This window comes from Thalassolituus pacificus, from assembly GCF_025318105.1.
Classification (GTDB): Bacteria; Pseudomonadota; Gammaproteobacteria; order Pseudomonadales; family Oceanobacteraceae; genus Venatoribacter; species Venatoribacter pacificus.
On record NZ_JAOANI010000022.1, the window covers coordinates 172,907 to 219,872 of the forward strand.

Annotated in this window: 38 protein-coding genes and 1 rRNA gene (1 of these 39 only partly in view); 19 read left to right on the plus strand and 20 right to left on the minus strand. The window is 53.3% G+C overall.

Annotated features, from left to right (window positions below; translation table 11 throughout):
- Positions 1-469, plus strand: the final stretch of a protein-coding gene (locus NYR02_RS14415) for a Dyp-type peroxidase (RefSeq protein ID WP_260977052.1). It extends 1,082 nt beyond the left edge of the window; the window shows 469 of its 1,551 coding nt (coding positions 1,083-1,551); its start codon lies beyond the left edge, outside the window; its stop codon occupies positions 467-469.
- Positions 470-778: 309 nt separating this feature from the next.
- Here the strand turns inward: NYR02_RS14415 and NYR02_RS14420 are convergent, their stop codons facing one another.
- From NYR02_RS14420 to NYR02_RS14430, 3 genes are read right to left on the minus strand one after another with little or no spacing between them, the layout of a single operon-like run.
- Complete coding sequence (locus NYR02_RS14420) at positions 779-1,042, minus strand: hypothetical protein (RefSeq protein ID WP_260977053.1); 264 nt, start codon at positions 1,040-1,042, stop codon at positions 779-781.
- A 27-nt stretch (positions 1,043-1,069) separates the two neighbouring features.
- Positions 1,070-1,288 (minus strand): DUF6500 family protein, encoded by a 219-nt coding sequence (locus tag NYR02_RS14425; RefSeq protein WP_225692383.1) that lies wholly within the window; start codon positions 1,286-1,288, stop codon positions 1,070-1,072.
- Positions 1,289-1,307: 19 nt separating this feature from the next.
- Positions 1,308-1,904: a TetR/AcrR family transcriptional regulator gene (locus tag NYR02_RS14430; RefSeq protein ID WP_260977054.1), complete on the minus strand. Its 597-nt coding sequence runs from the start codon at positions 1,902-1,904 to the stop codon at positions 1,308-1,310.
- A gap of 161 nt (positions 1,905-2,065) precedes the next feature.
- Between NYR02_RS14430 and NYR02_RS14435 the strand changes: the two genes are divergently transcribed.
- The 11 genes from NYR02_RS14435 (at position 2,066) to NYR02_RS14485 (ending at position 16,769) form a co-directional block, all read left to right on the plus strand.
- The gene (locus NYR02_RS14435) at positions 2,066-3,874 is read left to right on the plus strand and encodes an acyclic terpene utilization AtuA family protein (protein ID WP_260977055.1); all 1,809 of its coding nucleotides are present in this window, start codon (positions 2,066-2,068) and stop codon (positions 3,872-3,874) included.
- A gap of 9 nt (positions 3,875-3,883) precedes the next feature.
- Positions 3,884-5,500 (plus strand): acyl-CoA carboxylase subunit beta, encoded by a 1,617-nt coding sequence (locus NYR02_RS14440; protein WP_260977056.1) that lies wholly within the window; start codon positions 3,884-3,886, stop codon positions 5,498-5,500.
- Between the two features lie 46 nt (positions 5,501-5,546).
- A complete protein-coding gene (locus NYR02_RS14445; RefSeq protein WP_260977057.1) occupies positions 5,547-6,707 on the plus strand; it encodes an acyl-CoA dehydrogenase family protein in 1,161 nt (386 codons plus the stop codon).
- Between the two features lie 11 nt (positions 6,708-6,718).
- Positions 6,719-7,525: an enoyl-CoA hydratase/isomerase family protein gene (locus NYR02_RS14450; protein ID WP_260977058.1), complete on the plus strand. Its 807-nt coding sequence runs from the start codon at positions 6,719-6,721 to the stop codon at positions 7,523-7,525.
- Positions 7,522-9,471 carry an acetyl/propionyl/methylcrotonyl-CoA carboxylase subunit alpha gene (locus NYR02_RS14455; RefSeq protein ID WP_260977059.1) on the plus strand — a complete coding sequence of 650 codons (1,950 nt, stop codon included), beginning with the start codon at positions 7,522-7,524 and terminating at the stop codon, positions 9,469-9,471. Before NYR02_RS14450 ends, NYR02_RS14455 begins: the two co-directional genes overlap by 4 nt.
- A 32-nt stretch (positions 9,472-9,503) precedes the next feature.
- Positions 9,504-10,397: an SDR family oxidoreductase gene (locus NYR02_RS14460; protein ID WP_260977060.1), complete on the plus strand. Its 894-nt coding sequence runs from the start codon at positions 9,504-9,506 to the stop codon at positions 10,395-10,397.
- A gap of 337 nt (positions 10,398-10,734) precedes the next feature.
- The gene (locus tag NYR02_RS14465) at positions 10,735-11,454 is read left to right on the plus strand and encodes an enoyl-CoA hydratase/isomerase family protein (RefSeq protein ID WP_260977061.1); all 720 of its coding nucleotides are present in this window, start codon (positions 10,735-10,737) and stop codon (positions 11,452-11,454) included.
- A 242-nt stretch (positions 11,455-11,696) separates the two neighbouring features.
- A complete protein-coding gene (locus NYR02_RS14470) occupies positions 11,697-13,412 on the plus strand; it encodes a peptidase inhibitor family I36 protein (RefSeq protein ID WP_260977062.1) in 1,716 nt (571 codons plus the stop codon).
- A gap of 122 nt (positions 13,413-13,534) precedes the next feature.
- Positions 13,535-14,395 carry a CLCA_X family protein gene (locus NYR02_RS14475; RefSeq protein WP_260977063.1) on the plus strand — a complete coding sequence of 287 codons (861 nt, stop codon included), beginning with the start codon at positions 13,535-13,537 and terminating at the stop codon, positions 14,393-14,395.
- Between the two features lie 206 nt (positions 14,396-14,601).
- Complete coding sequence (locus NYR02_RS14480) at positions 14,602-15,963, plus strand: sensor histidine kinase (RefSeq protein ID WP_260977064.1); 1,362 nt, start codon at positions 14,602-14,604, stop codon at positions 15,961-15,963.
- Positions 15,963-16,769: a response regulator transcription factor gene (locus NYR02_RS14485; protein ID WP_260977065.1), complete on the plus strand. Its 807-nt coding sequence runs from the start codon at positions 15,963-15,965 to the stop codon at positions 16,767-16,769. Before NYR02_RS14480 ends, NYR02_RS14485 begins: the two co-directional genes overlap by 1 nt.
- Before the next feature lie 420 nt (positions 16,770-17,189).
- On the opposite strand, the gene NYR02_RS14490 is transcribed toward NYR02_RS14485, so the two are convergent.
- From NYR02_RS14490 to NYR02_RS14500, 3 genes are all read right to left on the minus strand, one after another.
- A complete protein-coding gene (locus NYR02_RS14490; protein WP_260977066.1) occupies positions 17,190-17,939 on the minus strand; it encodes a 3'-5' exonuclease in 750 nt (249 codons plus the stop codon).
- 3 nt (positions 17,940-17,942) lie between these two features.
- The gene (locus NYR02_RS14495) at positions 17,943-19,823 is read right to left on the minus strand and encodes a DUF294 nucleotidyltransferase-like domain-containing protein (RefSeq protein WP_260977067.1); all 1,881 of its coding nucleotides are present in this window, start codon (positions 19,821-19,823) and stop codon (positions 17,943-17,945) included.
- A gap of 67 nt (positions 19,824-19,890) precedes the next feature.
- Positions 19,891-21,522, minus strand: coding sequence for a BCCT family transporter (locus NYR02_RS14500; RefSeq protein ID WP_260977068.1), 1,632 nt, complete (start codon positions 21,520-21,522; stop codon positions 19,891-19,893).
- 468 nt (positions 21,523-21,990) lie between these two features.
- Between NYR02_RS14500 and NYR02_RS14505 the strand changes: the two genes are divergently transcribed.
- The gene (locus NYR02_RS14505; RefSeq protein ID WP_260977069.1) at positions 21,991-23,772 is read left to right on the plus strand and encodes a hypothetical protein; all 1,782 of its coding nucleotides are present in this window, start codon (positions 21,991-21,993) and stop codon (positions 23,770-23,772) included.
- A 63-nt stretch (positions 23,773-23,835) separates the two neighbouring features.
- On the opposite strand, the gene NYR02_RS14510 is transcribed toward NYR02_RS14505, so the two are convergent.
- The 3 genes from NYR02_RS14510 to NYR02_RS14520 are packed head-to-tail and all read right to left on the minus strand — an operon-like array spanning position 23,836 to position 27,782.
- Positions 23,836-24,699: an alpha/beta fold hydrolase gene (locus NYR02_RS14510; protein WP_260977070.1), complete on the minus strand. Its 864-nt coding sequence runs from the start codon at positions 24,697-24,699 to the stop codon at positions 23,836-23,838.
- A gap of 35 nt (positions 24,700-24,734) precedes the next feature.
- Positions 24,735-26,732, minus strand: a complete 1,998-nt coding sequence (locus NYR02_RS14515; protein WP_260977071.1) for a RecQ family ATP-dependent DNA helicase — start codon at positions 26,730-26,732, stop codon at positions 24,735-24,737.
- A 6-nt stretch (positions 26,733-26,738) separates the two neighbouring features.
- Entirely contained in the window at positions 26,739-27,782 is a 1,044-nt protein-coding gene (locus NYR02_RS14520) for an AraC family transcriptional regulator (RefSeq protein ID WP_260977072.1), read from the minus strand.
- Between the two features lie 89 nt (positions 27,783-27,871).
- Here NYR02_RS14520 and NYR02_RS14525 point away from each other — a divergent pair, with 89 nt between their 5' ends.
- Positions 27,872-28,732 carry a sterol desaturase family protein gene (locus NYR02_RS14525; RefSeq protein ID WP_260977073.1) on the plus strand — a complete coding sequence of 287 codons (861 nt, stop codon included), beginning with the start codon at positions 27,872-27,874 and terminating at the stop codon, positions 28,730-28,732.
- Positions 28,733-28,854: 122 nt separating this feature from the next.
- Here NYR02_RS14525 and NYR02_RS14530 read toward each other — a convergent pair whose 3' ends face one another.
- The 6 genes from NYR02_RS14530 to NYR02_RS14555 form a co-directional block, all read right to left on the minus strand.
- On the minus strand, positions 28,855-29,934 hold the full coding sequence (locus NYR02_RS14530) for a hypothetical protein (RefSeq protein WP_260977074.1): 1,080 nt from the start codon (positions 29,932-29,934) through the stop codon (positions 28,855-28,857).
- Positions 29,935-30,004: 70 nt separating this feature from the next.
- Positions 30,005-30,808 carry a DUF817 domain-containing protein gene (locus NYR02_RS14535; protein ID WP_260977075.1) on the minus strand — a complete coding sequence of 268 codons (804 nt, stop codon included), beginning with the start codon at positions 30,806-30,808 and terminating at the stop codon, positions 30,005-30,007.
- Between the two features lie 3 nt (positions 30,809-30,811).
- Complete coding sequence (locus tag NYR02_RS14540; RefSeq protein ID WP_260977076.1) at positions 30,812-31,348, minus strand: SPOR domain-containing protein; 537 nt, start codon at positions 31,346-31,348, stop codon at positions 30,812-30,814.
- Between the two features lie 178 nt (positions 31,349-31,526).
- Complete coding sequence (gene argS / locus NYR02_RS14545; RefSeq protein ID WP_260977077.1) at positions 31,527-33,212, minus strand: arginine--tRNA ligase; 1,686 nt, start codon at positions 33,210-33,212, stop codon at positions 31,527-31,529.
- A 553-nt stretch (positions 33,213-33,765) separates the two neighbouring features.
- On the minus strand, positions 33,766-34,365 hold the full coding sequence (locus tag NYR02_RS14550) for an FMN-dependent NADH-azoreductase (RefSeq protein WP_260977078.1): 600 nt from the start codon (positions 34,363-34,365) through the stop codon (positions 33,766-33,768).
- Positions 34,366-34,624: 259 nt separating this feature from the next.
- Positions 34,625-36,007 (minus strand): ribonuclease J, encoded by a 1,383-nt coding sequence (locus NYR02_RS14555; RefSeq protein WP_260977079.1) that lies wholly within the window; start codon positions 36,005-36,007, stop codon positions 34,625-34,627.
- A 333-nt stretch (positions 36,008-36,340) separates the two neighbouring features.
- On the opposite strand from NYR02_RS14555, the gene NYR02_RS14560 reads away from it, so the two are divergent.
- Positions 36,341-37,042, plus strand: coding sequence for an AzlC family ABC transporter permease (locus NYR02_RS14560; RefSeq protein WP_260977080.1), 702 nt, complete (start codon positions 36,341-36,343; stop codon positions 37,040-37,042).
- Positions 37,039-37,365 (plus strand): branched-chain amino acid transporter permease, encoded by a 327-nt coding sequence (locus NYR02_RS14565; RefSeq protein ID WP_260977081.1) that lies wholly within the window; start codon positions 37,039-37,041, stop codon positions 37,363-37,365. The genes NYR02_RS14560 and NYR02_RS14565 overlap by 4 nt, the downstream gene beginning before the upstream one ends.
- Positions 37,366-37,387: 22 nt before the next feature.
- Here the strand turns inward: NYR02_RS14565 and NYR02_RS14570 are convergent, their stop codons facing one another.
- A complete protein-coding gene (locus NYR02_RS14570) occupies positions 37,388-38,098 on the minus strand; it encodes an HNH endonuclease (protein WP_260977082.1) in 711 nt (236 codons plus the stop codon).
- A 483-nt stretch (positions 38,099-38,581) separates the two neighbouring features.
- Between NYR02_RS14570 and ilvD the strand changes: the two genes are divergently transcribed.
- Entirely contained in the window at positions 38,582-40,417 is a 1,836-nt protein-coding gene (gene ilvD, locus NYR02_RS14575; RefSeq protein WP_260977083.1) for a dihydroxy-acid dehydratase, read from the plus strand.
- Positions 40,418-40,480: 63 nt separating this feature from the next.
- Positions 40,481-41,788 (plus strand): hypothetical protein, encoded by a 1,308-nt coding sequence (locus NYR02_RS14580; protein ID WP_260977084.1) that lies wholly within the window; start codon positions 40,481-40,483, stop codon positions 41,786-41,788.
- Positions 41,789-41,797: 9 nt separating this feature from the next.
- Here the strand turns inward: NYR02_RS14580 and NYR02_RS14585 are convergent, their stop codons facing one another.
- Genes NYR02_RS14585 through NYR02_RS14595 form a run of 3 tightly spaced genes read right to left on the minus strand, consistent with a single transcriptional unit; the run spans position 41,798 to position 44,929 of the window.
- Positions 41,798-43,087 (minus strand): cyclic di-GMP phosphodiesterase, encoded by a 1,290-nt coding sequence (locus NYR02_RS14585; RefSeq protein ID WP_260977085.1) that lies wholly within the window; start codon positions 43,085-43,087, stop codon positions 41,798-41,800.
- A gap of 56 nt (positions 43,088-43,143) precedes the next feature.
- Positions 43,144-44,577 (minus strand): molybdate ABC transporter ATP-binding protein ModF, encoded by a 1,434-nt coding sequence (gene modF / locus NYR02_RS14590; protein WP_260977086.1) that lies wholly within the window; start codon positions 44,575-44,577, stop codon positions 43,144-43,146.
- Between the two features lie 7 nt (positions 44,578-44,584).
- Complete coding sequence (locus NYR02_RS14595; RefSeq protein ID WP_260977087.1) at positions 44,585-44,929, minus strand: histidine triad nucleotide-binding protein; 345 nt, start codon at positions 44,927-44,929, stop codon at positions 44,585-44,587.
- A 194-nt stretch (positions 44,930-45,123) separates the two neighbouring features.
- Here NYR02_RS14595 and NYR02_RS14600 point away from each other — a divergent pair, with 194 nt between their 5' ends.
- On the plus strand, positions 45,124-46,152 hold the full coding sequence (locus NYR02_RS14600) for a hypothetical protein (RefSeq protein WP_260977088.1): 1,029 nt from the start codon (positions 45,124-45,126) through the stop codon (positions 46,150-46,152).
- Between the two features lie 508 nt (positions 46,153-46,660).
- Here NYR02_RS14600 and rrf read toward each other — a convergent pair.
- Positions 46,661-46,776, minus strand: a 5S ribosomal RNA gene (rrf, locus tag NYR02_RS14605).
- Positions 46,777-46,966: the final 190 nt, after the last annotated feature.

Consider the following 46,966-nt stretch of genomic DNA (forward strand, 5'->3'; position numbering starts at 1 on the left):
AAAATGTCCGATCGGTGCCCATATCCGCCGCACCAACACCCGTGGCTCTCTGGAAACCGAAAAAGGTGCGTTTGATCGTCCGGGCGCACTGGTTGACCGCCGCCGGTTAATGCGCCGCGGCCTGCCCTACGGCGGCCACGATGAACTGACCAACGACGACAGCGAACAGGGCATTATTTTTATGTGCATCAGCGCCAGTATTGAGCGCCAGTTCGAGTTTGTGCAGCAGCAGTGGGTGAATTATTCCAACGATTTCCATCTTGGTAATGACCGCGATGTTTTAATTGGTGCCAACAACGGCAAACTGACCGATAAACACATTGTTCAGGTGAACCCGAAAGAAGGAAAAGCACCGTTTTTCTGCACGCACATGCCACGCATGGTCGAAACCCGCGGCGGTGATTATTTCTTTATTCCGAGTATTACCGCGCTGGATATGATCGCGCAGGGCATTATTGACCCGACCTGATGCTCTGTACCGCTGCCAATAAAAATGCCGCTTCCATCAGCGGCATTTTTTTATTCAGGATACTTAGGCACTGCAGGCATCTGGCTCCCACGCTCTGCGTGGTAGCCCTTGCCGGCACAGTTGCATTCCCACGCTGAGCGAACGAGGAAAGGAGCGGGCCATGCCCGCGAAGCGGCTGCTTCAACGAGTAAACAATCACCTGGCTCCCACGCTCTGCGTGGTAGCCCTTGCCGGCACAGTTGCATTCCCACGCAGAGCGTAGGAACGAGGAAACTGTGGGACAACAGTGGATGCTTAGCGCCTGTTTTTTTAAGAACAGTTCCGGCAACGGAATATCAGAATCCAGCGGTAAACCCTTAAACCCAGCGGTTGCCGGCATTTCGGACAACACAGGCGACCAGCCATCACTTCCACCGCCAGTGCAATTAAAAAGCCCACCGCCGCCCAGATCGCTGGCACAGAGATGCCAGGGTCAATAATCAGGCTGAGCAGTAAACAAAAGGCAAGCCAGATCAACTGCGCACTTACCAGCAGCCATTTCAGGCGATGATAGCGGGCTCTTACCTCATCCATGACATACCTCTTTCTGCCTGACTGGCGTCAGTCACCCGCCAGTACCATGGCCTTAATTTTTACCGCTTTTTCAAAATGGTCGAGACAATGGGTTTTAATCCACCATTCGGCCGCTTCCATCAGCAGGTCCGGATCGTCATTTTTATTGGCGAAAAACGCATAAAAGGATACGCCGACATTATCGCCTTTGGCGGCTATTTTCTTGTCGCAAACCTGCACGACCTTAGCGCGTAGACTGGCTCTCACTGTATTTCTCCGCTGTGTGTCACTGTTTGATTGCCAGGGTCAGCGCGTATTCGGCCAGTTCATCCAGCGTCATATCACCATCGGGTTTATACCAGTTGGTGGTCCAGCTCAGTGCACCGGTTAAGAAACGGCGCAGAATAAAAGGTTCTATCGCTACCATACCGGCAGCGCGGGCTTCGGCCAGCGCATCCAGCCACAGCTGCTCATAAATATCGCGCAGCTTAAGAATATGCTGCTGGCTGTCGGGTTTAAGCGAGCGCCATTCATACACCAGCACACTCATGGCTTCGCCGGTTTCACCGAGAATGGATTGCAGCTCGCAACGGATCAGCGCCAGTACTTTACCGCGCGGGTCCTGTGCGTGCTGCAGCGCAATACGCATCAGCGCGGTATTCAGCTGAATGGTCTCTTCCATCACCGCACGCAGAATATCTTCCTTACTGCGGTAATGGTGAAACAGGCTGCCCGACTGAATGCCGATTTCAGCCGCCAGATCACGCACAGTAGTGCGCTCGTAGCCCTGCTGCTTAAACAGGCGCGCGGCAGCAGCCAACAGGCGGCCACGGGCGCTGTCCGGATCGGTAATAACCCCTTCGGCTATCAGTTGTTCTATCACGGGTTGTCCTTATCTGGAGACGTCAGTATGACGAATGGGCCTATTTGAATGCGCCTATTGTAGGGGCAATCCCGGTCAGGCCGCAAAACTAAAAACCAAGCGCTTGCTTGGTATGTGGATCATTGATAGGCTTTGGCAAACGCTAACAACAGGATTTCACCATGCAGGATACCATCCGCATCGGCTGCGCCTCCGCCTTCTGGGGCGATACCGGCACCGCCGCCCACCAGCTGGTACAGCAGGGCCAGCTTGATTATCTGGTGTTCGATTACCTGGCCGAAGTCACCATGTCGATCATGGCCGGTGCACGTCTGAAAAATCCCGAAGCCGGTTTTGCCCCGGATTTCGTCCAGACCCTTAAGCCACTGCTGCCGGCCATTGCCACTCAGGGCATTAAGGTGGTCAGTAACGCCGGTGGTATCAATGTTGAAGGTTGCGCCAATGCGCTGCGCGCGTTAATCGCCGAAGCCGGGCTGAACCTCAGCGTCGGCACCGTACAGGGCGATAACCTCAGTGCCCGTCAGGCCGATTTTGCCGGTGTAAAAGATATGTTCAGCGACGAGCCGCTTCCCGGCCGCTGTCTGAGCGTTAACGCTTATCTCGGCGCTCCGGCCATCCGCGATGCACTGGCGGCCGGTGCCGATATCGTCATCACCGGACGCGTGGTCGACAGCGCTGTGGTGCTCGGCCCGCTGATGCATGAATTTAACTGGAGCGAATCCGATTACGATCAGCTCGCGCAGGGTTCTCTGGCCGGCCATATCATCGAATGTGGCGCGCAGTGTACCGGCGGTAATTTCACCGACTGGCAGCTGGTTGAAAGCGGCTACGCCAATATGGGCTTCCCCATTGTTGAATGCTCCGCCGACGGCAGCTTTGTGGTCAGCAAACCAGCAAAAACCGGCGGCCTGATTTCGCCTTTTACCGTGGGTGAACAGCTGCTGTATGAAATCGGCGATCCGGCCTGTTATTTATTGCCCGATGTCTGCTGCGATTTTACTCAGGTAAACATCGCCCAGAGCGGCGAGCAGCAGGTGCGCGTCAGCGGCGCCCGCGGTTATGCACCACCGGCCGACTATAAAGTCAGCGCCACCTGGATGGACGGCTTCCGCTGCACGGCGACCTTTATGATCGGCGGACGCGATGCTGTAGCCAAAGGCCAGCGCGTGGCCGAGGCCATTCTGCAGCGCGTCAGCGTGCTGCATTCGGTATTGGGCATGGGAGCTTTTACTGCACAGGATATTGAAATTCTCGGCTCTGAAACCACCTACGGCGCCAATGCCCGCGCTGCAGACAGCCGCGAAGTGATTGTTAAAATCGCCGTACGTCACGCCGATAAAAAAGCACTGGAAGTGTTCGCCCGCGAAATTGCTCAGGCCGCCACCGCCATGGCGCCGGGCTTAACCGGTATTGTCGGTGGCCGGCCAAAACCCAGCCCGAATATCCGCTTATTTTCTTTCCTCTGGCCGAAAGCCGATGTGCCGGTACAGATTCAGCTGGATGACAATAAAACAGCCGTGGCTATCGACTGCGCTGACCACGCACCACACTGGCCTTCAGCCAGAATTAATGCTGCCGCTGAAATGCCCGACGCTGATATCTGTGTGCCGTTAATCAAACTGGCGGTAGCGCGCAGTGGCGATAAAGGTAATCACAGCAACATTGGTGTCATGGCACGCGATGCGGATTACCTGCCATTTATTCAGGCCGCACTGGCGCCGGAAAATATCGGCCAGTGGTTTGCTCACGTGCTGGCCGATAACAGCGATGTTGAGCTGTTCGCCCTGCCCGGCTTAAACGCTTTTAATCTTTTATTGCGCAATTCCCTCGGCGGCGGTGGCATGGCCAGCCTTCGCATTGATCCGCAGGGTAAAGCCTTTGCTCAGCAGTTACTGGATTTACCGGTTACGGTAACACCGGACATTGCTGCCCGGGCCGATGCTGAATATCAGCAGCTGCTGAATCGTTAAGGACACATCATGACCATTCTCACCTCAGAACTCGACAGCAACAGCGAACAGTTCCGCAATAACCGGCAGGCTATGCTGGCAGCGCTGGAAGAATTCCGTGCGGTCGAAGAAAAAGTGCGCGCCAAAGAACAGGAAGCGCAGGAAAAATTTCATAAACGTGGCAAATTACTGCCACGCGAACGTTTAAGTCTGCTGCTGGATGCCGGTTCCGAATTTATCGAACTGGGCTCACTGGTTGGCCATAAAATGCACGACGATAAAGACGGCAGCGGTGCCGGTGGTGGCATTATTGCCGGTATCGGCCGGGTTGCCGGTATCCGTTGTTTAATCGTGCTGAATAACAGTGCAATTAAAGGCGGCACCATTTCTCCCGGCGGTCTGGATAAAATCCTGCGCATTCAGGAAATTGCCCGCGACAATAAACTGCCGGTAGTGACTCTGGCGGAAAGCGGTGGCGCCAACCTCAATTACGCCACCGATGTATTTATTCCAGGTGCCAAAGCCTTTGCCAATCAGGCACGCATGAGTGCGGCCGGTATTCCTCAGGTAACGGTGGTGCATGGTAACGCTACCGCCGGTGGCGCCTATCAGCCCGGTTTATCCGATGTGGTGATTGCTGTACGCGGTAAAGCGAAAATGTTTCTCGCCGGGCCGCCGCTGTTAAAAGCCGCCACCGGTGAAATTGCCACCGACGAAGAATTAGGTGGTGCCGAACTGCACGCCTGCGATGCCGGAACCGCCGAGTATCTGGCCGAAGACGATGCCGATGGTATCCGTATTGCCCGCGATGTGATGGCTGCCCTGCCGTGGAATGCCCAGCTGCCCTATCAGCCAGCCGCCGAATTTAACGAGCCACTGTACAGTGCCGACGAATTACTCGGTGTGGTTCCGGCCGAAGCCAAGCAGCCTTACGACGTGCGCGAAATTATTGCGCGTATCGCCGACGGTTCAGAGTTTCAGGATTTTAAAAACGAATTTGACCAGCAAACCGTGTGTGGTTTTTCCCGCATTGGTGGCTTCTCCTGCGGCATTATCGGCAATAACGGGCCGATCACCGCCAAAGGTGCAAACAAAGCGGCACAGTTTATTCAGCTGTGCGAACAGAACAATATCGCCCTGCTGTTCCTGCACAACACCACCGGTTTTATGGTCGGTACTGAATCCGAACGCAACGGCATTATCAAACACGGTTCAAAAATGCTGCAGGCGGTCGCCAACGCTACTGTACCTAAGCTGTCGATTGTGGTCGGCGGTTCTTATGGCGCCGGTAATTATGCGATGTGTGGCCGTGGTCTTGATCCGCGTTTTATTTTCGCCTGGCCAAACAGCAAAACCGCCGTTATGGGTGGTGCTCAGGCCGGTAAGGTTTTGCGTATTGTTACCGAAGAAAAACAACGCAAGATGGGCGTAGAGCCCGATGAAAAAATGCTCACGCAGTTAGAGCAGATGACCGCCGCCAAACTGGAAATGGGTTCAACCGCTTTGTTTGGTACTGCCCGCCTGTGGGATGACGGCCTGATTGACCCGCGCGATACCCGTACTCTGCTGATGCATCTGTTAAGCATCTGCCACGAGGCGCAGCAGCGGCCGTTACGACCTAACACCTTTGGCGTTGCCCGCTTCTGACAACAGCCGGTTTAAATACATCTAATAATTTTTAAGGAATTTTCTCATGCGTCTGACCCAGGAACATAAAGAACTTAAACGTACCGTTAAAAACTTCGTCGATAACGAGATTAACCCGCATGTCGACGAGTGGGAAAAAGAAGGTATTTTTCCTGCCCATGAGCTGTTCAAAAAAATGGGGAATCTTGGCCTGCTGGGTATCAGCAAGCCAGAAAGTGCCGGTGGTTTAGGTCTGGATTTTTCTTATGAAATGGCCGCAGCAGAAGAAATGGGCGGTATTTTTTGTGGTGGTGTGCCCATGGCCATCGGCGTGCAGAGCTGTATGGCAACGCCGGCCATAGCCCGTTTCGGCAGCGATTACTTAAAAGAAAACTTCCTCGCACCCGCGATTGCCGGTGATATGGTCGCCAGTATCGGTGTCAGTGAACCCGGTGCCGGCTCCGACGTTGCCGCGGTAAAAACAACGGCGAAAAAAGACGGTGACGATTACATTATTAACGGCACCAAAATGTGGATCACCAACTCCACCCAGGCCGATTTTATCTGCCTGCTGGCCAATACCTCTGATGACAAGCCACACTCGAATAAATCCCTGATTGTGGTGCCGATGAATTCTCCGGGCATTACCCTGTCACCGCGTCTGAATAAACTCGGTATGCGCTCATCCGATACCGCGCAGATTTTCTTCGACAACGTACGTGTGCCACAGCGCAACCGTATCGGCACCGAAGGCGCGGGTTTTATGATGCAGATGGTGCAGTTTCAGGAAGAACGTATGTACGCCGCCGCCATGTCGCTGGTTGGCATGGAAACCTGCATTAACCAAACCATTGATTACTGCCGTGAGCGTGAAACCTTTGGTCAGCCATTAATTCATAATCAGGTAATCCACTTCCGCATGGCCGAACTGCAGACCGAAGTCGAAGCACTGCGCGCCATGGTGTATCAGGCCTGTGAAGGCTATCTGAACGGCGAAGATATGACCCGTCTGGCGTCGATGGCGAAATTAAAATCCGGCCGTCTGACCCGCGAAGTTTCCGACAGCTGCCTGCAGTACTGGGGCGGAATGGGCTTTATGTGGGATAACCAGATTGCACGCTTTTACCGCGACAACCGCCTTGGTTCTATTGGCGGTGGCGCTGACGAAATTATGCTCGGCATTATCTGTAAATATATGGATATTTTGCCTAAGCGTAAAAAATCCTGAGCGGAGGCGGTATGGAATTTACAACCCTGCAACTCGAGCAGCAGCCCGCCGTCTGGCGTGTACGCCTTAACCGTCCGCAGCTCGCCAACGCCATGAGCCTGACCATGGTGGAAGAACTGCTGGCGCTGATGAACAGCGCCCAACAGGCCGACTGCCGTGTACTGGTGATTGAAGGTAATGGCGATCATTTCTGTGCCGGTGGCGATATTAAAGATATGCAGGCGGCCGGTGGCGACAGCGCCCGTCTGGCCGAATTTAATCGCGCCTTTGGTCATATGATTGAAACCGCCAACCGCTTACCGGCGGTGGTTATCTGCGCGTTAAAAGGCGCGGTGATGGGCGGTGGTTTTGGTCTGACATGCGTCAGCGATCTGGCCATCGCCAGCAGCACTGCCCGCTTTGCCTTGCCGGAAACCTCGCTGGGTATTTTACCGGCGCAGATTGCGCCTTTTGTGGTGCAGCGTATTGGTCTGACCCAGGCACGCCGTCTGGCGTTATTCGGCAACCGTATACATGCTGAAGAAGCTCTGCGTTTAGGCATTGTGCATCAGCTGTGTGCCGACAATGACAGCCTTGAAGCTGAAGTAAATAACGCCATTCAGCAGGCGCTAAAATGCGCACCGGCCGCCTCTGCCAAAACCAAAGCGCTGCTGCATTCTGTTGCCGACGCCGAACAACCGCTGGCGCAATTACTGGATCAGGCCGCACAGGATTTTGCCGCCGCCGTCATGGGCGAAGGACGGGAAGGCGCAATGGCCTTTATGCAGAAGCGTCCGGCCGCCTGGGCTCAGGCCGCTGTGCAGGAGGAAAAGGCATGAATAAAATTCTGGTCGCTAACCGTGGCGAAATTGCTGTACGCGTATTACGCAGCGCCAAGGCTGCCGGTTACGAAACCGTTGCCGTTTACTCAGAAGCCGACCGCAACGCACCTCATGTACAACTGGCCGATCAGGCGGTGTGCATTGGTGCCGCCGCCGTTGGCGACAGCTATTTAAATGCCGCACGGATTATTGCTGCAGCACAGCAGACTGGTGCCGATGCCATTCATCCGGGTTACGGTTTTTTATCTGAAAATGCCACCTTTGCCCGCAGTTGCGAGCAGGCCGGTATTATTTTTATCGGCCCGTCCGCCAGCGCCATTGAATTAATGGGCAGCAAGCGTTTATCAAAAATCGCCATGATCGAAGCCGGTGTGCCCTGCATCCCCGGTTACGAAGGGGCAGATCAGAGTGACGAAGCCCTGCACAGCGCAGCATTAGCGATTGGTTTACCGGTAATGCTGAAAGCCTCTGCCGGTGGTGGTGGCCGCGGTATGCGTCTGGTGAATGATGCTGCGACCTTAAATGAACATATCCGTTCGGCCCGCTCCGAAGCACAGAATGCCTTTGGCAGTGGCGAATTAATTATCGAAAAAGCGGTGCTGCAACCACGCCATATCGAAATTCAGGTATTCGGCGATCAGCACGGCAATGTGGTGTATCTGGGCGAGCGCGACTGTTCGGTACAGCGCCGCCATCAGAAAGTAGTGGAAGAAGCGCCATCGCCGTTTGTGAATGACAACCTGCGCCGTGCGATGGGCGAAGCCGCTGTCGCTGCGGCAAAAAGCTGCGGTTACTACGGTGCCGGTACGGTGGAATTTCTGGTCGATGCTGAGCAGAATTTTTATTTTCTGGAAATGAATACCCGTCTGCAGGTCGAGCATCCGGTGACTGAACTGGTTACCGGACTGGATCTGGTTGCGTTGCAATTACAGGTTGCACAGGGTGAGGCGCTGGGCTTCACGCAACAGGATATTACCCTGCAGGGCCACGCCATTGAAGTGCGTTTATACGCCGAAGATCCGGCTAATAATTTCACTCCGCAAACCGGAAAATTATTACTCTGGCAAACCGCCGATCAGCACAGCATTAACGATGGTATCCGCATCGACTCGGGCATTCAGCAGGGTCAAACGGTTACCCCGCATTATGACCCGATGCTGGCCAAGCTGATTGCCTTTGGCCGCAACCGCGAAGAAGCACGGCGGCGTTTATTACGCACCCTGCGTGAATCGCACCTGCTCGGCATTGCCGATAACCGCGCTTTTTTAACGGCCATATTATCGCACCCGGCGTTTATTAACGGCGAGGCAACCACCGCCTTTATCAGCGAGCATCTAAGCGACCACGCCAGTATGCAGCCGCTGCAACCCGAGCTTAATGATCTGGCACTGGCGGCGGCATTAATCGCTGCGCCTCAGGGTTTTACCAGCAGTCACAGCGCGGCACGGCCGCTAAAATTAAAACAGGGTGACACCGTATTCGCCCTCAGCATCCGCCGTGACGGCCAGTCATTAGTGGTTAACCATAACGGCGAAGAGTGCGCCCTGCGCCTGCTGGAAAAAACCTCAGACCTGCTGCGTTATGAAATTGATAATGTGCAGCAAAGCATCGCCTGGGCGGAAGACAACGGCCAGCTCTGGCTGGACACGCCGCGTGGTAACCTGTGCTTCAGCGATGTCACGCTGGTCAGCAGCCGCGCCCAGAGCGCCGGTTCCGATCAGGTGCGCGCGGCGATGGACGGTGCCATTGTTACCGTACTGGCTGAAGCCGGCGAGCGCGTAACGAAAGGCCAGACGCTGGCGGTACTGGAAGCCATGAAAATGGAACATCCGTTAAAAGCCGGTGTGGATGGCGTGGTGCAGGACATTCTGGTGCAGGCCGGAGATCAGGTAAAAGGCCGCCAGTTGCTGATCCAGTTACAGGCAGATGAAAGCGCCGAATAATTCTTACATATTAATAAAATCAGGAGCTGAGCATGGCCAGCCTCAACAATAAAACCATTATTATTACCGGTGCCAGCCGTGGCATCGGGCGCGAAATTGCACTGGCCTGTGCCCGTGACGGCGCCAATATTGTGATTGCCGCCAAGTCCGACGAGCCGAATCCGAAACTCGAAGGCACCATTCATTCCGTTGCCCGCGAAGTGGAAGAAGCCGGCGGTCAGGCGCTGGCGATTAAAGTGGATGTGCGCAGCGAAGAAGACGTCGATAATCTGATTGCAAAAACCGTTGAGCGTTTTGGCGGCATCGATGCCATCATCAATAATGCCGGTGCCATCGCGCTGGCCGGTGTGGAAAGCACGCCGCTGAAAAAACTCGATCTGATGATGCAGGTAAATTTCCGTGCCGTGTTTCTGCTCAGCCAGAAAGCGTTGCCGCATCTGAAAAAATCCGACAATCCGCATATTTTAAGTCTGTGTCCGCCGCTGGATATGGATCGCCGCTGGCTGCGTAACCATTCGCCTTACACCCTGACCAAATACGGCATGTCGATGCTGACGCTGGGCATGTCGGACGAATTCAAACGCTATGGCATCAGCGTTAATGCATTATGGCCACGTACCGTTATTCACACCGCGGCAACCTCGTTTGGCGGTAAGCAGTCTTTTGACCGCGCACGTAATCCGCTGATTATGGCCGACGCCGCTCACACGCTGCTGCAAACCAGCGCACGTGAAATCACCGGCCAGTTGCTGATTGATGAAGATTTTCTGCGCAGCCGTGGCGAAACCAATTTCGATCAGTACCGTGCCAACCCGGACAGCGATAAAACCGATTTAATGCCGGACTTATTTGTGCAGCCAGCCGATACTTATGTTTATGGCGATCAGCCACCGCTGGGCGGCTTAGGGCCTGTCGACACTAAGTAAATCCGGCCTGCTGAGAGCCAGTTTTTTTCAGAACAAGGAGAGAGGAGTGATATTAGCGGGCTAAATGAATGACGAACGACGAAGTTGATGGGAAAAACTGGCCTCAGCCCGGAGGGTTATGGCTAAAAATCCCTCATCCTGCGTTGCTGTTCGTTCGCTTAACCCGTTACCAATCTGTCTGGAACAGATTGGCGTGCCAACCCCGAAGGGGTGAAGCACAGGGATGTGCTGAACATCCCACACTCTCAGCGCCTTGTCTGAGGAGTTTTTAGCCGATAACAGGCCTGTTTAATTAGTGTCGATAGGCCCTAACTGAAGAATAAAGCAGGAATTAGCAATGAGTCTGATCAGTTTACGCAGCGATGGCAGCGGTAAGGTTGCCATTATCTCCTTCGATAACGGCGCCAATACTCACAATCTGCAGTTTGCCCGGGAGTTTGAGCAACACCTGCAGACGGTGGAAGATAATATCGATTTTAAAGCGCTGGTAATTACCTCATCCGATGAAAAAAGCTGGAGTCAGGGTCTGGATGTGCCCTGGCTGATGGGCTCAATTCAGGGGGGCCAGCATGATGATGTAAAAGAATTTATGCACACCATGGATCGCTGTCATGCGCGACTGATGCAACTGCCGGTACCGGCGATTGCCGCCATTAACGGCCATACTTTTGGCAATGGCTGTGTGATTGCCTGTGCCTGTGATTTCCGCGTGATGCGCAGTGACCGTGGTTACTTCTGCTTCCCGGAAGTGGATATGAGCATTCCCTTTGTACCGGGTTTAATTGATGTGGTACTGAAAAGTCTGCCGGCGTATCGCTACAACGACATGTTGCTGACCGGCCGCCGGGTCGGTGCGGCGGAATTGCTCGCCGATCATTTCCTTACCGCTATTTTTGAAGGTAAAGACGCAGTACTGGAAGGCGCACTGACCTTTGCCCGTACCTTTAATAAAAAACGCACTATTTTTGCCGAGCATAAAAAGCGCTTTCACAAGCCGGTACTGGATGCTTTGCGCGAAAAAAACCCACCGTTTATTGACGCCATGAAACTGCTCTGAGCAGAGTGCTGAACCGCTGACGCGAACGCCTGGCCAGCCGCTCTCTGCGGCTGGCTTCTTCTGATAATTTCATCAGTTTAAACTTCCCCAAAAAAACAAGACCATCGTCTCATATTGTCATACCTCCTTAACAACCACAGGTCTAAGATAGTTCCGGCATGGAAGCTTATCTCCGTTGAGTGATCTCACGCCGCCACCGGAGAACAACAAAAATAACTCTCCACTCTCTCTGTGAGGTCGGTATGAAAAAACCTTCTGTGCGCGCGCTGACCGCCGCATTATTGCTGTCGGGCACCGCGCTGGCAGCCCAGGCCGAAGACAAAGTCTGTCTGTATGAACATGCAGAATATCAGGGCGCCGAATGGTGTTATGGCGTTGGTGATAACAGCTGGATCGGCTCTTCCCGCAACGACAAGGTGTCGTCCATTAAACTGTACGGCAACAGCTATATCGAGATTTTTGAGCACGGTAGTTTCGGCGGTAAACACAGCCGGGTGATGGCCAACACCTACAAAATGGGCAATATGAACGACGGCATCAGCTCATTTAAAGTGCGTAACCGCAACAGCAATGATTTTGCCTGTTTATTCGAGCATCCGGGCTTTCGCGGCACACCACACTGCTTGCAGGCCGGTGAAGGTGAATCCGATCTGAATAATGTATTACTGGGCCGTAACAAAGCCTCTTCGCTGCTGGTTGCCGGTAAAGCCAATGTCGAGATTTTTAATTACCCCGGCTTTAACTACAGCAAAGAAAACCGCATCCTGACGCGCAGCACGTCCAATCTGGAAGAGCGCCCGGCGAGCTGGACTGAAGATAATATTGATTCTTTCCGCGTGACGTCACGCGTGCCTACCGCGCAGGAAGCCGCGATCGATATTACCGAAGCCGCCGGTTACCGCAGCCCTATCCGCGAAACCAATGCCCTGGCTTCACACAATGCGTTTAACAGCACCGCGTATTTTGGCGGTCAGCTGATTCCCGGCCCGAACCATCGTCGTGCATTAATCGAGCAACTGCAGCTGGGTGTGCGTTTCTTTGAACTGGATGTCAGTAAAGGTGGCAGCTACACCAAGGTCTGTCACTCGGTTGATTGCGGCACCACCTTTACCACCACGCTGCGCCGCATGCTGGGTGAAGTGGACAGCTGGCTGAAAGGGGCCGACGCCAATGACGTGGTGTTCTTCTACCTGCAGGACGATATCAACGGTGACAGCAGTGGCTATCAACAGCTGCAACGCGATGTCGAATGGCTGGGCGACATTGTCTACACCGCTGGCAGTTGTCAGACCCTGCCCTACGACCTGACCTTCGAGCAAATCCGCCAACAGGGAAAACGGGTCTTTATTTATAAAGATGATGGCAGCACCGGCTGTGATATTGCCAAAAGTGTTGCTGTTAACTTTGAGCAAAACAAAGGCGTCAGTGGCCTGAACGTCTACGAAAATCACTTTAACAGCAGCCGCTATGTACGCTCACAGGAATGCATTAACTATTTCTGTAACGATAACGTCAGCGCTGCAGATGCATTAACCGGCCTGCAAAACGGTATCAACGCTTTTGGTCTGGATATGATTGATGAAGGCGATATGGATAACAGCGGTGACCGCCTGAACAACCAGCTCTGGGCTGTCGGGCCGGAAGGTGCAGCTTCTGCCTACAGCAACGGAAAAGTAGCCCGCTTCCACGCCAACGGTAATCGTTTTATGAGCGTTGCTGCCGACAACAGCCTGAACTATGCCTGCCGCAACAACAGTGGCCAGTGGGCCATCACTCAGGCAATGGGTAATGCCGCCAACGGTACCGCTGCATGTGCCGCTGAATATCCGGGCTATAGCTATACAACCCCGGCCAGTGCCCATGAAGCCCGCCTGCTGCGTAATGCCATCACCTCCGGCAGCGACGTGCATGTGAACTTTGCGGTCAGCAATGGTCAGTGGTTGCCGGATCGCTGGTAACAGCGTCTGCCGCTCGGCTCTGACCTTAAAATCCCGCGCCTGCGCGGGATTTTTTATTTCCGCTACAGCGCAGAAAACTCTGCAGGCATAATGCTGTTTCCAAAGACAGCAGCCAACATCCGATGCGCAAATCAGGCAAGCCGACCACCGCATTAACCGAGCGCAGTTTTTATCGCGCCGGCCCCGACCATCGCAGCGTGCTGGGTGGCGTGATTCCGGATTTTCTGACCATTCGCCAGTTGTTTGATTTTCGCGGTGTGGAAATTGGCCGCTGGGTAAAACAAAGCGAACAGGAATACGCTGCCGCCTGCTTCTACGATGCGTTGTGCGATTTAACCCAGATTCTCGCCGGGCAATTATTACCTACCGCTAAAACACTGCGTCTGCGGCGCGAGCTGATTTCGTTGCGCGGCACACTGGCATTGCAATATGGCCGCGGTGGCCGACCGGGAGTATCCGCACATTATTCACCGCTGCAACGCAGTTTTGCGCTGGCAAAAAATGCCGGCCCCGGCAGCATTGCGCATGAATGGTTTCATGCCTTTGACCACTACATGGCGGCCAAAGCATTTAGCAATGCGCCGCGCATGAGTTTTGCTTCTGCCCTGTGGCTGCAGAATGAATCGCCCATAGAACACCCGCTCAATGCCTTATTGGGCGAATGCTACAAAGCCATTTTACTCAGCCCTGACGGCAAAAAACCCAGCCGGCTGTTTATCGCCTCCACTGCGCAGGATAAAGCTCAGGGCAGCTGTTATTACAGCCAGCCGGAGGAACTCTGCGCCCGCGCTTTTGAAGCCTTTATTCAGGATGCGGTTATTAAAAATGCCTTTCTGGTAAAAGGCAGTAAAGAATCGGCGGAAGCGCAGCTGGGCCTTTACCCACAAGATGAACAACGCCGCGTCATCAACCTGGCTTTCGGCCGCTATTTTTCTGCACTGTCTCAAGCTCTGTTACGCCAGCCTGCCGACCCTGTACGCTGAGCCCATATTTTGAGCAAAGTTACTTCCTTTATTGCGGTAAGACATGACGCTGACAACAAATGAATCAGGCTATTGCTGTTCGCTGCAATAGTCGTCAGGATGCGCATATCTGACCGTTACAGCCCGTTTGGTCTGAATTGTAACGAGTTGAAAAATTTAACCGGCAGGGCTGGAAATTGCAGCAAGCCTGCGGCAAAGGTACATGCATGCTATTCGATATCCGCACGCTGGTTGCCATTATGGCGATCACCACGCTGGCCAGCGCTGTTGCTCTGTTTTTATTCTGGCGTTTAGTGCCGGAGGAACGTGGTTTACGTCCGGCGACGCTGGGCGCGGCCAGTCAATCGCTGGCAACGGTATTAATTTTAATGCGCGGGCAAATAGCGGATGAGCTGTCTATTTTCGCTGCCAATATGCTGCTGATGTTGTCCTACGCCCTGCTGTATCAGGCCATGCGTATTTTTTGCGGACAGCAGCCACAGTGGCGACTGCCTGCCGCGCTGATGTTAACGCTGTCCCCCATCTTTTTCTTTTTCCCCGACACCGAACACCTTGGCTTAAGAGTGATTGCCAGTGCGGTGGGAATCGGCGTGCTGTGCTTTCTGATCAGCATTACTCTTTACCGTGCCAGACAGGAACATCTGCCAGCGCGACGCGGCGTCGCCATTGCGTTTGCCAGCGCGGGGGTCGTCAGTTTAATCCGCATCATCACCACGCTGAACAACCCACCGGAGAATATGGTTTTTTTCGATAAAAGTGACGATTCCGCTATTTTTATCTGGGGCATTATTCTGGCGTTTATTTATGCGTTTTCCATCATCGTTATGACATCAGAACGACTGCGCGAATCGCTCAAACAAAAGCTCCGCGATGAGCAAGAGGCGCATCAGATCGCCGATCAGGCACTGCAGGAGCAACGCGCGTTTGTCACCATGCTGTCACATGAATTCCGCACGCCACTGGCGATTATCCGCGCCAATACCGATGCCATTACCCTGATGTCAGATCATCAGAATGCAGACGTTGATGCAGCGGTCGAACGTATTGGCCGCGCCAACCTGCGGCTGACAACCTTAGTTAATGGCTGCCTGAACAACGATCGTATACAAAACCTGTTGTCTGATAACCGCGCAACCTTCCGCTGGGTGAATCTGGCCCATGTGTTACAGGAAGTGGCCGATGAGTACGATGTCAAACTGATCGGCCGTAGTGACCATCCGGCCATGGTCTTTGGCGATCATCATCTGTTATTTATTCTGTTTTCCAATCTTATTAATAACGCCCTGAAGCACGCCCGTAATCGTGCGGGTATTGAGTTTTCATGGCGGACAGATAAACAGAAAGCCGACATTGATGTCGCCGATGACGGCACGGCAATCGCCGCTGAATACCGGGAGAGAATTTTTGAAAAATACTTCCGCATCAATGCCGATAAACGCACACCAGGCACTGGCTTAGGGCTGTACTTTGTACGCACCATTGCCGAACAACATAACGGACAGGCCAGGCTGATCGGCGCTACGGACACCCGTTTCCGCATTACCCTGCCACTGAAGGAGACAGAATAATGAGCGACATCCGCGTATTGCTTGTGGATGATGAGGACGATTTCCGCACCCCTATTGCCCTGATTTTAGCCAATCAGGGCATGGACGTTCGGCAAGCAGATTCCGCCGAAGCAATGGATTATATCCTGCAAAGCTTTACCCCGGATGTTATCGTCCTGGATGTGAATCTGCCCGGAGAAAACGGCTTTGATGCGGCCGGCCGCCTTAAGCAAAAAGGCTGTGGAAAAATCATTATGCTGACCGCCTACGGCGCACTGGAAGACCGCCTGGAAGGTCTGAGTCGTGGTGCGGATTATTATTTACCAAAGCCGGTCGACAGCCGTGAATTACTGCTGATTATTAACAATATGGCCGCGCAGCAGAAGCCGGGCAAGCTGCCAGAGACAAAGATGGGAGAGCCAAAACCGGACAACCACAGCAATGCCGCACCTGCGACCAACGCCAGGGAAAATCAGCAGACGACCACAGAGCAGATCTGGCAGCTGAATTTATCCGAATGGCAAATTGTGCTGCCGCAGAAAACCATTCAGAGCCTGAATTTATCGGAACTTAAATTATTGCTGAAGCTGGCAAGCTCACCCGGTACCGCCATCTCCCGCAAAGAACTGTACGCCGCCCTTGGCTTTAAAGATTACGCCCCGGAAACCCGCAGCCTGGATGTGATGGTGTCGCGCCTGCGTCGCCGCTGCAAAGCTCAGGGCCATGAAATGCCGATTAAAACGGTACACAGTATCGGCTACACCTTTAACGGCGCCATTCAGATTATTGGCAGCTCGGCGCTGGCAGAAGAAGTCGAAGCGATGTAAGCAACAGGCAGACATTATTTTGCCCTGCGGCTAAGCCGGCAGACACAAAAAAGCCCGCACAAACGCGGGCCGTACACAGAGTCAGCAGAGATTAAAACAAACAGCTTTATTACATACTCAAATAAGCAACAATAAACAGCAGCCCGGAGCTGACTAACGTCGCCCACATATGGACGTGCAACATCTCGTTGTCGCTCAGTTCGTACTCAAAGCATTCAGTCTCATCCACCACTGTCATCCTGATTGATCATCTATTGCCCCTATTTTAGAACAGCTGTGAACAACCGTTCTGTGACTCAGGGAGAATTTCGTAACCAATCCGTTTGAATTTGTAAGCACAGGGTGACTGCTATCCGTTTACCTTTGCGTTACAGCCTGACGGCCAAGCATGTTGCCCACGCTCAGCGGTCAATACCGCGCTCAGCTCCATAGCTCTCCCAGTGGAGTTTGCGGGCTGAAGTGATGCGCAATCTGCGCCTGTAACAGTTCGGCACAGGCCAGCGCATCGGTCTGGGCATGATGAGGACGGTAAAAAGGCAGGTGATATCGTTTACGGCTTTCTGCCAGGCGCACCGAGGCCGGTTTATGCCCGCGTAAACGCTGCAGAAAACCGGGCTGGCGACGGAAACGGGATTCCAGCGCCATGGTATCAATCACCGGAAATTCGATGCCCTCACCCAGCCGGGTCAGCAGTGCATTGTTGAGAAAACGCCGTTCAATACTGCGGTGATGAGCCACCACCACGCAGCCACTGAGCTGTGCCAGCAACTCATCCAGCACTTTACTCAGATCCGGCGCACTGGCGATATCGCTGTGGGTAATACCGTGCACCACGATGGATTCATGCGATAACCGCGCCCGCGGCCGCACGATCCAATGGGCGGCGCTGGCGCAGGAAATACGCGCCAGTGTCAGCGGCACCAAACCAATACTGACAATTCCCCCCTGCTGCGGATCAAGACCGGTGGTTTCAAAATCCATCGCCACCATCGGCACATCGGCAATGGCGGTAGCGGCATCCGGTACACCAGCCTGGTAATACTGCTTCAGGGCCGGATGACGGGCACTGGCGGCCAGTTCATGAAAGCGGGCGGGCCAATCCACCGCCGACAGGTCTTCGACACTGAGGCTGGATTCATTTTGCAGCTGACTGCGGGGCAGATAAAACATTCTTTATACCGCCCGGCCCGGCTGGTAGCGGAACTTCAGAAACTTCTGCGCATTGCTGAGAATCTGGAAGGCATCTTTCAGATTTTTACGTTCAAAGTCCGACAGGTTATCGGGCTCAATATTATTATCCGGCTCGGTTCCCGATTGCAGATCCAGCGCCTGATGACGAATACGCACCATGGCAATTAATTCCAGTGCATCACGCAAATCCGGGCCATTACCCGGCGGTAAAAGACCCGCTTCGATAATATCCTGTAAGCGCTCAAACGAATTGTGTGCACGGGAACCAACGGCAAGCGCATGCACACGAATCAGATCCGCCAGCGGTGCAGTGCCGCGCCGTTTCATGTTAATGGAATTAGTATGCTTGCCGTCGGTTTCCATCACAAAGCCTTTAAAAAACCCGAGCGGTGGCGTACGCGTTAATGCCGCGCGCGCCATGCAGGCCAGAAAACGGGAATTACTGCGGGCTTTACGGCGAATAAGATCATTCAGCATTTCTGGCCAGTGCATTTCGCCCCACACCCCTTCCAGATCAAAAAAGATGGCGCTGTTGAGCAGAAATTCCGGCGACGGGCGCTCAATCCATTCGCTGAAATATTGTTCCCATACTTTTAACGGCTGACGCCACTGACGATTGGTGGCCATCACCTTGCCGGTGCAATAGGTATAGCCACACGCGTCTAAAGCATCACAGACAAAGTTGGCCAGATTTAAAAAATATTCATCATGTAATTGTGGATCAAAACGGTTATCCAGAATCAGGGCGTTATCCTGATCGGTGACAATTAACTGTTCTTCCCGCGCCATTGAACCGAGCGCCAGAAAACAATAAGGCACCGGTGGCGGGCCAAATTTTTCTTCGGCCATTTCCAGCAGGCGTTGTTTAAAGCTGCGGCCAATCACCGCCATTGAGCCACCGATCATGCGCGAATTGGCATCCTCAGCCACCAGGCGGCTGAAGCAGGCGCGCACATCGCTCGCCAGCGCCGTCAGTTCTTCTACGGTTTGTGCATTAAAAATACTGCGTACCACAAACAGGCTGTTCTGCGATTCATAACGGATAACATCCGCCAGCGCGACAACCCCCAGCGGTAATCCCTGTTTAATGACCGGCAGGTGGTGCACGTTATAGCGCAGCATTAATAAAATGGCTTCGAACACAAACTGATTGTGCTCTACCTTGGTTAATTCGGCGGTCATGATATCGGTTACCGGCGTATCGAATGGCAGGCCCGGCGTTACCAGCCGGTCGCGGATATCACGGTCGGTGACAATGCCCACCAGGCGTGCCGCCGCCATCGGCTGATCATCGGAGGTGGTGACCACCAATAATGAAGAAACGCCCTCTTCGGTCATGCGGATTGCCGCTTCACGCGCCGTAGCACCGGCAGGTAATAAAACCGGTTCGCGGCTGACCAGCGTTTCAATGCGGGCCGTCATCAGTTCGTTAGCGTCTTCGCGCCGTGCAACGGCCTGACGTAAACGCGTGCGGTCTTCCACCTCAACCTGATCGGCAAATTCTTCGTTATTATCAAATAATTCGGTAAATAAAGGCTCCGGAATCATATACACCAGCGTATCTTCCAGAGCGAATACCGGAAAGCGCACGCGCTTATTACGCAGTAAACCGAACTCGGCAAAAAAGCCGCCTTCACTTAAACGGTTATAAAGTTCGCCGTTGCGGCGGAATACTTCCACGGCGCCGCTGCGTATGACATACCAATCATTAATTTCGGCACCAAATTCCAGAATCTGCTGGCCCGCTTTAAAGTAGGCAATGCTGATCTGGGCAGCAACCTGCTGCAGCACTTCATCACTTAACCCGGTAAAGGGTTGATGCTGGCGCAGGAAATCAACAATTTCGATATGTTCTGCTTGCATAGCCATTCCGTAAAAAACAACAGCACAGATAATTCTGTGCTGTTGTTCTGTTGTAACCCAGGCTGTTTTAAGCCGGTTTAGGCTCAGAAGACAACCCTTTAATAATGGAAAAGGTTGCGACCAGTAAAACGATAGTGAAGGGTAATCCACTCGACACCGCCATCGCCTGCAAAGCCACCAGCCCGCCGCCAAGAATCAGCGCAATGGCCACCAGCCCTTCAAAGGTACACCAGAACACACGCTGTGGCGTAGGAGCATCGACCTTGCCACCGGCCGAAATCACATCAATAACCAGTGACCCGGAATCCGATGACGTCACAAAAAATACGATCACCAGAATAATACCGATAAAGGAGGTAATCTGCGCCAGCGGCAGAGCATCCAGCATAGAAAACAGCTGCAAAGGCAGCGCCGATTCGGCGGCGGTTTTGTAGCCGTCCTGAACGTATTGTTCAATTGCGGTGCCGCCAAATACCGTCATCCATAAAACACAGGCGGCCGATGGCACCAGCAATACCGACACCATAAATTCACGCACCGAACGTCCACGGGAAACACGGGCGATAAACATACCGACAAATGGCGACCAGGAAATCCACCAGGCCCAGTAAAAGGCTGTCCAGCCGGAGGTGAAGTTTGCATCTTCGCGCCCTACCGGATTGGAAAGTGCCGGCAGGTTCTGGAAATAGGCCAGCATATTGTCAAAAAAGCCGGTCACAATCGCCAGGGTCGGGCCAACGATAATAACAAACAGCAGCAACAGAATGGCCAGTATCATATTGATTTCTGACAGGCGTTTAACCCCGGCATCCAGGCCAGCAACCACTGACATCATGGCAATGGCAGTAATACCAATCACCAACATAACCTGCGTGGTATTACCTTCCGGCAGTCCGAATAAATAATGCAGACCGGAGGCTGCCTGAGAAGCACCAAGACCCAGTGATGTGGCCAGACCAAACAACGTAGCCAGCACGGCGATAATATCAATGATATGCCCCGGCCAGCCCCAGACGCGCTCCCCCAGCACCGGATAAAACACCGAGCGGATGGTCAGCGGCAGACCTTTATTAAAGGAAAATAACGCCAGCCCCAGCGCCATAATTGCGTAAATAGCCCAGGGATGCAGTGCCCAGTGATAAATGGTTGCGGCCATACCCAGACGGGCTGCCGCTTCGGCGTCACCTGCCGCAGCGCCCAGCGGAGCCCAGTCGGTACGCACGCCATTTTCTGTGGTGATACCGGCAAAGGAACTGCCAAAGTGCGATAACGGCTCAGACACGCCGTAGAACATCAGGCCAATCCCCATACCAGCGGCAAACAGCATGGAGAACCAGGCGGTATAGCTGTAATCCGGCGTCGCCTCGGTACCGCCCAGACGAATGCGCCCCAGAGGTGAAACAATCAGGCCAAGACAAACAATCACAAAAATATTACCGGCACTGAGGAAGAACCAGCTCAGGTTGGTCGTCAGCCAGCTACGCATACTGCCGAACATCGGTTCGACCTGATTGTGAAACAGCAGTGTCAGCAGCACAAAAGCGATAACTGCCAATCCCGACACCGCGAACACGCGGTTGTGGATATCGAGCCCAAAAGGGCCAACATTGACAATGATGTTGTCCTGACCGACCTGATAATCAGTGTCGATCGGATTCACATCGCCATCGGGGATCATCGGATCATTTTTTTCAGCCATTGCGGCCAGCCTCCCGTGGTTTATTCAGACCTGCTTATTTGCTTACGCGCAGGTTCGGATTTCAGACGCCGATCTATAGATCAGGCAAGTGCATATCGGGCTGCTTCGCAAGAAGAAATGCTTGCCAGAGCATCAGCGCAGATATAAGAAATGGCCTTATCAGCCTAACAAAAAGGGAGATATAGGGCAAAAAACGCCCCGAATTTTCAGATTTTACGGCCACTTCAGCCGAAGTAAGGGCTAACAATCCTCCATAAAGACCTGACTATTCTCAGCCGTTATGCGTCAGCGGACAATGCAGATTCGCACCACACACCTGAAGGCAGATTCCTGCTGCGACACTGCAATTTCAATCTTTTGCAGGATGATGAGCTGCGCCGGATAGCGTCAAATACTCCTCTTTTTTATTAATTGCCTGCGCCTATCGCGCGCCTGACTCTTATTACGCTGCAGGACGAGGAGAAGAATATGAAACTGAGGATGTATGCCGCTGCGACAACGGCACTGTTAAGCGGCTGCTACTTTGACAGCGCCGACCTGACAATTAATCACGATAATGACGGCCGCGTATCCATTGTGCGGGCGATGGGTTCTGCAAATACCGAAAGCCCAGGAGAGACCCAGACCGCAGGCTGTATTGCCCTGCCCAACAGCTGGGCTGGCACCGTCAGTATCAGTGTCAGCGGCACGGCTCAGGGCGCAGAATTTACCACCACCCCAGCCGCCGACAGCAGTCTGTCACTCAGCATGAACAATGACCGTCCGGTTATCGGCTATGACTGGCAGTGCTTTTCCGACAGCCGCACATACGCTGAAAACGACACCGGCGAAGCCGTTTTCAGCCTGACTCCCGGACAGCCAGCCATGACGGTGCTGACCAGCATTGGTGTTGTCAACAGAGCGGAAGGCAGCTATCAGGATCAGATCGCCAGCCACCTGCTGCTGTCGGATGCTGATGCAGCTCCGCACTGGCAGAAGGTTGGCAGCCAGCAAAAACTGGGGGATTACACCCAGACCTTACCCGGCGGTGATGCCTACTACATTTATTTGCCTGCCTATGAAAGCGGTGCAGAGCAGGACGCCGTACTGCGCATTGACCAGCAAGGTGTACACAGCGCCACTCTGCCATTTGGCAACGCTATTGCTTATCTCAACGGCAAACTGCTCACGATGGAAACTACCAATGTCGAAGGCCGCATGGTCAGCCGTCTCAGCATATCTGAAGATCTGATTGACTGGACCAACCTGCCGGATACGGAGCCACTGAGCGGCATTATTTACGACCGTTTCAATCAGCGTTATATCGCTCAGGCCGGTGCTTCAGAAGAGACTCTGGCGATGTATACCTCCGACGATCTGCAGAGCTGGACCGAGCTCGCTAATGCCATCAGCTACAACACCATCTTTTATGCTCTGCCCAGCGGCAATCTGATTGGTACGGACAGTTATGGCGAACAAGGGCTGTTTCTGCTGAGCAGCGACAGCAGCAGCTGGGAATCAGTAACCCCCCCAAGCCTCGCCACAGGTGAGGTATTCCGCGCCCGGCAAATAGTGCAGACCGACGACGGCACAGTGCATGTGGCAGGTGTCAGCGGAGTCGACAGTGGTAGCGAAGAAGGCTGGGCATGGACCGCTGCCCACTATGGCTTCAGCAGCGATGGCGTCAACTGGACCTGGCGCAGCGCCGGCGAATGGAGCAACCCGCAGGATATCGCAGGCCTGGCCGTTAACGGTCAGCAAGTGGTTGTCTGGGGCTATCAGAATGTACAGGCATCACCGGATGCCGGTCAGAACTGGATCAGCAGCGATGCAGCGGCCTTAGCGGCCGGTGTCTGGGACGCTCTGCCTGAAGACGCTGCGCTGTACCTGAATGATGTCAGCGTGCATAACGATCAGTTTATTTTTCAGGCGTACCTGAGCGTAGGTGCGGAATCAATCGCGCTGGCGCTGGCAACCTCTGATTTCACGTCTTACCTCTTTCTCGGAATGCAGCAGGGCCTGCAGCTCCTGACCGGAGCCGACGTGCTATTCGCCCGCGTTGACGGTGGTAATAATGGTCACTCGGATGTTTATACCTACAAGGTACCGGATACTGGCGGCGATAATGGCGACGGCGATAATGGCGACGGCGATAATGGCGACGGCGATAATGGCGGCGGCGACAATAGCTCATCCTCCTCAGGCGGCGGCCTTGGCGGGCTGAGCTTGCTGATCCTGAGCATTCTGGGTCTGCGCAGACGATTCATCTGAACCACGGAAAGCAGCCTTCGGGCTGCTTTTTTTGTACTTAAAAAAGCAGGCTACAGGAAAGTATCAACGTGTCAGAAAATTCTGCACGGCGGTGATCTGATCGCGCGCCATTAACATGGGTGCATGACCGATTCCGGGAAATTCAATCAGCTGAGTATCGTTATGCTGCAGCATGCTGCGTGCGGTTTCAGCTAATAATAAATCTGACTCAGCACCGCGAATAACCAACACCGGACAATGCACCGCCGTCCACACCGCCGATAAATCCACATCGCCAGTTACTGCGGCAAAGCCATCGGCAATGGCCGGATCGTAACGCAGGCATAAGCCGTCATCACAGGCTTCGGTGCCATTCAGGGCCAGATGCGCCCATTGTTCATCGGTCAGCGGGCCAAAGGCCTGAGCAACCTGACGCAAATACTGTTCGGCTTCGCCAACATGAGCAAAATGTGGTGCTTTGCCGACATACTGACCAATACGCGCCAGAGCTTCATAAGGAATAAGCGGGCCGACATCATTCAGCACCAGCTTGCCGATGCTGTCACCGGGGGCCGCCGCCAGCATCATGCCGATCAGTCCGCCCATTGAGGTACCCACCCAATCACAAGCGCTGACGCCGTGCTCGGCAAACAGATGCGCCAACAATTGCTGCATCTGTGCGATATACAGCGGATAGCCATACAAAGCTGGCTGTTGCAGCCAGTCGCTGTCACCACGCCCCAACACATCCGGGCAGATCACACGGTAATGTTCAGCCAGTTTTTCAGCCAGCGAATCGAAGTCGCGGCTGTTACGGGTCAGGCCATGAACACAGAGCAGCAAGGGCTGTTGTTCGTGCAGGCTGTTATGCCACTGCATATAGGCCATGCTGCGCGTCCCTTCCGGGGTCTGAATGTCCAGCCGGTGCTGGCTGTGCAGAATGCTCATAATCTCTCCGTGCCGGAACGCCGGTAAGCCTGTATTTAAGGGATCTGTAGGCTTTGCTTTAACCACTGCTGCACTTGCGCATAGGGCTGCTGTTCAAGCCTGCCCATCGCGCCGAGCGAACGGGCTTTTATTTTGCTCAGCCAGGGCACATAAATACCACATAAATAGCGGGTTAACAGCTCGACCGAAGCAGGTTGACCGAATTGCGCCTGAATAGCCTGTTGCACCGGAGCACAGAGCGCACGCGCATCCAGCCCGGCAAAATCTCCCTGCGTATTACGTACCGGCCACGGCTGATGTTCGCCGCGACATACCGAGCAGCGACCACAGTCTTCACTCAGGTTATCGCTGAAATACCCGGCCAGCGTACGGCTGATACAACGCGGCTGACGGAACAGCTCCAGCATATGCTGTATACGCTGAATTTCGCTCTGCTGTTTGGCGGCAAAATGCTGATATAAATCATTGGCCAATGCGGGCTGCAATAATGCGGTATTTACGCGGTAAACATCGGTCATCTGTTTGCTTTCCAGCTGCAACCAGCCTTTTTCCTGACAGTATTCCAGCGCCCGCAGTGCGCGCAGCCGTGGCGGTACATCGCTGCCTGTCTGAGTCTGAGCCAGAGTTTTCTCCAGTGCCGGAATATTCAGTGTGTACCAGCTGCGGCCTTTATCGCTGCTGTTGAATACCGTACGCAGAAACTGCTGCGGCTCCGGCTGAAAATGCGCCAGTAATGCTTCTTCGTTACCGTTAAGGCGGTATTTATATTCGGCAAAATAGCTGTATTGCGAGGTTAATACGCCGCGCATTTCCAGATTAACCAGCAGGGTTTTTAACGGTAATAAACGGATATTGCTGGCCGCCGACAGCGGTGTCATCAGTACTTCCCACTGACCATTCTGGGTTTGTGTACTGATCGTCTGCAGCACCTGCTGAATACTGCTCAGCTCCGGCGTATCACCGTAGACAAAGTTTTCCAGCACCGTCAGGCCCGATTCATCACCGAGCATAATGCAGTCCGAGGCTTTGCTGTCGCGTCCGGCACGGCCGATTTCCTGACTGTAATTTTCGATGGATTTGGGCAGGTCGTAATGAATCACCTGACGGATATTGCTTTTATCCACGCCCATACCAAAGGCAATGGTGGCCACAATCACCGGCGTATTGCCGCGCATAAAGCGCTGCTGAATGGCATCGCGCTCTTCGTGACCAATACCGGCATGATAGGCTTCAACGGCAAAAGGCAACTGAGCATTGAGCGCGGCGGCGACTTCCTCGGCGGTATTCTGCAGGGTGACATAAATAACCGCGGCAAAATCCTCGTGTTTTTCCGCACTCTTTTTCGCCAGATAATTCAGCCAGGTGGCGCATTTGGCAACGCGCTCATGCTCTGCCGTCGGCTGGGCCAGTAAGCGTAAATTTGGCCGGTAAAAGCCGGTGCAGACCACATGCTCGGGTTTAATAGCAAAATGCTTTTGCATATCGGCAATCACCGCCGTAGTAGCTGTAGCGGTTAACAGCAGCACCTGTGGAATAGCAAATTCACGGCAGTAATCGGGCAGTTTTAAATAATCCGGGCGGAAATTATGCCCCCACTCCGAAATACAGTGCGCCTCATCGACCACCAGCAACGAGATGGGAATCTGCTGAATAAACTGGCGGAAGCGTTCATTTTTAAGGCGCTCAACCGACACCATTAAAATTTTAATGCTGCCGCTGCGCACGCCGTTCATCACTTCCTGTGCTTCGTCGCGGCTCTGGGTAGAATCAATGGTCGCTGCGGCAATACCTTTGCTGCGCAAAAACTGCACCTGATCCTGCATTAAGGCCAGCAGAGGCGAAATCACCAGCGTTAAATTTGGCAGTAATAATGCCGGCAGCTGATAGCAGAGCGATTTACCGGAACCGGTCGGAAAAATAGCCGCGGCCGAATGCCCGGCCAGTAACGCCTCAACCACCGGCTGCTGACCGGGCCGCAACGCTGAAAAGCCAAAGTGTTGCTGCAGTGCGGCCTGCCAGTTCATATTTGTCATCGTTAATTAATCCTTATGATCAGACGCATTTTTGTGCATTTGATGTTTGCGGTACGCCAGCGGACTGCAGTTTTGCCAGCGTTTAAAAGCCCGTGAAAAAGTGCCCTGATTTCGGTAGCCCAGCAGCATGGACACTTCCAGCAGACTGAGGCTGTTATCGGCCAGATACTGGCAGGCTAATTGTTCACGGGTGCGATCCAGCAAGGCTTTCCAGCTCAGATTTTTTTCATCCAACCGCCGCTGCAAGGTTCTTACTGAACAGTACAGCCGTGGCGCCAGCGATTCGATGGTCGCTTCGCCTTCCGGCAGCAGACGCACCACTTCCGCCTGCAGCTGGCGCAGAAATTCATCCGGCTCCGGCACCGCACGCAACATCGACAGCGCCTGCTCTTCCAGCAGATGGCGTAACCCCGGCTCACCGCGCATTAATGGCAGGCTCAGAACATCAACACTGAACAGCAGACGGATGCGGTCACTTTCCATCACCACCGGACAGGCAAAAAAATCTTCCAGCGCCTGCAGCTGCTGCGGGTTACAGCGATGACTGAAGTGCACCTGTTGCAAGGCAACATCACGCACCAGATTCTGGCGGGTAATATGCACCAGCGCGGCAATGGCTGTTTCGTCCACCAGCGCCATCCCCGGTAACGGCTGCCAGGCGATTTCCACACACGGAGTGCTATCCACGCTGCGGCTGTGAATCTGCGCCACCGAAGCACCATAAAATAAACGCTCAAAGCGCTGATAACTCAGCAATGCCTGACCGAGATTGTCGCAGGCGGCGGCGAGATAACCCAATACGCCGGTATGCTGAAGCGTCACCAGACGCGCTAACGCCAGCGAGGCGGCCTGATCCTGCGGACGCAGGGCAAAAGCCGCTTCCAGCATCTGCGCCCAGTCATTAATCGGCACATTATCGGTCGGCCCGTAGGCGGCAACCGCTGCGCGCAATGCCGGGGCATCCAGCCCGTTCTGATCAAGCCAGTCGGTGAGCAGCCGTATCCAGCTGCCGGTGACACGGACAATACCTGCATTCTGTGGAGTTGGCATGAAATGCTAAAAACCTGGCACGAGGAAGTCATTTTGCTTTTCAGTTTCCCGGTAGATTGGCCAGCATGTCAAACCCAGCGGAGAAAAAGATGGAAGACTTCTTACACGCCCTTGTGTTTATCGTTCTGGCCGGTCCGGTATTTTTTGCCGTGATGTTCGCCGAACGCGCCTGGCTGATACGTCAGGGAAAAACCGATGCCTACGACCTGAAAGAATCGGCGGCCAATATCGGCACCGGACTTATTTATAAAGTGCTTGATGCGCTGTCGATTATTTTTATCGGTTCCGTGATTTATCTGGCCGTACAGACCTATGGCTTTCAATGGCAGTCATCATCACCGCTGCTGAATTTTATTCTGCTGATGGTACTGGTCGATTTTAATTTCTACTGGGTGCACCGCTTTATGCACAAAGTGCGCTACGGCTGGGCCGGGCACTGGGTACACCACAGTTCTGAGCGTTTTAATTTTTCCACCGCACTGCGGCAGACGCCGGTTGTGTCCTTTAACGGTATTATGCTGGTTGCCATGCTGCCTGCAGCGGTGATTGGTTTCAGTCTCGAACAGGCGGTGATTGCTCTCGAACTTAACCTGTTCTTCCAGTTTTTTGTCCACACAGAAGTCGTACGCAAACTGCCGCGCTGGTTTGAATATGTATTTAATACACCGTCGCATCACCGCGTGCATCATGGCAGTAACCCAAAGCAGATCGATACTAATTTTGCCGGTGTGCTGATTATCTGGGATCGTTTATTCGGCACCTTTGTCGATGAAAAAGACGCAGGCGAAATCCGTTATGGCGTCGATTTCCGCCCGGCTAACAGCCTGAACCCGTTTCGGTTGGTGATCGCCGAGTTTGTCAGTATGTGGCGCGATATTCTGCACTACCGTGATATCCGCATTCTGTGGAAGCACCCATCCTGGGTAGAAGAGCATTACGGCCGCAGATAAGGCATTTAAAAGGAATTGAAAAGAAGAACTTAAAGAGAAGAACTTAAAGAGAAGGATTCAATACTCCGGGTTCAATACGCTGGCTTACAGCGTATTGAACAACGCCGGAATAACTCCGCAGGCTATTGCGCCGAAGTCATCCCTTTCACCATAGACAACAGGCTTTCAGGATGAGCGTTGGATACTAATGTGTAACTGATGCCCTTATGGTTAAAGGCTAAATGCACAAAAAGCGGAAACTGGCTGAGCAGCACCGGCGTATTGCCAATGGTCAGCGGCACGGCGGGTACAGTTACCGGCTGGCTTCCCTCTGGTGTGGCAATCGCAAGCAGAAAGAATTTATCGCCATAGTAATAAGCCGCACTGCTGTTGCTTTGCTGATAAAACTTACGCTGCGAGAAACCCCAGGTATTATTTTTATCCTCCGGCCAGACAATGCTGTTAGCGGCCTTTTTACTCAGCTCTTTCTGCGACAGGGCTTTCTTACTTAAATCCAAAACCCTTACCTGAGTATTCTGCGGTAAGTTAATCTCCGGCAGCGTCAGACCTTCCTTATTGAATTCGATACTGTTGTTTCTGATGGTCGATTCAACACCATGGTTAAATACAAAGCGGGCCTGCATAAACAGGGAGTGATGATAATCGACAAAGGCTTCTATCTTTCTGATTTCATCACTTTCATCTCTGGCGACAAAATCGATACCAACCGCCAGACGGTCAGCAACATGAATAGAGGGCGTAAAGGTCTGCTCGTAATGTTCTTTGTTGAACAGATAGATATCTTTGATTGTCTCCAGAGAACCGCCCGCCTGATAAGCCTCAAGCCCTTTGACGATGAATGCCCGCTGGTTCGGCTTATCAAGCAGGGTGATGACCCCGGCACGCTGGCTGACTTCAATACCGCGGAGAGAATCCGGCTGCAGCACCGTCTGATAAAAGCCATCCGGTTTTTTAAACAGCACATCACTGATAACCGCAGCACCAGCGCCCGATTGCGCCTGCTCTGTTTGTGCCTGATAGTTATCAAACTTAGCCAGATTATCGTGGGTGCGGTTGATCCAGAAGCGGTCTTCACTGTTCGTACCGGCATTAATATCCGCCAGACTGGCAGGACTTAAGACAGCAGCACCAAGACAGAGCGCAAGCCCGCTGTTCTTGGCAAAACGAGTGACAAAACGAGAGATCAAAGAACGAACATCCATATTCCAGCCCTTAAGTGATTATCCGGATGCTCACCCTAGCATGATTTGTGGAGGAGGGAACTCCTGGCTTTCAATCCACTTTCTGCCGCACCGGTATCTCAATCCTGTTAATTAACGACACCAGCACAAAACTCAGCAGCATCAGTAAATACCAGGAGGACAGCTTGGCCAGCGGCACCATTTGCCAGCCATTCTGTTGATTGGGGTAAATCCAGACATTGGTGTAGGTGGCGATATTTTCTGCCAGCCAGATAAACAGGGCCACCAGCAGCCAGCCAACCAGTAACGGCATATGGCGGTGCTCGCGGTGCATACGGAAATAAATATGGGTGCGGGCAAATAAGACGATGGTTGCGCCCAGCAGCAGCCAGCGCAGATCCCAGATAAAATGATGGCTGAAGAAATTCAGGTAAATCAGAACCACAAGAATAATAGTCCAGCGGCGGCGCGGGTAATACGAATAGCGGAAGTCGAATATCCGCCATACGCGGGCAATATAGCTGCCCACGGCGCTGTACATAAAGCCGGTAAACAGCGGTACGTTGCCGATACCAAATATATAGTCTTCGGGGTAAACCCAGGAGCCGATGGCGTCTGAGGTTTTGAATAATTCCATCACGGTGGCGACCAGATGGAATACCACGATCACCCAGGCTTCGCGCAGGGTTTCCAGCTTAAAGGCCAGTAACAGCAGCTGAAAGGCGATGGCGGCGAGAAAAATAAAATCGTAACGGTGCAAAGATTCAAGCGGATACCAGTAACGGGTAACGATCATTACCAATAAAAGAAATCCGCCGAACAGGCAGGCATAGGCCTGCTTCAGACCAAATAACCAGAATTCGTGCAGCCAGTCCCTGGCGTTATGATGTGGCACGGTTTATTTCTTAACCGGTTCTTTCAGCGCTAACGGACTGATATTACGGCTGACCAGCAAATCCTGTGCTTTATTCATTTTTGAACGGTCGGTAAAGGGGCCGACAAATACCCGGTGCCAGGTGCTGCCATTAACGGTCGATTCCTGACGATAGGCATTCAGGCCTTCGAGCAACAGGCTGGCACGCAGGCGCTCGGCATCGTCGGCAGAGCGGAAGGAACCCGCCTGTAAACGATAGGTGTAATCCACCTCGGCGTCTTTGGGTGTCGATTTATACACATCGACTTTAGGTACTTCGACGGTCTGATTTTCCAGCAGCTGGTAAAATTCATAGCTGGGCTTGGCGACTTCTTTTGCCGCTTCTTCTTTGGCTTTTTCCACACCCAGTTTCAGAGCTTTTTTGGCATCGCCTTTTACGGCTTCCAGTTCATCGCCGGCGGGAATGGTCGCCAGATACAGAATAAATCCGATAAAGGCGACTGCCAGTGTTGGCGTGGTTACCCACACCCACTTGGGAATACGACTTGCGCTGTCCGACATTTCGTTGTCCTGTTATGTAGTGCCCATTAACACTGATTAAAGAGGCGCTGATTTCTGGTGTAGCGTACGCCGTTAAGACAAGGCGAAGTCGGGCAAGAAAGCGGAGCCTACATATTCGTAAGTGAGCATTTCGAGCACGACTTCAACGCCGTATTAACAAGTACGGTAGCCAGAGCAGTTACATTTCCTGCGGCGCAGAAACACCGAGTAACCCTAAACCATTGCTGATCACCTGACGCACGGCTTCCGCCAGTGCCAGACGGGCGTTACGCACATCGGCATCGTCCACCAGGGTTTTTTCTGAGTTGTAGTAGGTGTGGAAATCACCGGCCAGATCGCGCAGGTAATTCGCCACGCTGTGCGGCTCGTGATTATTGGCAGCCACTTTAACGATTTCCGGGAAGCGACCCAGTTTTACAATCAGGTCTTTTTCGCTTTCCAGTTCCAGTCTTGGCAGTGCCGCCAAACCTTCGGCCAGCGTCCAGCTCTGACCCGCTTCCGCCAGTTTGCGGAAAATAGAGCATACACGGGCATGGGCGTACTGGATGTAGTAAACCGGGTTATCGGACGACTGTGAACGCGCCAGGTCGATATCGAAGGTTAACTGGCTGTCGGCTTTACGCGCGGCCAGGAAATAACGGGTCGCGTCGCGGCCCACTTCGTCGATCAGATCGCGCAGGGTCACATAGCTGCCGGCACGCTTGGAGATTTTCACTTCTTCGCCGCCGCGCATAACGGTCACCATCTGGTGCAGCACGTAGTCTGGCCAGCCTTGCGGAATACCGGCATTCAGCGCCTGCAGACCAGCGCGCACACGGGTAATGGTGCTGTGGTGGTCGGCGCCCTGCTCGTTCACCACACGCTCAAAACCACGCTGCCATTTGTCGAGGTGGTAAGCCACATCGGGTACAAAGTAGGTGTAGCCGCCGTCTTTTTTACGCATTACGCGGTCTTTGTCGTCACCGAAATCGGTGGTGCGCAGCCACAGTGCGCCGCCGTCTTCGTAGGTGTAGCCGTTGTCGATCAGGGTTTTTACGGCGGCTTCGACTTTGCCTTCGCTGTACAGGGAAGACTCGAGGAAATACACATCGAAATCGACAGCAAAGGCTTTTAAATCCAGATCCTGTTCGCGACGCAGATAAGCCACGGCAAAGTGACGGATGGCTTCGAGGTCATCGGCGTCTTTGGCTCCGGTAAAGCTCTGGTCGGCAGATTCAACGGTATCGCCGTTCATATAGCTGTTGGCCAGCTCGACGATGTAATCGCCACGGTAGCCGTCTTCCGGCCAGCTGGCATCGTCCGGGGTCAGACCATTGCAGCGCGCCTGTACCGACAGCGCCAGATTGTTAATCTGCGCACCGGCATCGTTGTAATAAAATTCGCGGGTTACATCCCAGCCGGAGGCATCGAGCAGACGGCAGATACAGTCACCAACGGCAGCACCACGGCCGTGGCCGATATGCAGCGGCCCGGTCGGGTTGGCCGACACAAATTCCACCTGCACTTTGCGCCCGGCGCCATCGCTGTTACGGCCGTAAGCTTCTTTCTGTTCCAGCACGGCTTTTACCAGACTGGCGGTCGAGGCATCGCTCAGATAGAAGTTAATAAAACCCGGGCCGGCAATTTCGACTTTTTCTACCAGCGTATTGGCCGGCAGGGCGTCCACCAGCAGCTGCGCCAGTTCGCGTGGATTTTTACCGGCAGGCTTGGCCAGCATCATCGCCAGGTTAGTGGCCAGATCGCCGTGGGCTTTGTCGCGGGTGTTGTCGATCTGGATGCGCGGTTCGAGATCAGCGGGAAGGGTTCCCTGGGCCTTGAGAGAGGCGACGGCAGCGGACAAAAGCTCAGCAATTTGCGGTTTCATAGAGGAAATCTGGCCTGATTAATTTGTGTTCAGAAGATGTTTTCAGAAAAGGGCGCGATTATCGCAAAAATGCCGGTTTGGGTGAAGGGCGCCGGGGAGATTTAACCAGCCACCCTAAACACCTGTTTTTACAGCAAAAATGCGGTTTGGCCCCAGCTTATACGCAACTTGCCCGCAGTTAACTCACAAAGTTATCCACATTTTATTTTTTGTAAACGCCGGCGCAAACCACGCGCCATAACACAGCCTCTGCGCTCATCCTACTGATTTTTCTTACAAAATTTTCTTGCCAGGGCTTGCTATACGTGGCCTGCGGCCGAATTCGTACAGGCGTTTAAAATTCGCACGATCTGACAACAACGCCCACAGAAAGTGCCCTGCAGCCCCTTACCCCAAACTTGTCCACGTTTTTATCCACAGAATCTCTGGGTAACATTCACATCCGGCGCAGCGGGCTGATCGTTGTGGATACAGGGCAGGAACCGCAGGCATAAAAAAACGGAAGCTGCTTTCGCACCTTCCGCTTAGGCTGTCGCGTCAACAAAGCCGGGAATTACGCCAGTGCGGCGATTTCCTGACCGGCAGCTTCCAGAGCGGCATTCTTGCTGTCGTCGCCCAGGTTCAGACCTTCGGCATAGACAAAGCGCACATCACTCAGACCGATAAAGGAGAAGATGGTGGTCAGGAACGGCGTCTGGGTATCGGCCGGAGTGCCTTTGTACAGGCCACCGCGGGTCGCCAGAATATGCACCGGTTTGTTATCGAGCAGACCCACCGGGCCGGTCTCGGTGTACTTGAAGGTGATACCGGCACGGCATAAGAAGTCGAGGTAAGACTTCATCTGCGCCGGAATGGTGAAGTTGTACATAGGCACGCCCACCACCACTTCGTCGGCTGCTTTGATTTCGGCGATCAGGGCATCGGAGTACGCCACAATGCTTTGCTGCTCGGTTGTACGCTGTTCAGCCGGGGTCATAAAGGCACCAACGCTGTTGGCATCCAGATAAGGCGGAACGTCTGTGGCCAGATCGCGAATCACAACCTCACCGTTCTGGTTAGCGGCTTTCCAGCCAGCGATGAATTTTTCGGCAAGCTGACTGGACTGACCGTGGTCGCCGAAGATGCTGCCTTTAATGTACAGAAGTGTTGCCATGTTTGTGCTCCTCAATATGAGTGATCGCAGGAATTGAGGGCATTTTGCTCCGGACGATTTCGATTAAAAATCGCAAAAATCCGCATATATCTTTCTAAAAAGTTGTTCTTTTGCTGAAAACAGCAGGCTCATTGGGTGATTCTTCCTCGTTCCTACGTTCTGCGTGGGAATGCAACCGTGCCAGCAAGGGCTACCACGCAGAGCGTGGGAGCCAGGTGAGGGTTAATAATGCAGCAGGCCCATCGGCCGATTTTTGCACTCAGACCACCCGCACCAGCGCGCCTTTTTCCCAGCCCAGCCGTCCGGTGCGCACCTTTTGCCGCTGTATTCCGGGCACCGGCGCCAGCATAAACAGGTCGCCATTGCGCCCGGTAAGAGTACGCGGCACACCGCAGCCTTTGGCAAGTGCAGCGTGGGCTTTCATATGCACTTCTTCGCCATGCACGGGAATGGCAATTTCCGGCTGCACCCAGCGGTATAAAGTCTCCAGCTCTTCCTGCGCCGGATGGCCGGAGGCATGAATCGGCAGTTCGGCATCGTCGGCGGTGATCACTTCCACGCCAATGCTGTGCAGCTGGTCGATAATGCCCTGAATAGCTTCTTCGTTACCGGGAATGGCGCGGGCGCTGAAGATGACACGGTCGCCGGGTTCCAGTTCAAAATCAGGGTGAGTGCCTGCCGCCAGACGGCGCAGCGCGGTATGCGGTTCGCCCTGGCTGCCGGTCGCCACCGCCAGCACTTCGTGGCGCGGTAAATAGCCCAGATGCCCGGTATCCACCGAGCCGGCACTGAACGGCCACACGCCCGCACGCTTGGCGCACTGATGCATATTAATCATCGAGCGGCCATAAAGGCCCATATAACGGCCGGTGTCGTCCGCCACATGGGACAGGGTTAACAGGCGCGCAATATTGCTGCCAAAACAGGTAACGATCACCCGCCCTTTGGCGCTTTCGATGTAATGGCGCAGGCCATCGTACAGATCGCCTTCCGAGGCGGAATGCCCGGCCACGGTGGCATTGGTGGAATCGCACACCATCGCCAGCACACCTTCCTGTGCCAGACGGGTAAAGGTTTCCTGTTTATAGCCGTGGCCCACCACCGGCTCGGGGTCGAGCTTCCAGTCGCCGGTATGAAATACATTGCCGGCGGCGGTGCGGATCATCAGCGCATTCGGGTCGGGTACCGAATGCGTTAAGGCTAAAAATTCCACCTCAAACGGGCCGATGGCTACACGCTCACCGGTTTCCGGCACGATGATTTTTACCTGATGCAGCAGGCCATGCTCGGCGAGTTTCTTTTTCAGCACTTCGGCGGTAAAGCGCGTGCAGTACACCGGGCAGCGCAGCTTATGCCACAGATAGGGCACCGCTCCGATATGGTCTTCGTGGGCGTGGGTGATAATTAAGCCGGCCAGCTGATCTTTACGCGCGGCAATAAATTCCGGATCGGGCATTTGCGTATCCGGCTCGCCCGAATGGTGGCGGGTGCCATCGGCGCTGACCCGTCCCGGCTTCGGGAAGGTTACGCCGCAATCGACCATCAGCCACTGATCATCATGGCCGTAAAGATTCATATTCATACCGATCTCGCCGGTGCCGCCAAGGGGCAGGAAGAAGAGATCGTTAACACCTGGGTTCATGGTATTTCCTGACGATGCGCAAAGGCCATTGATAGCGACAACCGTAAAAACGACCGCAAAACAATGCGCGCAAATAATAGGTTTAATAAAATGCTGCTGTGAGTATACCGACTGGCAGACTTTATTCAGCCTGTAACCGGGCCAGAACGGTTACCAAAGTCCACTTGTCCGCCACCCGCCTGAGACTTAAACTGCCGCCTTGCTGATTGGTCTATTGATAGAGCATGGTACTGATAAATAAAGGTACCGATAAACAGATCACCTCTGCTCTCCTGCCAATCTTGACCCAATCATTATTGACCCAATCATCCATTCACGGCCGCCACTTCTGATATGACGCTTTCTCCGCTTAACACGCTGGTGCTGCGCACCTCGCTGCCTGTGATGTTTGGCTATCTGCCTTTGGGAGCCGCATTCGGCGTATTGTTCAGCGAGCTGGATCACCACTGGCTGTACGCCACCGCGATGGGGCTGTTTATTTACGCCGGTGCCGGACAATTTCTGGCGGTGGGATTACTGGCCAACCAGGCAACGCTGACCGAAATGGCCGTGGCCACCCTGCTGATTAACTCGCGCCATATATTTTACGGCCTGTCATTAATCAGCCGTATGCCCAACCGGGGCTGGCGCCGCCTGTATCAGATTTTTGGCCTCACCGATGAAACCTACTCGCTGATTACTGCCACATCGCTGCCGGCGGATATCGACCGCGGCCAGTTCCAGCTGCGGGTAACCGCCATCAATCAGTTGTACTGGTTAGTGGGGTGCACCGTCGGTGCCTGGCTCGGCAGCCAGCTGGAATTCTCAACCGATGGCATCGCCTTTGTATTACCGGCACTGTTTATGGTGCTGACCATCGAGCAGTACAAACACCTGCGCGATATCCGCCCTTTTGTTGCCGCTCTGGCCATTGGCCTCGGAACGTTACTGCTGATCAGCCGCGAACAGATGCTGCTGATTGCCATTCTGCTCAGCCTCAGTGTACTGATGATGCAATACGCCGCGCGCCGCACACACAAGGGGCCTGAGGCATGAACGAATTCTGGTATCTGAGTAGCGTAATTGCGCTGCTGGCGGGCGTTACCTTCCTGACCCGTGCCCTGCCTTTTATGCTACTCGGCCGGGTGGCCGACCACCCGCTGCTGGAACACCTCGGCCGTTTTCTGCCGCCCATCGTCATGGTGCTGCTGGTGATTTATTCGTTTAAAAACGACGTAGCATTCTCACTGGATTTTCTGCCCGAACTGGGTTGCCTGCTGCTGGTAACGGCGCTGCACCTGGCGTTCCGCCAGGCGCTGATCAGTATTGTCGGAGGGACGGCGATGTATATGCTGCTGGTGCAGATGGGTGTGGGTTAATTAGCCTGAGCTTTAAACGACGTTAATACGCTGCTTTGCGAAAAACACAGTCGCGATGAAACTCTAAAAAACCTAAATGTTGCTGCGTGAGGTGTATGTTCATATCGCTTCGAATGCCCAAAACATCCGGGTGAGATAACTGCGGTGAAAGCACTATATCACCGTTATTTTTGAAGCTAATAAATCCACCGTCGAACGCTTTATCCAGCGTAGGTAAAAGGAGCAAGCCGTTAAAGTGATCAAGCTTTTCCGCATTGCTAGACACACGCCAAGGTTTAATATGCGATGCGACCAAAAAGCTAACATCTTGATAGCCCGTCACCGCGCATCCTTGCCAATAGCCGATAAGCCTTGTGCGAAAATCCCCCTGTCCTATGCGAGTTTTAACGAGACGACTTTTTTCGGTTTCACTGATATTAGGTTGTCGAAAAATATCATCAATGTCGGCTTCTATATCCGAGTCAAACCCCGCTTTTAAATAATCAGCAAAGCGATTCAATGCACTGCTGTACATAGATTTACCAACCGTGTTGCGCTCTACAAAGATGGGTAACTGCTTCAGCTGCTCTGCCACAACGTGAAATTGGGCGAGACCAGAGATAGACGTTAGAGGACCGTCGATCAAACCCGCACTTTGCGCCCATTCAGACATAACGCCTTGTACACTCGATAGATATTTTTTCGCTGAAGCATCCGATAGCCCCTGTGCTCGCATCCATTCATCAAAGGTCATGCAGTGATTCCTAATCAAGTGACATCGGCAATCTACCCTCTAGAGTGGCTTCTATCAATTAATCCCTACCCGTTAAACCCTATCAGCCGATGAGTTTTCCTCAACCAATCATCAGCTTACTCACAAAGTTACTCACACCTCCGACTTTATTTTTCCACAAGTCAACTCTTGACAGATTATTTTAATAACCAATCTTAAGCCCCTGAATTTATTTCGAATAATCACTTCAAACCCTTGTGATATCTGGATTTTTCTGAGTTTTCGAATTTGTACCGGCAACGGTTAAACTTTCATCAATCTGTCACACTGGCCCGTCTTGTCTTACCTACAGCCATTCACTCAGATGTTACTCACAAAGTTACCCACAGATTCTGGGCATAACGTCGCGATTTATAGGCAGCAAAATAGGCAGATGAGCAATTGCGCCGCGGCTGATACAATAAGCGCCTTTATTTTTCAGCCGTTGATCAGACGAGGGACACCATGCCTGAATACCGTTCAAAGACCTCCACCGCAGGTCGCAATATGGCCGGAGCCCGTGCTCTGTGGCGCGCTACCGGGATGAAAGATGACGATTTCCAGAAGCCGATCATTGCCGTGGCTAACTCTTTCACTCAGTTTGTGCCGGGTCATGTGCACCTGAAAGACCTGGGTCAGCTGGTTGCGCGTGAGATTGAAAGAGCCGGTGGTGTGGCGAAAGAGTTCAACACCATCGCCGTGGATGACGGTATCGCCATGGGTCACGACGGTATGCTGTACAGCCTGCCATCGCGTGAAGTGATTGCCGATTCGGTTGAGTACATGGTGAACGCGCACTGCGCCGATGCCATCGTCTGTATTTCCAACTGCGACAAGATCACTCCGGGAATGCTGTTGGCGTCGCTGCGCCTGAACATTCCGGTGATCTTTGTGTCCGGTGGCCCGATGGAAGCCGGTAAAACCAAGCTGTCTGAGCACAAGCTGGATCTGGTGGATGCGATGGTGATCGCCGCCGACGATTCTGCCAGCGACGAGAAAGTGGCCGAATACGAGCGCAGCGCCTGCCCGACCTGTGGCTCCTGCTCCGGTATGTTTACCGCGAACTCGATGAACTGCTTAACCGAAGCGCTGGGTCTGGCTCTGCCGGGTAACGGCTCGCTGCTGGCGACCCACGCCGACCGCGAACAGCTGTTCCTCGAAGCCGGTCGCCGCATCGTGGAAATCACCAAGCGTTATTACGAGCAGGATGACGAATCTGTCCTGCCGCGTTCTATCGCCAGCTTTAAAGCGTTCGAAAACGCGATGACGCTGGATATCGTGATGGGTGGTTCAACAAACACCATTCTGCACTTGCTGGCAGCCGCTCAGGAAGCCGAGTGCGACTTCGATCTGAAAGACATCGACCGCCTGTCCCGCGTCGTTCCGCAGCTGTGTAAAGTGGCACCGAACTCGCCGCTGTACCATATGGAAGACGTACACCGCGCCGGTGGCATTATGGGTATTCTGGGTGAAATCGACCGCGCCGGTCTGCTGCACAGCGATCTGCCAACCGTACACAGCAAGACCATGAAAGAAGCGCTGGATAAGTGGGACATCATGCGCAACCCAAGCGAAGATGTGGTTAAGTTCTATAAAGCCGGTCCGGCGGGTATTCCGACGCAAACCGCGTTCAGCCAGAGCACCCGCTACCCTACTCTGGACGGCGACCGTGATAACGGCTGTATCCGTAACCTCGAACATGCCTACTCAAAAGAAGGCGGCCTGGCGGTACTGTACGGCAACATCGCGCTCGATGGCTGTGTGGTAAAAACCGCCGGTGTGGATGAATCTATTCTGGTATTCCAGGGCAAGGCGAAAATCTTCGAAAGCCAGGACGATGCGGTAAAAGGCATTCTGGCCGATGAAGTGGTGGCCGGTGATATCGTCATTATCCGCTACGAAGGCCCGAAAGGTGGTCCGGGTATGCAGGAAATGCTGTATCCGACGTCTTATCTGAAGTCCAAGGGTCTGGGCAAAGCCTGTGCGCTGCTGACCGATGGTCGTTTCTCCGGTGGTACGTCTGGTCTGTCGATTGGTCACTGCTCTCCGGAAGCGGCGGCTGGCGGAGCTATTGGCCTGCTGCGGGATGGCGATATCGTTAACATCGACATCCCGAACCGCGCGATTAATGTTGACCTGAGCACTGAAGAACTGGCGCACCGTCGTCACGAACAGGACCAGAAAGGCTGGAAACCAGCGGCCGAGCGCCCACGCAAAGTGAGCACTGCACTGAAGGTTTACGCCAAGTTCGCTACCAGCGCCGATAAAGGTGCAGTACGCGATAAGAGCCTGCTCGACTGATCCTGTTCTGATTCCGACCGGAGATTGACCTGTGGGGCGATCTTCGCTCAGGAACCCTTTATAATGCCTGCACTCATTATTGTTATGGTGCAGGCATTTTTTTATGCGTATGCCGCACGTTTTCAGGATTATTTCATGCTGCGCTTTTCTTTTAATACCCCGTTGCTTAGCCATTTTGTTGCTGGTTTTATCATGCTGTCGCTGCTCGGAGGCTGCGCCAGCCAACGTATAGCCAACGAAGACAGCGTATCGCTGGCGACCAATGAAAAGGTCAGCCAACTGGGCAATGATTCCGAGCGCGCACTCAGCGAGGCCGAAGCCGCCTTTACCACCGCCAGTAATGAAGACCTGACGTTCTACGCACCATTACACATGGAGCAGATTCAACAAGCGTTAAAGCAGGCGCGCAGCCACGAACTGGCCGGCGATTCCCGTGGTTGTATTGAATCGTCTGCACGGGTGCTGAGCCTGCTCGACAGCGCGCTGAAGAATAAAGCGCGGGCACAGACGGCACTGTCGCCATTATTTGCTCAGAAGACGGTATTGGATGAAATCAAAGCCGGCAGTGTGATGAGCGCTCAATATCAACGCGATATGAAAGAGCTGCGCTCGCTGATCAGCCTGATTGAAGCCGGAGAAGGCAGCAAAGTGATCGACAGATCAGCGCATGTACTGAAAGCCCTGCAGCAGCTGGAACTGGATACCATGCTGCGTCTGCACTGGCAGCCAGCCAGCGAAACGCTGGCAAAAGCTGACGATGAAAACGCGGCCAAACACGCACCGGCTACTTTCAGTGATGCCGAACTGCAGGTGGAGAACGCCGCACAAATTATTCGCCGTCATTATCAGGACCGTGCACTGGCAGAAAGCACCGGCAAAGAGGCTCTGCGCGCAGCACAACATGCGCTGTATATCGCCCGTGAAGCGAAAGCGATTACTCGTCTGGATTCTGCTCAGGCAGAGCAGGCAGCACTGGAATTTGAGGGTTATCTGCACCAGTTAAGCGAAACGCTGAACGCCGGAGATATGCGCAATATGGCGCTGAAAGATCAAACCCTGGCGATTATTCAACATGCTGAAGAGCAGGCGCGGAAAGCAGCGGCTAAACACAATGCACAGGCAACACCTGTTGTGTTGCAGCCTGTTGCAGAGAATCCCATGACGGCCGAAAGCCCGCTTGAAGCAACATCAGAAAAAACATCAGAAAAAACATCAGAAAAAACATCAGAAAAAACATCAGAAAAAACATCAGAAAAAACATCAGAAGTAACACAAGCAATAACGACAGAAGTAACGCCGGACGCTGAGACAGAAGCCGCAGCGGAACCAACGCCGGATCAGAATCCTGCGCCAGACAACACTCAGCGTTAACGCGTCAGCTCAATCAGCATGAATGCCGTATTCAAAACCTTTAATGCGTAAGCCCCGGTCAATATAGTCGTTCACATGCACACCAAAACAGCCGCTGCGGAATACTCCCTGTGGCTGATAAAGCACGCCACGGTCATCCTCCGGCGCCATGGATAAGTTCACGATACGTTCCGGTTGTGGCTGTTTATCGGGGCCGAGGATCATGATGACTTTGGGTTTCAGCTGATAACCCGGATCTGCGGATAAAATAATACCGACTTCGCCATTACTCATTTCCAATAAATAACCCGGCGGGTACAGCCCGATCATAGAAATAAATTTGCGCACTAATTCTTCATCAAACTGAGTGCCGCGATTATTGTTCAATATTCGCATCGCATCCAGCGACGACATACCCGGCTTATAACAACGGTCACTGGTCATCGCATCGTAAGCATCGGCAACGGTCACAATACGGGTAAACAGCGACAGTTTGGTGCTATCGATTCCACGCGGATAGCCTTTACCATCCAACCGTTCATGATGGCTGAAAGCCACATCAACAGCACCGGGATAAATATCGGAACGGCCCATTAATAATTGTTTGGCGTAAAGCGTATGGCGCGCCATTTCGGCAAACTCTTCCGGGTCCAGAGGACCAGGCTTATTCAGAATCTCCGTCGGAACTTTCATTTTACCAATATCATGCATCAAGCCGCAGATGCCGAGATTTTCCAGCTCAAAAGGTGCCAGATCCATTTGCTTACCCAAAGCAATGGATAACAGGCAAACGTTAACCGAATGCTCGGCGGTATATTCATCCTGATGCTTTAAACGCGTCAGCCAGAGAATGGCATTGGGATTATTAACAACACGATCGACGCAATCTTTAACTGCGGCCTGAGCCGTTTTAAGATTAAACGCCTGGCCTAACTGGGCACTGGCCAGCAGACGTTTTATCTGCAGCTTGGTGGTTTGATAGGTTCGATTGGCAGCGCTGAGCTGTTGCGCCATTTCCTGTTTTTCAACGTAGCGGGTTCGCTTCTGCGGGGCGATTTTGCCTTTATCATCCAGCTCGTTCCATTCTTCCTCGACCACGTCAACCATGACCCACTGACAGAGGGTCTGAATGAGTAATAAGTCGTCATCGTTTTCCAGTAAGAATCCCTGGAAAAGAAAAGGCGATTCTGTCCACGGCCGGTCCAGCTCAACAATGTACATCCCGGCTGTAAGCTCCGACACTTCCATTCGCTTGCGCGTGTGTCGCTTATTGATCTGAAATTTACGGCCATTACGTGTCGTTGTAATGGATCCGATCACTGATAAATACCTTTGTTATTATTGTTATTTTAGAGGTTAGCAGCACGCTTGGCACTTTATTCTCTGCGGGAGATTTGTAGCCTGCTTTTGCCATCTTTTGTTTCAAACTGCAACCGGCAGTCAATAGCGGACGGAATTTCGGCCGGGTGATGGGTGACATATAACAGGGTTGTTGCACGTTGCTCTGCCAGCCGATTAATAAAGGCTAACACCAGCATGCGACTGGGATCATCCAGCCCCTGGCAAGGTTCATCCAGAATCAGTAACGGTGGTTGCTTAATTAACGCGCGCGCAATCAGCACCAGGCGCTGCTCGCCATAGGAGAGGTGCTGCAGGCTTTGGTTGGCTTTATGACGCAGACCGATTATATCCAGCCACTGCAAGGCCAGTTGTTTATCGTCATCACCGGTTGCCTGATACAGGCCAATGCTGTCATACAGTCCTGAAATAACGGTACTCAGCACGTTAGTGGTCGCGCGGTATTCCCATTGCAGTGAAGCCGACACCAGACCGATGTGTTTTTTAATATCCCAGATGCTTTCACCGCGTCCGCGCTGCATGCCGAACAGACGCAGGTCGTTGCGGTAACACTGTGGATTATCGCCAGTGATCAATTGCAGCAGACTGGTTTTACCACTGCCGTTCGGCCCCTGAATGGCCCAGTGCTCGCCGGCTTCAACACGCCAGTTAAGGCCGCTGAACAGTTCCCGTTCGTCATAGCGGATGGCAACGTCTTTCATACCGACCAGAGGTTCGCCTTCAGCCAGCTGCAGGGCTGAACGCCCGGCTGCAGGGAAGTCCGGCAGCGGCCGGTCAAAGTGCATCAGTCCGCGCAGTTCCGGCTGTGCCAGTACATCGTCTTTTGTCCCCTGATACAGCAACCGGGCATCGTGCATAAAAGCAACGTGCGTGATCCAGCCGGGTAATTCGTCCAGACGGTTAGCCACCCACAACAACGCCAGCCCCTGCTGCTGTAATTCATACAGCGCGTCAGATACCGCTGCCCGGCTGCTTTGATCCAGCCCTTCCAGCGGCTCATCCAGCACCAGTAAATCCGGCTTATTGCGTACCGCATGAATCAGCAGCACTTTACGGCTCTCGCCGGTGGATAACGAGCGGAAGCCCTGATTGAGCAAGTGGCGGATGCCCAGACGCTCAATCCAGCTATCCACTTCGGTAAGTGGCGCGAGAAAGTCGCGGATTAATGTGCCTTTATCCGGCGCATCATTCAGATCACTCTCGTCATCATGGCGCTCCTGTTCAATCTGCGCGGCCTGCGCCTCCAGCGAGACATAAGCCACCGATGCCGGTAAATCGCAGGCTTCGCCATGGCTGAGCACCACCTGGTCACCAGCCAGCGCCGACAGAACGGTTTTACCGCTGCCGTTGGTTCCGGTGATCGCCCAGTACTCTCCCGGATTCAGCTGCCACTGATCCACCTGCAAGTTCCGACCGTCGTGCAAACGCGCCTGTATTGCTGAAAAACGCATGAAAACCTCAGCCCGGAGGCCAGCTCAGTGGACGGCCACCAATAATATGCAGATGCAGGTGGAAGACCGTTTGTCCCGCACCCTCACCGTTGTTAACCACCAGACGGTATTTATCGCCCAGCCCTTCCTGCTCAGCGATTTTACTCGCGGTCAGCATCAGATGTCCGAGTAATGCCTGATCTTCTGCTGTGGCATCGCACAGGCGCGGAATTGGCTTACGCGGAATCAGCAGAATGTGCATGGGCGCCGCAGGGTAGAGATCGCGGAACGCCATGCAAACATCATCTTCATAAACCACCGTCGCAGGCAGCTCGCCGCGGATAATTTTGCCAAAAATCGTATCTTCAGACATGTGAAACTCCTTTACTGGAAGCCGTCACCATAGGAAAAATTGATGATTCTGACAATGAGCATTTGTTTCATCTCAGGTTCCTTTCGTCGCAAACATCACGCGGCTTCTAATGACCATGACAGCGCAGCGGCGCTTATGTACGATGGTTTCACTAAAATAATAAGCTTCAATAATACTCACCACAGGAACCAACCATGAACACCATTCTGCGCATACTGACGGCGGGGCTGCTGACCGTGTCTGCACTGTGCTATGCCGAAACTCCGGCTGACCCGGTCAATGCATTTCAGTGGCAAGCCTTCCCCTATGAACAGGCACCTTATGACTATAGTGGCGAACGTCTTAACGAATACTGGTTCCAGCTGAATCGCGCGACGGATTACCCTTTTCCCGATGCCCGTTATTTATCTTCGGTACTGGCGGCCAACGCAGAACTGAAATTGGCAACGCCCGAATTTGAATCTATTGAGCAATTAGCCGCAAAACTACAGCAGGCCTGGCGTGAATTTTATAAGGGCAATTTTCAGACAGCGGTACAGCAAGGCTATGCCATCGGCCCGCTCGGACACGGTGTCGCCTTTTATGCTCAGGCAACCTACGGCCTGCGCCTGGAAAATGATAAGGATAAGCGCCATGCATTATGGGAAGACATTATTACGCGGCATGAAAAAACTGCGGAATTAACCCGCCACGACAGCATGGCTCGCTACTTTGCTTTTTATGCCATGGCGCGCCTGAGTGAAGAGATATCATCGCCAACCGTATTAAGTCGTGGCTATATGGATACCATGACCAGTGAACTGAACAGTATGGCCGAGGCCGAACCTTACAACGTATTTGTGTTGGCCGCCAAAGGCTCAATGGACGCAGGTATCGTGCGTAAAATGGGGCATTTTATGGGACGTATGGCTTACGGAGCGAACGACGACGTCGTGGAGAATTATTACGCCGCAGCCCTTGCTCAAAATCGTCGCATCGCTAATGTTCATCTGGAGGCGGCGCAAAGTCTGCTTTATATCCACAAACAAAAGGCACTCGACCGCGCCCTGGAACAGATGCGTATCGCCGCAAACATTACCCCATTATCAGCGATGGAAACCCTCGACAGCTTCCACGCAAAAAAGCTGCTGAAAGAGCTGGAAGCAATACAGCAGGATAACGGCATTGGACTGCGGGACTATATAAAACGCGGTACAGAATCCGGTAAGAACTATTACCTTTAATACGCCTTCCGGTACTGCCAATTATGAAAGCCTGCTGTTGCAGGCATTTTTATGGCAATCACCCGCTCAGGGATACAGTGCTGCACATTCGGGAGTCATTAGCCGGATATTACAGCAGTAAGCAGGTAGATAGGACGGTGAAAGCTTTCTGGCTGGCCGCTGGCATCTTTCATTTCAGAACCCGAGAAACACAGTGTTGTATTTATCCCAGACGCCTTGATTCAATCCCGCAGGGCCTTGGCTTACATCTACCATTAAAAACCCCTGCAGCTGAGCTACAGAGGCTTGGAGTAAGTACCTGGTTGGCGAAGTTAACACTTTTATGGCTGTGGCCTGTACAGCAGGGTGGTCATCGGAGAGCCATTAAGTTATTGCAGGTATTTTATTCAGACAAATACTGAACGGCAGGATGCTGTTCAGCACAGCGGAGCTGCCTGAAGGGTTGGCACAGGGAAGTGCCAACATGAAAAAACCCCAACCGCATAGCGATTGGGGTTTTAGAATAAGAGCTTGACGATGACCTACTCTCACATGGGGATGCCCCACACTACCATCGGCGATACTGCGTTTCACTTCTGAGTTCGGAATGGATTCAGGTGGTTCCACAGCTCTATTGTCGTCAAGCAAACCTTGATGAAGTCGCGTTGTCTTACGCTCTCTAGAGATCGCAACGTTTCTTCAAATTAGGGCGGATACATGAGTCACAGTTAAGTGAAGAGATTCTCAAGCGAACAAGCAGTTGCTTGTCGTATTCAATCAACCCTTCCGGGTTTGGGTGTTATATGGTCAAGCCTCACGGGCAATTAGTATTGGT

Bases quoted from the DNA above. Each gene is read 5' to 3' on its own strand.
- NYR02_RS14420 (WP_260977053.1), bottom strand. From the start codon at position 1,042: ATGGATGAGGTAAGAGCCCGCTATCATCGCCTGAAATGGCTGCTGGTA.
- NYR02_RS14435 (WP_260977055.1), top strand. From the start codon at position 2,066: ATGCAGGATACCATCCGCATCGGCTGCGCCTCCGCCTTCTGGGGCGAT.
- NYR02_RS14440 (WP_260977056.1), top strand. From the start codon at position 3,884: ATGACCATTCTCACCTCAGAACTCGACAGCAACAGCGAACAGTTCCGC.
- NYR02_RS14445 (WP_260977057.1), top strand. From the start codon at position 5,547: ATGCGTCTGACCCAGGAACATAAAGAACTTAAACGTACCGTTAAAAAC.
- NYR02_RS14450 (WP_260977058.1), top strand. From the start codon at position 6,719: ATGGAATTTACAACCCTGCAACTCGAGCAGCAGCCCGCCGTCTGGCGT.
- NYR02_RS14455 (WP_260977059.1), top strand. From the start codon at position 7,522: ATGAATAAAATTCTGGTCGCTAACCGTGGCGAAATTGCTGTACGCGTA.
- NYR02_RS14460 (WP_260977060.1), top strand. From the start codon at position 9,504: ATGGCCAGCCTCAACAATAAAACCATTATTATTACCGGTGCCAGCCGT.
- NYR02_RS14465 (WP_260977061.1), top strand. From the start codon at position 10,735: ATGAGTCTGATCAGTTTACGCAGCGATGGCAGCGGTAAGGTTGCCATT.
- NYR02_RS14470 (WP_260977062.1), top strand. From the start codon at position 11,697: ATGAAAAAACCTTCTGTGCGCGCGCTGACCGCCGCATTATTGCTGTCG.
- NYR02_RS14475 (WP_260977063.1), top strand. From the start codon at position 13,535: ATGCGCAAATCAGGCAAGCCGACCACCGCATTAACCGAGCGCAGTTTT.
- NYR02_RS14480 (WP_260977064.1), top strand. From the start codon at position 14,602: ATGCTATTCGATATCCGCACGCTGGTTGCCATTATGGCGATCACCACG.
- NYR02_RS14485 (WP_260977065.1), top strand. From the start codon at position 15,963: ATGAGCGACATCCGCGTATTGCTTGTGGATGATGAGGACGATTTCCGC.
- NYR02_RS14490 (WP_260977066.1), bottom strand. From the start codon at position 17,939: ATGTTTTATCTGCCCCGCAGTCAGCTGCAAAATGAATCCAGCCTCAGT.
- NYR02_RS14495 (WP_260977067.1), bottom strand. From the start codon at position 19,823: ATGCAAGCAGAACATATCGAAATTGTTGATTTCCTGCGCCAGCATCAA.
- NYR02_RS14500 (WP_260977068.1), bottom strand. From the start codon at position 21,522: ATGGCTGAAAAAAATGATCCGATGATCCCCGATGGCGATGTGAATCCG.
- NYR02_RS14505 (WP_260977069.1), top strand. From the start codon at position 21,991: ATGAAACTGAGGATGTATGCCGCTGCGACAACGGCACTGTTAAGCGGC.
- NYR02_RS14510 (WP_260977070.1), bottom strand. From the start codon at position 24,699: ATGAGCATTCTGCACAGCCAGCACCGGCTGGACATTCAGACCCCGGAA.
- NYR02_RS14515 (WP_260977071.1), bottom strand. From the start codon at position 26,732: ATGACAAATATGAACTGGCAGGCCGCACTGCAGCAACACTTTGGCTTT.
- NYR02_RS14520 (WP_260977072.1), bottom strand. From the start codon at position 27,782: ATGCCAACTCCACAGAATGCAGGTATTGTCCGTGTCACCGGCAGCTGG.
- NYR02_RS14525 (WP_260977073.1), top strand. From the start codon at position 27,872: ATGGAAGACTTCTTACACGCCCTTGTGTTTATCGTTCTGGCCGGTCCG.
- NYR02_RS14530 (WP_260977074.1), bottom strand. From the start codon at position 29,934: ATGGATGTTCGTTCTTTGATCTCTCGTTTTGTCACTCGTTTTGCCAAG.
- NYR02_RS14540 (WP_260977076.1), bottom strand. From the start codon at position 31,348: ATGTCGGACAGCGCAAGTCGTATTCCCAAGTGGGTGTGGGTAACCACG.
- argS (WP_260977077.1), bottom strand. From the start codon at position 33,212: ATGAAACCGCAAATTGCTGAGCTTTTGTCCGCTGCCGTCGCCTCTCTC.
- NYR02_RS14550 (WP_260977078.1), bottom strand. From the start codon at position 34,365: ATGGCAACACTTCTGTACATTAAAGGCAGCATCTTCGGCGACCACGGT.
- NYR02_RS14555 (WP_260977079.1), bottom strand. From the start codon at position 36,007: ATGAACCCAGGTGTTAACGATCTCTTCTTCCTGCCCCTTGGCGGCACC.
- NYR02_RS14560 (WP_260977080.1), top strand. From the start codon at position 36,341: ATGACGCTTTCTCCGCTTAACACGCTGGTGCTGCGCACCTCGCTGCCT.
- NYR02_RS14565 (WP_260977081.1), top strand. From the start codon at position 37,039: ATGAACGAATTCTGGTATCTGAGTAGCGTAATTGCGCTGCTGGCGGGC.
- NYR02_RS14570 (WP_260977082.1), bottom strand. From the start codon at position 38,098: ATGACCTTTGATGAATGGATGCGAGCACAGGGGCTATCGGATGCTTCA.
- ilvD (WP_260977083.1), top strand. From the start codon at position 38,582: ATGCCTGAATACCGTTCAAAGACCTCCACCGCAGGTCGCAATATGGCC.
- NYR02_RS14580 (WP_260977084.1), top strand. From the start codon at position 40,481: ATGCCTGCACTCATTATTGTTATGGTGCAGGCATTTTTTTATGCGTAT.
- modF (WP_260977086.1), bottom strand. From the start codon at position 44,577: ATGCGTTTTTCAGCAATACAGGCGCGTTTGCACGACGGTCGGAACTTG.
- NYR02_RS14595 (WP_260977087.1), bottom strand. From the start codon at position 44,929: ATGTCTGAAGATACGATTTTTGGCAAAATTATCCGCGGCGAGCTGCCT.
- NYR02_RS14600 (WP_260977088.1), top strand. From the start codon at position 45,124: ATGAACACCATTCTGCGCATACTGACGGCGGGGCTGCTGACCGTGTCT.